This is a genomic window from uncultured Pseudoxanthomonas sp., assembly GCF_947498795.1.
Lineage (GTDB): Bacteria > Pseudomonadota > Gammaproteobacteria > Xanthomonadales > Xanthomonadaceae > Pseudoxanthomonas_A.
Map to the genome: position 1 here is coordinate 1,236,023 of NZ_CANMLQ010000001.1, position 57,204 is coordinate 1,293,226.

Here is a 57,204-nt window from a genome sequence, read left to right on the forward strand (position 1 = left end):
GCTAGCTCATGCGGCCCGCGTGGCCGGCACCTGCGGCAACCGCTCCACGGCGTAGCTGGCCACCAGTTCGATGGCGCCGCTGCGCACCGCATCCTCCGGCGACTCCAGCACGGTCTGCAGCGGGATGCCCGCCGGCAGGCAGCGACCCCACAGGCCTGCCCAGGCGTTGCGGCGGTCCTTGGCGGCATACAGGGCGCGGTCTGCCATGCGCAGGGCATAGTCCCACCCACAGCTGGCGTTGTCGAAGAACGGGAGAGGCGCGAACCCCAGCGACACGGTCAGAGACCAGCGCTGGCGTGGCGCGAGTTCGTGCACTTCGCACAGCGCTTCATGCAGGCGCGAGGCGACCGTGCAGGCCTGCGCCTCGGTCAGGTCGGCGCACGCCATCAGGAATTCCTCACCGCCCCAGCGTGCGATGACATCGTCCGACCGGGCGATGTCGCGAAGGCGACGGGCCAGGGCCACCAGTACTTGGTCCCCGGCATGGTGGCCGAAACTGTCGTTCACCTGCTTGAAGTGATCGATGTCGATCAGGAACAGCACGTGGCGCGTGCCCGCCACCGGCCGCTGCAGGGACATCGCCTTCAAGGCCTCGGTGGCGGCGCGCCGGTTGCGCACGCCGGTGAGCGGATCGGTGGCGCTCACCTTGCGCAACTGCCTGTTCTTGCGCCGTTGCAGCAGCCCGAAGCCGACGCCGGCCAGCACCAGCAACACCAGCAGGGCGATGCCGGCCCGGCGCATCAGCCGCGATTTCTCATCGTTCAGTCCGCGCACCTGCGCCTCATGGCGCATGCTCTCCAGTTCGCGCTGGGCCGCCGCGCTTTCACTGCGTGCCTGCAGGTCCGCCAGCAGTTCCAGCCGCTGTGCCTTGAGCGTCTCCATTTCCAGGGCATGCAGGCGCGCACCGACTGCCATCGCCTGATCGGCCTGGCCGAGCGCAGCGTGTGCTGCCATCCAGGCGCGCAGCACTTCCCGCTGCTTCTGCGGCTGGGGCGTCCCATCCACGCTGGACCACGCGCGGCGGGCGGTGGCCAGGGCGGTCGAGCGATCGCCGGACAGGCGCTGCAGCGTGGAGAGTTTGGCCAGTGAACCGGCCAGGCCAGGGGTATCGGCGCTGGTCTGCTGCGACCGGACGGCGGCCTCGAGCACCGGGCGGGCCTGCGCCAGCCGCCCCTGCGTGATCCAGATGCCCGCCCGCTCGGCGCGCAGGCGATCCACCACCGATTGCGCGCGCTTGCGGACCGCCACGGCCTCGCCCTGGCCGATCACCGCAAGCGCCTCGTCGATGCGTCCCAACCGGATCAGGTTGAGCGCATGGTTGTGCAGGATCAGGGGATCTTCCAGTCCGACCGGCGCCGCGGCGGCCAGCGCCTGGCGGTAGTAGTCGTCGGCGACATCGGGCGAGTCGAGATAGTCGGCGTGGATCAGGCCGATGTTGGCCAGCGTGGTGGCCTGGAACAGCGCGGCTTCGTCGGCGTCGAGCTGGGCGGCCAGGGACTGCACCTTCAGGTACGCGGATTCCGCGCGGTGGATCTGACCGGCGCCATGGAAGATGGAGCCCGCCTGGGAGAACGCACGCGCACGGAATTCCGGCGGCAGGCCGGGATGTTCGGCCATGCGCCGCTCCATCCGTTCGCCCGCGTCCACCGCGCTTGCCCGATCACCGGTCAGGCCCGCGGCGATGCCGAGGCAGCTCAGTGCTTTCACCTCGTCCTCGACGGACAGGTCCGGTTCCGCCAGCAGCGACTCCGCGAGCTGCACGGCCACGGGAGGCGCATCGCGACGCAGCTGCAGGCAGCGCGTCACCGCGGCTGCGCGGTCGTGCACGGCAGGCTGCGTGCCCTGGGCGCGCGAGGACGGCAGGCTCAGCAACAACGCCAGGCCGAGCAGGCAGGGCAGCAGCGGAGCGGGCAGGGCGGCGGGAGTCGGCATGAGCGGAGCGGCTCTCGGAGGGACGCCCCCGGCAACCTGCAATTCCCGTTCCAGCGCATCCTTCCGGGGGCGGCGTACTGCGTGGCTCTGGTATCCTTGCCGACCGATTCCTTTCCCCCGTCCCAGCACCCATGATCGAGCTGAATCCCATCCGCCAGCGCATCGCCGACCTGCAGGACAGGCTGGCCTCGCTCCGGGGGTATCTTTGACTACGATGCCAAGCGCGAGCGCCTGGAAGAAGTAAACCGCGAGCTGGAAAGCCCGGATATCTGGAACAACGCCGAGTACGCCCAGCAACTGGGCCGCGAGCGTTCGCTGCTGGACAAGACCGTCAATGGCATCCGCGATATCGAGGAGGGCCTGACCGGCGCCGGCGAACTGCTGGAACTGGCGGAGATGGAGAACGACGAGGACACGGCCCATGCGGTGGTGGCCGACGTGGAGCGCTATGCCGTGCACGTGGACAAGCTGGAATTCCAGCGCATGTTCTCCGGCAAGATGGACAGCTCGAACGCGTTCGTCGACATCCAGGCCGGTGCCGGCGGCACCGAGGCGCAGGACTGGGCGGAAATCCTGCTGCGCATGTACCTGCGCTGGTGCGAGTCGCGCGGCTGGAAGACCGAACTGATGGAAGCCAGCGGGGGCGACGTCGCCGGCATCAAGTCGGCCACGCTGCGGGTGGAAGGGGACTTCGCCTACGGCTGGCTGAAGACCGAAACCGGCGTGCACCGCCTGGTGCGCAAGTCGCCCTTCGATTCGGACAACCGCCGCCACACCAGCTTCACCTCGGTGTTCGTGTCGCCGGAAGTCGACGACAACATCGACATCGACATCAACCCGGCCGACCTGAAGACCGACGTGTACCGCTCGTCCGGCGCAGGTGGCCAGCACGTCAACAAGACCGAATCGGCCGTGCGCATTACCCACGTGCCGACCGGGATAGTCGTGGCCTGCCAGACCGGCCGCAGCCAGCACCAGAACCGCGACAACGCGATGAAGATGCTGGCCGCCAAGCTGTACGAACTCGAGATCCAGAAGCGCAACGCGGAGCGCGATGCGGTGGAGGCGACCAAGTCCGATATCGGCTGGGGCAGCCAGATCCGCAACTACGTGCTGGACCAGAGCCGCATCAAGGACCTGCGCACCGGCGTGGAACGCTCGGATACCCAGAAGGTGCTGGATGGCGACCTGGACGAGTTCGTCGAGGCCAGCCTGAAATCCGGCCTGGAAGCAGGGTCGAAACGCATCGACGCTTGATCCGCGAGCGCACACGCCTTTTGCAGGAGCGGCCCATGGCCGCGATGCTTTGAACGATAATCCTGCAAGAGCATCGCGGCCATGGGCCGCTCCTACATCGCCTTCTTCGATTTCCTACACCATGACCGATCAGACCCCAGCCACGCAGCCCGCCGTCGACGAGAACAGCCTCATCGCCGAGCGCCGCGCCAAACTGACGGCGCTGCGCGGGCAGGGCATCGCGTTTCCAAACGACTTCCGCCGCAGCGATTATGCGGGCGACCTGCAGACGCAGTACGAGGATGCCGAACTGTGGACCGGCGAGGCGCTGGAAGGCAGTACTCGTCGCGTGAAGCTGGCCGGGCGCCTGATGGCCAAGCGCGTGATGGGCAAGGCCAGCTTCGTGCAGATCCAGGACGAGTCGGGGCGCATCCAGCTGTTCCTGCAGGCCAACACGCTGGGTGAGACGTACGATGCCTTCAAGGGCTGGGACGTCGGCGACATCGTCGGTGTGGAAGGTGGGCTGACCCGCACCCGGACCGGCGAACTGTCGGTGAAAGCCGACGCCTTCCGCCTGCTGACGAAATCGCTGCGCCCCCTGCCGGACAAGTGGCATGGCCTGTCCGACGTGGAGCAGCGCTACCGCCAGCGCTACGTGGACCTGATCGTCACGCCGGAAGCGCGCGACGTGTTCATCAAGCGCTCGCGGATCATCCGCGCGATCCGCGAATGGCTGGATACGCGGCGTTTCCTCGAAGTCGAAACGCCGATGATGCATTACATCCCCGGCGGCGCCGCGGCCAAGCCGTTCACCACGCACCACAACGCGCTGGACTTGGACCTTTATCTGCGCGTGGCGCCGGAGCTGTACCTGAAGCGCCTGGTCGTCGGCGGGCTGGAGCGCGTCTACGAGATCAACCGCAATTTCCGCAACGAGGGTGTAAGCACGCGGCACAACCCCGAGTTCACGATGCTCGAGTTGTACGAGGCGTACGCCACTTATACCGAGATCATGGACCTGACCGAGGGCGTCATCCGCGATGTGGCGCACGAGGTGCTGGGTACCGGCCAGGTGGCCTGGGACGGCCAGGACATCGACCTGGAGCCGGCATTCCGCCGCTGGCGCATGGACGAAGCCGTCCGCCACCACAATCCCGAGATCACGGCGGCGGACTGCACCGATCGCGACGCGCTGGCGCGCCACTGCGAACGGCTGAAGATCCACGTCAAGCCGTCGTATGGCTGGGGCAAGCTGTTGCTGGAGATCTTCGAGAAGACCGTGGAGCACACGCTCGTCCAGCCGACCTTCATCACTGACCATCCGGTCGAGGTTTCGCCGCTGGCCCGCGCCAACGACGACCAGCCGGGCTACACCGACCGCTTCGAACTGTTCATCAACGGCAAGGAAATCGCCAACGGTTTCTCCGAATTGAACGACCCGGAAGACCAGGCGGCCCGGTTCATGGCCCAGGTCCAGGCCAAGGAGGGCGGCGACGACGAAGCCATGCACTTCGACGCCGATTACATCCGTGCGCTGGAAGTCGGCCTGCCGCCCACCGGTGGGCTCGGCATCGGCATCGACCGGCTGGTGATGCTGCTGACGGGTTCGGACTCGATCCGGGACGTGCTGCTTTTCCCTTACATGCGCCCCGAAAGCCACGGCTGAACAGGCGCGCCTGTTCCGCCGCGAGTGACGCTATGGGGCAGAAAGGGAACCTGGCGGGATGACGCGACGGGTCCATGACGCAGGCACGGCTGTCCTGCGGCCCTGCGTTTCGGCATCCGCTCCTACCGGGGCGGGGTGCAAGGGCCCCAATCTGTGACGGAGGTCAATGTGTGGAGGCCGGACAGGCCGCTGGGGCGGCTGGCACGCTTCCTGCGTCGATTGACGCGCAGGACGGTCAATTTTCCGTCGTCCGCGCCGATAGAGATCAGGGGAGGGGGCCCCGCGATTGGCATCGGTTCCCTTCGTGGATCACGGACCCGACCCGGGACCGTACCGCCGAACAGGACTTCCGCCATGTTGGATGCGAGTGCCGCCGCCGCCGGAGTATCCTTGCCCGACAGCCACATGCTGTGGCCACAAGGGGCAGGTAACGCTTTGAACATCGTCATCGTCGACGATCAGACGTCTGCGCGCACCATGCTGCGCCATGTCATCGAGGACATCGCGTCCGAGTTGGCCGTCCATGATTTCGGCGATCCGCTGGCCGCACTGGAATGGTGCGAGAAGAACCGGACCGACCTGCTGCTGCTGGACTACCGCATGCCGGGCATGGATGGGTTGGAGTTCGCGCGCCGCTTCCGCCGGCTGCCGATGCATCGCGACATCGCGATCATCCTGATCACGGTGGTCGGCGACGAGCCGATCCGCCAGGCCGCCCTCGAGGCGGGCGTCATCGATTTCCTCGTCAAGCCGGTGCGCCCGCGTGAGCTGCGTGCCCGCTGCCGCAACCTGCTGCAGCTCCGCCAGCAGTCCGAGAACGTGAAGCAGCGTGCCCTGTCGCTGGAGCAGCGCCTGCTGTCCAGCATGCACGAGGTCGAGGAGCGCGAGCGCGAGACGCTCTCGCGGCTGGCCCGCGCCATCGAGTACCGCGACAGCGGCACCAGCGCCTACCTGGAACGCATGGCCCACGTGGCCGGCCTGATCGCCGAGCAACTGGGGCTGCCCGAAGACGAGGTGCGCACCATCGAAATGGCGGCGCCGCTGCACGACATGGGCAAGATCGCGATCCCGGATTCGGTCCTGATGAAAGCCGGACCGCTGACGGCCGACGAAACCGATGTCATGCGCCGCCACCCGAAGATCGGCCACCAGCTGCTGTCGGGCAGCCAGAACCGCTTCATCCAGACCGGCGCGCTGATCGCGCTGCGCCACCACGAGCGCTACGACGGCAGCGGTTATCCCGATGGCCTCGTGGGCGAGCAGATCCCGTTGGAAGCGAGGATAGTGGCGGTTGCGGACGTCTTCGATGCCCTGATTTCGCCGCGTCCGTACAAGAAGGCCTGGGACAAGGATGCGGCCCTGGCCTACCTGTACGCCCAGCGTGGCCGCCTGTTCGATCCGGCCTGCGTCGACGCGCTGATTCGCGGGCGGGCGCGGCTCGACGACATTTGCGAACGTTACTCGACGGTGCAGAGCCGTCCAGGGATGGAGTGAGCCATGACGAATCCCCTTGCCTGGATCAAATCCCGACTGGCGCATCGCGGCGACAGTGAGCACGGCCAAGCGCTGATCCGGGTCGCGCTGATCACCATCATCCTCGTCTACGCGTTGCTGCCTTCCTCGCGCGCCGCGTTGCCTGCGGACGAGTACACCATCGTCCTGACCATCATCACCTCGGGCCTGGTCAATGGCCTGGGCATCTTCGCGTGGTTGCTGGTGCAGCCTGGCAAATCGCACGCGCGCCGTGCGCTGGGCATGATCGCCGACTACGGCCTGCTGGCGGCGGCGATGAACGGCATGGGCGAGCCGCTGTCGTGGGCCTACGTGGTCCTGATGTGGATCACCGTCGGCAACGGCCTGCGCTACGGCAACCGCTATCTGGTCGTCGCCGTGGCGATGGCGAGCACCGCCTTCGGGGCGGTGGTGCTGATGAACGACTATTGGCGCAGCAACCTGACGCTGGGTGTCGGCCTGGTGCTGGGCCTGATCGCCGTGCCGATGTATCTGTCCGGCCTGCTGCGCGACCTGACGCGCGCCACCGACGAAGCGCGCCGCGCGAACGAAGCGAAGAGCCGGTTCCTGGCCAACATGAGCCACGAGTTCCGCACGCCACTCAATGGTCTCGCCGGCATGTCCGAACTGCTGGCGACCACGCGTCTGGATGCCGAACAGCGCGAGTGCCTGTCCACGATCCAGGCATCGACCCGGACGCTGCTGGGACTGGTCGAGGACGTGCTGGACATCTCCGCGATCGAAGCGGGCAAGGTCAAGCTCAACGTCGTGGAGTTCTCGCCACGCGAACTGGTTGAGAGCATCGGCCTGATCCTCATGCCGCAGGCCCGTGGAAAGCAGGTCCGCTACGAAGGCGTGGTGGACGATGCCATCCCGCTCAAGCTGCGCGGCGATGCGGGCCACCTGCGCCAGGTGCTGCTGAATCTCGCCGGCAACGCGGTGAAGTTCACCGACGACGGCGAGGTCCGGCTGGTGGTCGCGCCCACGCTGGTCGAGGGCAGCCGCATCCGCCTGCGCTTCACTGTCACCGATACCGGCATCGGCGTGCCGGTCGCGCTGCGCGAGCGACTGTTCGAGGCGTTCGAGCAGGCCGATGGCAGCCTGTCCCGCCGCTACGGCGGCACCGGTCTGGGCACGACGATCGCCAAAGGCCTGACCGAGGCCATGGGCGGCACGATCGGCTTCGAAAGCCACGAGCAGCGCGGCAGCTGCTTCTGGGTGGAACTGCCGTTCGAGGCCGTGGCAGAGCGCGTCATGGTGCCGGCCGTGCATGGCCACGCCGAGTGGCTGCAGGAAGAGCCGGAAACCGCCAGCGCCGAGAACATCATCGCCTTCTCGGATCCGTTCCTGCGCCATCGTGCGCGCGTGCGCAGCATGCAGATCCTGGTCGCCGACGACCACGAGGCCAATCGCATGGTCGTGCAGCGCCTGCTGCAGAAAGCGGGCCACCGCATCACCTGCGTCAACGGCGGCGAAGAAGTACTCGATGCGCTGGAATCGGCGACCTACGACGCGGTCATCTGCGACCTGCACATGCCCGGACTGAGCGGCCTGGACCTGTTGAAGCAGCTGCGCGTGATGGAGGCGGGCAGCGGCAGCCGTACGCCCGTGCTCATACTCAGCGCGGATGTCACGCCCGAATCGATCCAGCGTTGCGAGCAGGCCGGAGCGCGCGCCTTCCTTGCCAAGCCGGTCGTCGCCACGCGCCTGCTGGACGCGCTGGCAGACATCGCGACCTCGGGCCGGGTTGCGGCCACCGCCGTCCCGGCGGCGCCTGTGCGTGCGGAAGTGTCGGACGGTGTGCTGGATGTCAGCGTGCTGGACGAACTGACCGCGCTGGGCATGGGTGACGCGTTCGAACGCGAATTCATCGAGCAATGCCTCAACGATGCGGACGGGTGCATCGGCGCGATGGCGCATGCGATGGAGCGCGGCGATGGGGAACACCTGCGTGAGCACGCTCACGCCCTGAAGGGCGTGGCCAGCAACCTGGGCCTGGTCAAGCTCGCGGCGGCCGCCGGCGAAATGATGAGCCTGGCCGACTGGCAGATCACCCGCGAATGGCGTCATCGCCTGGCAGCGCTGAATTCGCACCTGAGCCACGGTCGTGCGGCGCTCGATGCGCGGCAGCGCGTGCGGGGCGCGGGCCTGGACAAGGGCAACGAACACTCGTCGTCCTGACGCGGGGCCACTGCCGCGATCGACGCGGTGGCGATACGGTGGCGCGGGCGGACGCGGTCCGGATGGATCGCTGGCGAGTACGGATGACCCGGACTCGCCCTTGAAGGCGCACGGCGCGCTCCAACCCCCTGATTTCCCCTGTCGTTACTGCGTTGCCGCAGTCATGCGGGTGTTCAGGCCGCGCGGATCGACCGCTTTTCCTGCGCGCGGACGATGCGTTCCATCATCTTCAGCGACTTGTCGCCCAGCGTCAGCGCGGTATCGACCCACACCTCGGTGATGCCCATCAGTTCGTCGTAGCCGACCGGCTGGGCGAGGTTGCGGCAGGCGTTCAACGCCAGGTGCGCATGGGGCGAGCGACGCTGCTTGTCGATGATGGTCTGCACGGCGGAAGCGCCCTGGCCCTTCGGTACCAGCACGTCGACCACGCCAAGCTTGTAGAGCTCATCGCTGGTGTAGATGTTGCCTTCCAGGATGATCTTCTCGGCGACCTGCGGCGAGACGCGCTTGCACAGGAAGGAGTACGCACCCATGCCCGGGAACAGGCCGAACAGCACTTCCGGCAGGCCCATGTCGACGCCTTCTTCGGCGACGATGGTGTGGCAGGACAGGGCGATCTCGAGGCCACCACCCAGTGCGTCGCCCTGGATCAGGGCAATGGTGCGCACGTCACCGCCGAGGCCGGTATTGAGGTGATGGACACCATCGATGCAGCGGCGCGCGTAGCTGAGCAGGCGGTCGCGGTTGTTCTCGCGGATGAGCTGCGAGAAAAGCTCCAGATCGCCGCCGAGGTTGAAGGCATTCGCATCGGACGCGACCACGAGATGGCGAAGCTTGCCGGGCTGGCGCTGCGATTCGCGCAGGGTGATCGAATTCATGAAGCTCAGCACGTCGTCGAGCATCTGGCTGCGGAAGCACGGGCGCACGCCCGGTGCCACGTCCGAATGCATGTACATCCAGTGGGCGTCACCGCTGGGTTCGGACTCGACACGGATGGTCGGGAAGGAACGGGTGCGCTGCAGTTTTTCGACGTTGTTCATGGAGAGCTCCTTGGAGGGTTGCTTGCCCGCGCGGCAGGGGAGGCGGGTGACGGATTAATGTGACGCAGGTGGCATCACGCGCCGATCCTACACCTGAACGAATAATTAAAATCCGGTGCACAAGCGCGCTTGTGGCAACTTGGGGCCGTCCCCCCGCCATCAGTCTCGATATTTGTGACGAATGTCTAGAATCGGACCCTAAAGTCCTGAACCAAAAGAAAAAGGCCGGCGCATGGCCGGCCTTTTTCAACACCCTGAACAGGGCGTCACGCGCTTTTCGCGGGCTCGCGGAGCTCTTTGCGGAGGATCTTGCCGACGTTGGTTTTCGGCAGCTCCGTGCGGAACTCGATGTGCCGGGGCTGCTTGTAGCCCGTGAGGTTGTCGCGGCAGAACGCTTTCACCTGTTCCGCCGTGAGCGACGGGTCCTTCTTCACGATGAACACCTTCACGGCTTCGCCCGACTTCTCGTCCGGCACGCCGATCGCGGCGACCTCGAGCACGCCGTCGAGGCCTGCGATCACGTCTTCCACTTCGTTCGGATACACGTTGAAGCCGGAGACCAGGATCATGTCCTTCTTGCGGTCGACGATGTAGAAGAAGCCGTTCTCGTCCATCTTCGCCATGTCGCCGGTGTGCAGCCAGCCGTCGGCGTCCATCACGTTCGCGGTTTCCTCGGGCCGTTGCCAGTAGCCCTTCATGACCTGCGGACCCTTGATGCAGAGTTCGCCCACCTCGCCAACGGGAACGACGTTGCCGTCGTCGTCCTTGAGGCAGGCATCGGTCGACGGCACCGGCAGGCCGATGGCGCCGTTGTAATCGTGCAGGTCCATGGGATTGATGCACGCCGCGGGCGACGTCTCGGTCAGGCCATAGGCTTCGACCAGCGTCACGCCCGTGACCTTCTTCCACTTTTCCGCAACGGCACGCTGCACGGCCATGCCGCCGCCCAGGGTCATCTTCAGGTTGGAGAAATCGACCTCGTCGAAGCCCGGCGTATTCAGCAGGCCGTTGAACAGCGTGTTGACGCCCGTGATCGCGGTGAAGCGCGTGGCCTTCAGCTCCTTCACGAAGCCGGGCATGTCGCGCGGATTGGTGATCAGGTGGTTCAGGCCGCCAAGCTTCATGAAGACCAGGCAGTTCGCCGTCAGCGCGAAGATGTGGTACAGCGGCAACGCCGTGATGATGACTTCGTTGCCGTAGTCGAGGCCGGTGCCGACCCAGACGCCCGCCTGCTGCATGTTCGCCACCAGGTTGCGGTGCGTCAGCATGGCGCCCTTGGCCACGCCGGTGGTGCCGCCGGTGTACTGCAGGAAGGCGATGTCGCCGGAGTCGATGTCGATGTCGGGCAACGTATGCAGCTGGCCGAGCGTCAGCGTGTCCTTGAAGCGAACGGTGCCGGGAATGTCGTAGTCGGGCACCATCTTCTTCACGTACTTCAGCACGAAGTTGACGATGGCGCCCTTGGGGAAGCCGACCAAGTCGCCCAGCGCGGTCGTGACCACCTGTTTGACCTGCGTGCCGGCGAGCGCTTCCTGCGCGGTCTTGCCGAAATTGTCGACGACCAGCAGCACGCTGGCACCGGAATCGGTCAACTGGTGCTTCAGTTCGCGCGGGGTGTACATCGGATTGACGTTCACCACGGTCAGCCCAGCGCGCAGCACGCCGAAGATCGCAATGGGGTACTGCAGGCAGTTCGGCATCATGATGGCGACGCGGTCGCCTTTCTTGAGCTTCAGTTCGCCAAGCAGGTACGCGGCGAACTGGCGGCTGAGCTTGTCGATCTCGCCATACGTCAGGGTCTTGCCGAAGTTGCGGAACGCGGGACGGTCGCGGTACTTGCTGATCGCCTCATCGAAGACGGACACGATGGAGCGGTACTGCTCCAGGTCCACCTGCTGCGGCACGCCTTGCGGATAACTCTTGAACCACGGACGTTCCTGACTCATCGTTCTGCTCCCTCCCCAGGGTCTACGGGCTGCCTCGCGGCATGCATGTGGGCGAGCGCCGAAAGGGGCGCCTGCCGGGAGCATACCGTTCCGGATGGAAAAGGCGAAGGTTTCGATGGCGAAGATGGGGCAGGGTTTCATCGCGGCGGCGGCGCTCGTGCTGGCGACGCTCGTGGCGTGCAGCGCGGAAACACCCGAGGCCCAGCTGCGGCACCGCGTGGGAGGCATGCAGGTGGCCGTCGAAGAGAAACGCGTCGGCGATTTCATGGACGGCGTCAGCGACGATTTCACCGGGCCGGCCGGCATGGATCGTGTTGCGATGCACAACCTGGTGCGTGCACGCACGTTCGCGAACGCACGCGTGGGAACGACGACCGGTCCCCTGGACGTGCGGGTCGATGGAGACAATGCGACGGTGTCGTTCCAAGTGCTGCTGACCGGCAGTACGGGCCGGTTCCTTCCGGAACAGGCGCAGACCTACGACGTCACCACCGCATGGCGTCGGGAGCAAGGCGAGTGGCGGATCTACCACGCGCGCTGGAACGCGCCCCGCTGACCGCGCGCTATTTCGCCGGCGACAGCTTTCCGGCACTCCACCGGTAGCGCAGCGTTCTGGGAACGGTCGGGCAGCAGCGCGCGTCGTTGGGTCCGGGCCACTTCGTCTTCAGTTCGACGGTGCCGTTGCGCACCACCATGCCTTCCACGCTGCCCAGTGGTTCGTCGGTCTCGCCCGCGGGCGCGTAGTGCTGCCCTTTGCGGGCCAGCACCGTGACGCCGTGATGCCAGTGGGTGGGGCCCAGCATCGTCCACAGCACGACGACTTCCGACTCGCCGTCGCCGTCCAGGTCGGCCACGGCGACATCGCCCGCTTCATAAGCTTCCTGCGGGCCCGCGCTGGCCTGCCGGGTGGCAAGGAACTGCTCGGCGATGCGCCTGGCCTGATCGGTGTCGGGCGCTGCAGCGCGGGCGTCGGCACAGAAGGCGAGGACGAGGAGCAGGCAGGTGGAACGCAGGACAGGAACTCCCATGGCGACGTCTCGGACGACCTTCGACGAAGGCCTTCAAGATCCCTAACGCACCAGGCGCAGCCGACCGGCAAGCGTTCCTCGCACGCCGTGCCCGGTCTTGCCACGACCCGGGGGAGCCGTGATGATCGGCGTGTCAAAACGGGGAAACCGCTCATGTCGATTCGCTGGAAACTGCTGGCGTGCCTGTGGCTGGCCGCTGGGAATGCCTTCGCGCAGGATGCGCTGCCGTACCAGACGCCGCCGGCCGAGATCCTGCAGCTCGCCGACGTGCAGCGACCGCCCACCGTCGCGACGGACAGCCGCAAGCAGCACCTGGTGCTGTTCTACCGCGACACGTTCAAGTCACTGGGGGAACTGTCCGACGAGGAGCTCCGTCTCGGTGGCCTGCGCGTCAATCCACGCACCAACATCGCCAGCACCACCACCTACTTCACCAACGTGCAGGTGCAGGATCTGCAGCGCGGTGGCGCGCAGCAGGTGACGGGTTTGCCTGCGGCGCCGCGCCTGGCGAATTTCACCTGGTCGCCCGACGAACGCCGGCTGGCGTTCACGCACACCACGCGAACCGGCGTGGAAGCGTGGGTGATGGAACTGGCCACTGCGCAGGCCACGCGCCTGACCGAGGCGCGGGTCAACGGCAACGTGGGCAATCCGCTGACCTGGTTCCGCGACAACCAAGCCTTGCTGGTACGCATGTTGCCGGCGCAACGCCCCGCACTGCTCGATACGGCGCGTGCCGTTCCGACCGGGCCGACGGTGTCGGTGAGCGATGGCAGCAAGGCACAGAACCGCACCTACCAGGACCTGCTGAAGAATCCGTCGGACGAAAACAATTTCGCCGTGCTCGCCACGTCCGAACTGCACCGCGTCCCGCTGCAGGGGCGCGCGACGCTCTGGCGTGCCGCGGCAATGCATACCGGCGAATCGTTCTCGCCTGATGGCCGGTACGTCCTGCTGCGCACCCTGCAGAAGCCGTTTTCCTACCTGGTGCCCTATAGCCGCTTCCCGTACCGCGCCGACGTGGTGGAAACCACCGGCAAGCCGGTGACGACCGTCGTCGAAGCCCCACTCGCTGAGAACCTGCCGAAGGGCTTCATGGCCGTGCGCGCGGGTCGTCGCGATGTCGAATGGCGTGCGGACCAGCCCGCCACGCTGGTCTGGGCCGAGGCGCTGGACAAGGGCGATCCGGCGAACGACGTGCCCTTCCGCGACGAAGCCTTCGCGTGGCAGGCACCGTTCACCGCGCCGCCGCAGTCGCTCTTCAAGACCGTCGACCGCGTCCAGGGCATCCTGTGGGGCGACGACACGCATGCGATCGTCACCGATTACTGGTGGAACACGCGCCATACGCGGACCTACGTGCTGGATCCGTCGAAGCCGGGCGCGCCGCTGCGCGAACTTGTGAGCCGCAGTTACCAGGACCAGTACAGCGATCCGGGGCAGTTCGAGACGCGGAAGAACAGCGCGGGTGAAACCGTGCTCGCCCTGGACAATGGCCAGGCGTACCTGATCGGCGACGGCTTCACGCCCGAGGGGCAGTTCCCCTTCATCGATCGGATGGAACTGGCTACTGGCAAGAAGGAACGCCTGTACACGTCGCGTCTCGAAGGCCAGAAGGAAAGCATCCAGGCGCTGCTGGATCCCGCGCAGGGCACGGCGCTGGTACGCATCGAATCGCCGACCGAGTTCCCGAACTACTACGTGCGCCACCTGAAGCAGCGGATCGCACCGGTGCCGGTGACGCAGTTCGAGAATCCCTTCAAGGCCCTGCAGGGCGTGTACAAGGAAGTCCTGACGTACAAGCGCGCAGACGGGCTGCCGCTCACGGGCACGCTGTACCTGCCGGCCGGCTATGACCGAATGGCCAAGCGCGAGAAGCTGCCGCTGGTGATGTGGGCGTATCCCACCGAGTACAAGGACCGAGCCAGTGCGGGCCAGAACACCACGAACCCGAACGAGTTCATCTTCCCGAGCTATGGCTCGCCCGTGTACTGGGTCGCGCGCGGTTATGCGGTGCTGGACGACGCGGCGTTCCCGATCGTGGGCGAGGGCAAGGACGAGCCGAACGACACGTTCATCAAGCAGCTGGTGGCCAACGCCAAAGCCGCGATCGACGCCGTCGACGGATTCGGGTACATCGATCGTTCGCGTGTGGCCGTGGGTGGCCATTCGTACGGCGCGTTCATGACCGCCAACCTGCTGACGCACTCGGACCTGTTCGCCGCCGGCATCGCGCGCAGCGGCGCCTACAACCGCACGCTGACGCCGTTCGGCTTCCAGCAGGAAGAGCGCAACTACTGGGAAGCGCCCGGCGTCTACAACGACATGTCGCCCTTCATGCACGTGGAGAAGATGAAGACGCCGCTGCTGCTGGTGCATGGCGAGGCCGACAACAACTCAGGCACGTTCACCATGCAAAGCGAGCGTTACTTCAATGCGCTCAAGGGCTTCGGTGCACCGGCACGCCTCGTGCTGCTGCCGAAGGAGAGCCACGGCTATGCGGCGAAGGAATCGGTCCTGCACCTGCTGTGGGAACAGGACCAGTGGCTGGAGCGGTACGTGAAGAACAAGGGGCGGGCAGCGGGCACAGCACCGGCTGCGGCTCGCTGAAACACGACTGCCTGCACGAAAAAGGCCGCCTTAGGGCGGCCTTTTTCTTTTCCCGCTACCAGCACTCAGCCGGCCTTGCGCGCCGCCAGCTGGCGCAGCACGTAGTGCAGCAGCCCGCCATGGCGGAAGTACTCCACTTCTTTAGGCGTGAGCAGCAGGACCTTGGCCTGGAACTCGACCTTCTTGCCGTCGGACTTGCGCGCGGTGACCGTGGCGGTTTTCGCAACGCCGTCCTGCAGGCCCGTGACGTCGAATGTTTCCGAGCCGTCCAGGCCCAGCGACTGGGCGTTCTGGCCATCGCCGAACTGCAGCGGCAGCACGCCCATGCCGACCAGGTTGGAGCGGTGGATGCGTTCGAAGCTCTCCGCGATCACCGCCTTCACGCCCAGCAGGTTGGTGCCCTTTGCCGCCCAGTCGCGCGAGGAGCCCGTGCCGTACTCCTTGCCCGCGATCACCACCAGCGGGACGCCATCGGCCCTGTACTTCATCGCCGCGTCGTAGATAGACAGCTTCTCTGGCGATCCGCTGCCGAAGTACAGCGTGTTGCCGCCTTCCTCGCCGCCGAACATCAGGTTCTTGATCCGGATGTTGGCGAAGGTGCCGCGCACCATCACGTCATCGTTGCCGCGGCGGCTGCCGTAGCTGTTGAAGTCGACCGGTTGTACGCCACGCGAGATCAGGAAGCGGCCCGCAGGCGAGTCCTTCTTGATGTTGCCGGCGGGCGAAATGTGGTCGGTGGTGATCGAGTCCCCGAACAGGCCGAGCACGCGCGCGCCGCGGACGTCGTCGATGCTGCCGATCGCCATCGACATGCCGTCAAAGTAGGGCGGGTTCTTGATGTAGGTGGAATCGCCATCCCAGGCGTACAGGTCGCCGTCGGGCGAGGCGATGGTGTTCCAGCGCGTATCGCCCTTGAATACATCGGCATAGTTCTTGGCGAACATCTCGGGGCCGATCGTGGCGGCGATGAAGTCGCCGATCTCCTTGTTGCTGGGCCAGATGTCCTTCAGGAAAACCGGTTGGCCGTCGCTGCCGGTGCCGAGCGGTTCCGCTGTCAGATCGATATTGGTGGTGCCGGCGATGGCATACGCCACGACCAGCGGCGGGCTGGCCAGGTAGTTCATCTTCACTTCGGGGTGCACGCGTCCCTCGAAGTTGCGGTTGCCCGACAGCACCGAGGCGACGACGAGATCATCGGCGGCGATCGCGGCCGACACGTCGTCCGGTAGCGGACCGGAGTTGCCGATGCAGGTGGTGCAGCCGTATCCGACGACGTAGAAGCCCAGCTTCTCCAGATCGTCGAGGACGCCCGCCTTCTCGAGATAGTCGGTGACCACGCGCGAGCCCGGCCCAAGCGAGGTCTTGACCCATGGCTGTGCCTTCAGGCCTTTCGCCGCTGCGTTGCGTGCGAGCAGGCCCGCGCCCAGCATCACCGCCGGATTCGAGGTGTTGGTGCACGAGGTGATCGCCGCGATCACCACGTCGCCATCGCGCAACTTCACCGCCGCGCCGCTGTGCGGCGAGGATTCGTGCGCGGCTTCGCTAGCCCCCACGGCCGTACCGCCGCCGCCTTCGTTCTTGAGCCGGTCTTCCTGCACCAGGTCGATGCGCTTGCGGCGCGCATCGGCGAACGGCACCAGGTTGTCGCGGAAGTTCTGCTTCACGTCCTGCAGCAGCACGCGGTCCTGCGGGCGTTTGGGGCCGGCCAGCGACGGCTTCACATCGCCCATGTCCAGCTGCAGCGTGGCGCTGTACTCGGCATGCGGGCTGTCCGGCGTATGCCACAGGCCCTGCGCCTTGGCGTAGGCCTCGACCAGCGCGATCTGTGCTTCGCTGCGACCAGACAGGCGCAGGTAGTTCAGCGACTCGTGATCGATCGGGAAGATGCCGCAGGTGGCGCCATACTCGGGCGCCATGTTGCCGATGGTGGCGCGGTCGGCGAGCGGCAGGTGCTGCAGGCCGTCGCCGTAGAACTCGACGAACTTGCCCACCACGCCCAGCTTGCGCAGCATCTGGGTGACGGTCAGCACCAGGTCGGTGGCGGTTGCGCCTTCGGGCAGCTTGCCGGTCAGCTTGAAGCCCACGACCTGCGGAATCAGCATCGACGACGGTTGGCCCAGCATCGCGGCCTCGGCCTCGATGCCGCCCACGCCCCAACCCAGCACACCGATGCCGTTGATCATCGTGGTGTGGCTGTCGGTGCCGAAGACGGTGTCGGGATAGGCGATGGCCTGGCCGTCCTTCTCCCCGGTCATGACCACGCGGGCGAGGTTTTCCAGGTTCACCTGGTGGACGATGCCGGTGTTCGGCGGCACCACCTTGAAATTGTCGAACGCCTTCTGGCCCCAGCGCAGGAAGCCGTAGCGCTCCTTGTTGCGTTCGAATTCGATCTTGCCGTTGAGGTCCAGCGCATCGGCGCTGCCGAACACATCGACCTGCACGGAGTGATCGATGACCAGCTCGGAGGGGATCAGCGGATTGATCTGGTCCGGGCTGCCGCCGAGTTTCACCACGGCATCGCGCATGGCGGCAAGGTCGACGACGCAGGGCACGCCGGTGAAGTCCTGCAGCACCACGCGCGCGGGCATGAAGGCGATTTCGGTGTCCGGTTCCTTGGCGGCCTCCCAGGCAGCGACGGCCTGGACATGCTCCGGCAGCACGGTGACCCCGTCCTCGCAGCGCAGCAGGTTCTCGAGCAGGATCTTCAGGGAATAGGGCAGGCGGGCGAGGCCGCCGGCCGGGTCCAGCCGCTCGGCCAGCGCGGGCAGGCTGTAATACGTGTAGGACGTGCCGTTGACGTCCAGGGAACGTCGGGTGGCGAAGGAATCACTCATCGCGGAGGCTCCTGTAGCTGGGGGAGGGTGAGGTGACCAGACAGCATAAGCCGGCGGCCCTGCATGTCTTGTAGAGGCCTGCCCGGATTATCCGCCATGTATGAGACGGGCATGATTCGACCAAGGTGGTGGGGGATGACAGGCGCTCCGGGCTAGGGTATGCCAACTGAAGTATGTATAATTCTTCCATACTCAAGAGGGGCCGCTGATGGAAGCCACCGTTGCAGAACGCGGCCAGATCACCCTGCCGAAGGCCGTGCGCGATGCGCTGGGCCTGACCAAGGGCAGCGTGCTGAAGGTCGAGTTGGAGGGTAGCCGCATCGTGTTGCGGAAGAGCGTCGACGACGCGATTTCGCGCGTGCGTGGCAAGTTCGCCCTCGACGCCGACAGCCCGACGGGCGCCGTCAGCGAATGATCGCCGTCGACGCGCCCGTCCTGATCGAACTGCTGACCGATGGTCCGCGCGCGGACGCCGTTGAGGCGGGCTTGCGCCAGAGTCTCGGCAGCGGGCGTGTCGTCGTCTGCGATGCCGCGCTGGCGCAGCTGTGCGCCTCGCTGCGCAATGGTGCGGATGCCCTGGGCGCGCTTGAGGAAATGGGCGTGCATTTCAATGCCGTCGAAGCCAAGTCCGCCGTGCGTGCAGGCGAGATGCAGCGTCGTCACCGCCAGCGCGAAGGCGACGCCCGGCCCATCGCCGATTTCCTGGTCGGCGCGCACGCGCTGCTGCAGTGCGATGGCCTCATCACCTTCGACACCGCGTTCCACCGCGACTACTTCAAGGGCCTGAAACTGATCGTGCCCGCGAACGAATAAGCGTCACCCTGTTTTCCCATTCCACCGCATCACCGAACGACCGGAGCCACCCATGTTGGAAGCCTATCGCCACCACGTAGCCGAGCGCGCCGCGCTGGGCATCCCGCCGCTGCCGCTGTCGGCCCAGCAGACGGCCGAGGTCATCGAACTGCTGAAGAACCCGCCGGCCGGTGAAGAGGACTTCCTGGTCGAGCTCATCACGCACCGCGTGCCGGCCGGCGTCGACGATGCCGCCAAGGTGAAAGCGTCCTACCTGGCCGCCGTCGCGTTCGGTACCGAGAAGACCCCGTTGATCACGCCCACGCGCGCCACTGAGCTGCTGGGCACGATGCTGGGCGGCTACAACATCCACCCGCTGATCGAGCTGCTCGACAACGCCGAGCTGGGCGCGACCGCCGCCGAGGGCCTGAAGCACACGCTGCTGATGTTCGACAGCTTCCACGACGTGCAGGAGAAGGCCGAGCAGGGCAACGCCCATGCGCGGGCCGTGCTGCAGAGCTGGGCCGACGCCGAATGGTTCACCAGCAAGCCGGAAGTGCCGCAGAGCCTGACCGTCACCGTCTTCAAGGTGCCGGGCGAGACCAACACCGACGACCTGTCGCCGGCGCCGGACGCGACCACGCGCCCCGATATCCCGTTGCACGCGCTGGCGATGCTGAAGAACAAGCGCCCCGACGCGCCTTTCGTGCCGGAAGAAGACGGCAAGCGCGGCCCGATCCAGGAAATCCTGTCGCTGAAGGACAAGGGCCATCTGGTCGCCTACGTCGGCGACGTGGTCGGTACAGGCTCCTCGCGCAAGTCGGCGACCAACAGCGTGCTGTGGTTCACCGGCGAGGACATTCCTTTCATCCCGAACAAGCGCTTCGGTGGCGTCTGCCTGGGCAGCAAGATCGCCCCGATCTTCTACAACACGATGGAAGACGCCGGCGCGCTGCCGATCGAACTCGACGTCTCGCAGATGAATCACGGCGACGTGGTCGAGCTACGGCCGTACGATGGCAAGGCACTGAAGAACGGTGAAGTGATCGCCGAGTTCCAGGTGAAGTCCGACGTGCTGTTCGACGAAGTGCGCGCTGGTGGCCGCATCCCGCTGATCATCGGCCGCGGCCTGACCGCGAAGGCGCGCGAAGCGCTGAAGCTGCCGGCGACGGACCTGTTCCGCCAGCCGCAGCAGCCGGCCGACAGCGGCAAGGGCTTCTCGCTCGCGCAGAAGATGGTCGGCCGCGCCTGCGGGCTGCCGGAAGGCCAGGGCGTGCGCCCGGGTGCCTACTGCGAGCCGAAGATGACGTCGGTGGGTTCGCAGGACACCACCGGTCCGATGACCCGCGACGAGCTGAAGGATCTGGCCTGCCTGGGCTTCTCGGCGGATCTGGTGATGCAGTCGTTCTGCCACACCGCGGCCTATCCGAAGCCGGTCGACGTGAAGACGCACCACACGCTGCCCGAATTCATTTCGACCCGCGGTGGCATCTCACTGCGCCCGGGCGACGGCGTGATCCACAGCTGGCTCAACCGCATGTTGCTGCCCGACACCGTCGGCACCGGCGGCGACTCGCACACGCGCTTCCCGGTGGGCATTTCGTTCCCGGCCGGCTCCGGCCTGGTCGCGTTCGCCGCGGCCACCGGCGTGATGCCGCTGGACATGCCGGAATCGGTGCTGGTCCGTTTCAAGGGTGAACTGCAGCCGGGTGTGACGCTGCGCGACCTGGTCAACGCGATCCCGTACTACGCCATCAAGTCCGGGCTGCTGACCGTGGCCAAGGCGGGCAAGAAGAACATCTTCTCCGGCCGCATCCTCGAGATCGAAGGCCTGCCGGACCTGAAGGTGGAGCAGGCGTTCGAACTGTCCGACGCCTCGGCCGAACGTTCCGCCGCCGGTTGCACGGTGCGCCTGAACAAGGAGCCGATCATCGAGTACCTCACCAGCAACATCACGCTGCTGAAGTGGATGATCGCCGAAGGCTACGCCGACGCCCGTTCGCTGGCCCGTCGCATCGCGAAGATGGAAGCGTGGCTCGCCGACCCGCAGTTGCTGGAGCCGGATGCCGATGCCGAGTACGCGGCGATCATCGACATCGATCTCGCCGACGTGCACGAGCCGCTGCTGGCCTGCCCGAACGACCCGGACGACGTGAAGACGCTGTCGGACGTCGCGGGTACCGTGATCGACGAAGTGTTCATCGGTTCGTGCATGACCAACATCGGCCACTTCCGTGCCGCCGCCAAGCTGCTGGAAGGCAAGCGCGACATCCCGACCCGCCTGTGGGTCGCGCCGCCGACCAAGATGGACGCCTCGGAGCTGACCAAGGAAGGCGTCTACGGTACGTTCGGCACCGCGGGTGCGCGCATGGAAATGCCCGGCTGCTCGCTGTGCATGGGCAATCAGGCGCAGGTGCGCGAGGGTGCGACGGTGTTCTCCACCTCGACCCGCAACTTCCCGAACCGCCTGGGCCGCAACTCCAACGTGTTCCTGGGGTCGGCCGAGCTGGCCGCGATCTGCTCGCGCCTGGGCAAGATCCCGACCAAGGCCGAGTACATGGCCGACATCGGCGTGATCAACGAGAAGGGCGCCGAGATCTATCGCTACATGAACTTCGACCAGATCGAGGAGTACCAGGACGTGGCGAAGACCGTGGCCGCCTGATCCTGGGCGGCTGCAGGGAGTCGAAGGCCCGGCCCAGCGCCGGGCCTTTTTTTTGGGCGGCGCCGTCCGGTTGATGTCACATATAACGTTATTCGCGGAAACAAGGCACGTGCGGCGTCGGCTGCACCACGCAAGAAGGGGAGTCGAGTTGGCGCAGGCACGTATTCCGGGCATCCGCGTGGCGGGCGTCAGTACCTGCGTGCCAGCACGCCGGATCGACAACCTGGCCGAGGGCGAGCGCTATGGCGCGGACGAAGTGCGCAAGGTGGTGTCCATGGCCGGCGTGCGCCAGCGCCATGTGGTCGACGAGGGAACGACCGCGGCCGACCTTTGCCGTGACGCCGCCGAGCGGCTGCTGACGCGACTGGGGTGGGAGCGCGACAGCGTCACCGGGCTCCTATTCGTCACGCAATCGCCGGACTACTTCCTGCCCTCGACCGCGTGCGTCCTGCATGCATGGCTCGGTTTGTCCGACCGCTGTGCCGCCTTCGACCTGGGGCTGGGGTGTTCCGGCTATCCCTACGGACTGTACGTGGCTGCGGCCATGCTGCGGGCGGGGGGACACCAGCGCATCCTGATGCTGCATGGCGAGACACCCAGCCGTTTCACCGATCCGGCGGACCACGCCACCACGCTGCTGTTCGGCGACGCCGGGTCGGCAACGGCGCTGGAGACGGGCGACGACGAGGCTGCGTTCTGCCTGCATACCGATGGCGCCGGCCGCGAGGGGCTGATCATCCGCGGCGGGGCCTTCCGCGACCGGCATCCCGCCGACCCACGCCATCTGGCGCTGGAAATGGACGGCGCCGCCATCTTCAATTTCACCATCAAGCGCGTGCCGCCATTGGTGGCGGACACGCTGGCGCTGGCGGGGAAATCCGTGGACGACGTGGACCAGTACGTCTTCCACCAGTCCAACCGCTTCATCATGAAGCACCTCGCCAAGAAGTGCGGTCTCCCCGAGGCGCGCGTGCCCATGACGATCGAGGACACCGCCAACTGCGGCGGCCCCTCGGTCGCCGTCACGCTGACGCGCATGCTGGACAGCACGCACGACCGTACGGTGATGCTGCTGGGCTACGGCGTCGGTCTGTCGTGGGGATCGGCGTTGCTGCCCATCCGCGCCGGAACGCCGCTGCTGCATGGCGAGCTGGCTGCGCTGGAGGCGTCGGCATGAACGCCCCGCGCATGAGCGAACAGGAGGTCCTGGCGATGATGGCCGAGGCGTTCTCCGAAACCTCGCCGCTCACGCCGTCGATGCGGCGCGAGGACATCGATGGCTGGGATTCGATGGGGGCGCTGATGTTGATGGCGGAACTGGACGAACGCTTCGGCCTGCACCTGGATGCCGAGGAATCGCGTGCCATGCAGGTGGTGTCGGACCTCTTCGCCTACCTGCGCCGCCATGGGGTGATGGATGACTGAGGGCAGGGCGGCGCGCCCCACGCTTCCGCCACTGGCGACCACCACGCGCATGTTCGCGCGCAGCCTGGGCTGGTCGCCCGACCAGCTCACCGCGGCGTTCCGACCCGCCATCCGCGACGATCTTCCGGCGCTGCTGGCGTTCCGGCAGCGCACGGGGTGGGACGACGATGCCTACCTGCGCTGGCGTTACGGACTGGACACCGACGGCAGGGACGAGCCGGGGACGCTCTGGCTGCTGCGCGACGACACCGGCGTACTGGCCGTGATAGGCCGCGAGGCCCAGCGCATCCACCATGCGGGCCGCACGCTCGATGGCCAGTTGCTGATGGACATCCAACTGCGACCCGACCTGGAGGGCGGGGGCGGGGGCGTCTGGCTCAACCAGATGATGATGGCGAAGGCAGACGTGACGCTGGCGGTCGGCGCCAATGCGCATTCGATCGGTCTGGTGAAGCGCATGTTTGCCGCCCTGCCGCAGCGCAGTTACCGCGTACTCCCGCTGGACAGCGCCGAGATGCTGCGCCAGCACGGACTGGGCACGTTCGCCGTGCGCGTTGGCGCGCCGGTGCTGGATGCCGGCTGGTCGCTGGTGCATCGTGCCGCGCAGCGCAGGTCGCGGTCCGGGATCGATGTGGTCGAGGTGGCGCAGGTGCCCACGGCGGACATCGAGGCGCTTCGCGCGGTGTTGCCGCCGCAGGTTGCGTGCGTGATGCCGTCGCCGGAGCACCTGCAGTGGCGGCTGTTCGACAACCCGCGTGCGCGCTACGACCTGATGGTCGCTTACCGGGCAGGCGTGTGCGTCGGCTACATGGCGGTGCGGAACGTAGCGGCGGATGGAACGGGCAAGGCCGGACTGCACCTGCTCGACTGGAAGACCGCGGCCGGCGGCGCCGATGCCGCACTGATGGCCCTGCTGCAGGCCGCCGTTGCGCGTGCGCGCAAGGAGCGCTGCAGCCGGGTCTTCACCACGGTGCTAGACGAACAGGCCGCGCCGCTGCTGAAACGATTGGGTTTTCTCGGCCGCGAATCGCCGTCGCTGGTGGCGGGCGTGTATTCGGCGGTTCCGCTGCCCGGCAACGGCGGGCAAGGACGCTGGCAGATCACCGACCTGAGCTTCGACAGCGATGGCATCTACTGACGGGCCCTGCCGGGTGCTCACGGAGGACCCCGCATGTGCGGGCTAGCCGGCATGGCGCTGCCGGCAGGCGCCCCTCCGCCGTCGGCCGCCGTGCTGGAGGCCATGATCGGCACGCTGCACCACCGGGGTCCGGATGGCAGCCGGTGTCGCGTCGACGGCAGCGTGGGGCTCGCGCACGCCCGGTTGTCGATCATCGACCTGGACGGCGGCTGGCAGCCTATGGCCGATGCGGAAGGCAGCCTGCAACTCGTGTTCAACGGCGAGATCTTCAACCACGTCGAACTTCGCAGGGAACTGGAGCGGCAAGGACACGTGTTCGCAACCCGGTCCGATACCGAAGTGATCCTGCACTTGTACGCGCGCTACGGAGATGACTTCGTCGATCATCTGAACGGACAGTTCGCGGTCGCGCTGCACGACGTGCGGCGCCAGCGCCTCGTACTGGCGCGCGACCGCATCGGCATCCGTCCGCTGTACTACTACTGCGACGGAAGTCGCCTGGCGTTCGCGTCGGAAATCAAGGCGTTGCGGGCCGCCGGTTTGCCGTTGTCGCTGGATGTGGCGGCATTGGGCGACGTGTTCGGCTTCTGGTGCCCGCTCGGCGAGCGCACGACGTTCGACGGCGTCCGCCAACTGCCTCCGGGCCACCGGATGGTGGTCGACCTGCGCGTCGACCGCCTGGCGCCGAGGATCACGCCGTACTGGGCGTGGCAACCGCAGACGCCGACCGTCGATGCGGCCGGCGAAGACGCCTGCGCCGAGGAGCTGCACGCCCTGCTGGTCGACGCGGTAAGGCTGCAACTGCGGTCGGACGTGCCGGTGGGCGCTTACCTCAGCGGTGGACTCGACTCCTCCGCGATCGCGTCGCTCGCGCTGCGCCACGCCGGCGCCGACCTGCGCACGTTCTCGCTGGCCTTTGAAGACACCGAGTTCGACGAGCGCCCGTTCCAGCGATTGATGGCACAGGCGCTGGGCACGCGGCACAGCGAGATCACCGTGAGCCAGGCCGACATCGCCACGGCGTTCCGCGACGCGGTCTGGCATGCGGAAATGCCGCTGGTGCGCACGGCGCCCGTCCCGATGCTGCTGCTGGCGGGGCATGTCCGCGACCACGGTTACAAGGTGGTGCTGACGGGCGAGGGCGCCGACGAAGTCTTCGCAGGCTACGACCTGTTCAAGGAGGCGCAGGCCCGCCGCTTCATGGCGCGAGGTCCCGGGAGCCGCTGGCGGGGACGGATCCTGGAACGTCTCTATCCTTACCTCGCGCATTCGCCGGCACGCTCCGCAGGATTCGCTGCGCACTTCTTCGCCGAGGGCGGCGACCCCGCATCGCCGGGGTTCGCGCATGCGGCGCGCCTGCGCAGTACGCGGCGCGTGCTGCGCTTCCTGCATCCGGACCTTCGCGCGCAGGTCGACGCCGTCGATCCGCTCGCCGCGCTGGCAGCCCAGCTGTCGCCAATGGACGGTTGGGCGGGCCTGGACCGTGACCAGTACGTCGAAGCCAGCACGCTGCTGCCGGGCTATCTGCTGGCCGCCCAGGGCGACCGCATGGCCATGGCGCGTTCCATCGAAGGCCGGTATCCGTTCCTCGACCATCGCGTGATCGAGTTCGCCAACCGCATGCCTCCGACATTCAAGCTGCGCGGCTTGCGCGAGAAACGGCTGCTGAAGCGCGCGATGGCGAACGAGCTGCCGTCAGCCATCACCCAACGGCACAAGCAGCCGTATCGTGCGCCGGACAGCCAGTGCTTCTTCGCCGACGGACAGCTGCGCCCCTGGGTCGCCGACATGCTGGCGCCGGACCGTCTGGCCGCGAGCGGCCTGTTCGATGTGCGCGCGATCGGGCACCTGGTCGAGAAGTGCCGGGCGGGACGCGCCATCGGCTACCCCGACAACATGGCGTTCGTCGGCGTGCTGTCGCTGCTGGTGCTGCAGGAACGTTTCCTGCAGACAGCCGGACCCGGCGCGTGAAGCGGCTGCACGCGATGTTCGACGACACGGTACGGCGCGTGCCGCATCGCGTGGCGCTCGTATGCGGCGATCACCGGCTCGACTACGCCGGGCTCGATGCGCTCAGCCGGCGCGTGGCGGTCCGCTTGCGGGCACTTGGCGTCGTGCCCGGCGACCGGGTGGGCGTGCTGCTGGACAACAGCGTGGAAATGGTGGCGTCCCTCTGGGCGGTACTGCGTGCGGGCGCCGTCTGCATGCCCTTCAACCCGCAGACCAAGGCCGACAAGCTCGCGGGCATGATGGCCGGCACGCGCGGCAGGCTGCTCATCGCACAGCCCTCGCTGGCTTCCGTATGGCGTGCCGCACGCGCGGGATCCACCGGCGCGTGGCATGTGCTGACGATCGACGCCGCCTGGCACGGGCAGACGGACGAGCACCCGTGGCCGGAAAGCGACGCGCCGAGCGACGACGGCGTGCCGGTTGCGGAGACGGACGATGACACGCTCGCCTTCATCATCCACACGTCGGGCACGACCGGAGCACCGAAAGGCGTGATGCTGAGCCATCGCAATCTCGCCAGCGTCATGCAGACGGTAGCCTCGTACCTGGCGCTGCGGCAGGACGACGTGATTTTCAGCGCGCTGCCCCTGAGCTTCAGCTACGGACTGGGCCAGTGCCTGTTGTCGGCGCGGGTCGGCGCCACGCTGGTGCTGGACCGCTCGTTCGCGTTTCCCGCCAAGTCGCTGGAGATCCTGGCGCGGGAGCGGGCCACGGTGTTTCCCGCCGTCCCCACCATGTACGCGATGCTGGCCGGCATGGATGACCTCTCGCCATGGGACCTGTCGTCGCTGCGGCTGCTGACCAGCGCTTCCGCCCCGCTGTCGCCCGTCTTGCAGCAGCGCACGGCGGCGCGCTTTCCGGGCGCGGACCTGGTGGTCATGTACGGACAGACCGAGTGCACACGCATCAGTTACCTGCCAGCCGCCGAGCGCGAACGGCGACCCGACAGCATCGGGCGCGGCATGGCGGGGCAGACCTGCTGGCTGATCGATGACGCCGGCCGGCGCGTTCCGTGGGGCGGCACCGGCGAACTGGTCGTTCAGGGCGAACACGTGACGCAAGGCTACTGGGGTGCGCCCGCGCTGACCGCGGAGAAATTCATCGAGGGCGCCGAAGGGCAGGGCCGCGCGTTCCGCACGGGCGACCTGTTCCGCAGCGACGAAGACGGCTGGCTTTACTTCGTGGCGCGCAAGGACGACATCATCAAGACGCGCGGCGAGAAGGTCAGTCCCGTCGAGGTGGAAGCGGCCATCGCGCGCCTGCCTGCCGTCCGCGAATGCCTGGTGTCCGGCGTCCCCGACGACCTGCTGGGCCAGGCACTCAAAGCCTGGATCGTCCTGCAGCCGGGCGCGACGCTGTCGGAACGCGACGTCATCCGGCACTGCCTGGCCCACCTGGAAAGCCACATGGCGCCGCGCCACGTGGCCTTCCTCGACGACTTGCCACGTACTGACAATGGCAAACCTACACGCAAAGGACTTCCCTGATGGCGACAGCCGCCGCTTCCCCCGCTTCCACCCACGATGCCACGACGATCAAGGCGACGGTGCGCCGCTACATCGACGACTACTTCCTGATGGGCGCGGACGGGACCTATGCCGACGATGCATCGTTCATGGATGCGCAGATGCTGGACTCCACCGGCTTCCTTGAACTGGTGCAGTTCGTCGAAGACACCTATGCGATCAAGGTGGAAGACGCCGAGATGATGCCCGAGAACCTCGACTCGCTGGACGCCGTCGCCGCCTACGTGCTGCGCAAGGTCGCGGCATGAGCGTGCTGGGTCCCGCGGTACTGTCGATGGACCTGGAGGCGGAAGCCGAGAGGATCGCCGACTGGATGCGCGACGCTGTCCGTGGGATGCGCAGGCGCGGCCTGGTGGTGGCCATGTCCGGCGGCATCGACAGCTCCGTCTGTGCGGCGCTGGCCGTGCGGGCGGTAGGGACGGACCGCGTCTTCGGCCTGCTGTTGCCGGAACGCGATTCCAGCTCGCGCTCCACGGAACTGGGGCGCCAGCTTGCCACGCACCTGGGCATTGACGCGGCGGTGCACGACATCGCCCCGGCGCTCCAGGCCATCGGCTGCTATCAAGAGCAGGAAGCCGCCATCCGCGAGGTATTCCCGGCCTATGGGGCGGGCTGGAAGAACAAGATCGTGCTGCAGGGTGGCCTGGACGGCGGCATCAACTTCTACCGGTTGATCGTGGAGTCCCCGCAGGGCGAGCGCCACGAAGCGCGCCTGCCGACCGGCCCCTACCTCCGCATCGTCGCCGCCACCAACCACAAGCAGCGGCTGCGCAAGACGATGGAATACTTCCATGCCGACCGCCTGAACTACGCGGTGGTGGGCACGCCGAACCGGCTGGAGTACGACCAGGGTTTCTTCGTCAAGAACGGCGACGGTTCCGCCGACCTGAAGCCGATCGCGCACCTGTTCAAGACGCAGGTCTACGCGATGGCGCGGCACCTCGGCCTGCCGGACACGATCTGCTCGACCACGCCGACGACGGATACCTACAGCCTTCCGCAGGGCCAGGACGAGTTCTACTTCGCGCTTCCGTACGCACAGATGGACCTGGCGTTGTGGGCGTTCGAGCACGGGGTCCCGTCGGCTGACCTGGCGCCGGCCCTGGGCGTGGACGAACCCGCGGCAGCGGCGGTCTATCGCGACATCGTGGCGAAGCGCCGACAGGCAGCCTACCTGCATGCAGCGCCGTTGCGCCTGCCGGAAAGGACAGGCTAGGGCAGCCAGTCGTCCACGGCCTCGAGCATCTGCCGGCGGCCGAGGACGAAGTCCCACATCGAGCCGCCGAGCTGGCGCCACAGCACGGCCGAACGCACGGCGGCGAGCAGGATCGCGCGGATCTCCGCCACCACGCCCGGCTGCCCCAGGTAATGGGGATTGCCCTGGACCATCACGCGCGGACGCAGGTGGCTGATGGTGTCGGCATACAGGGCACCGAGCGAGGACAACACGTCGGGGTGGGTGCTGCCCTGTTGCTCCGCGCGCGGCGCGATGTCCGCCAGGCCGCGGGTGACGGCATGCACGGTGTCGTCCTCGCGGACGAAGCGTCGCTCCAGTTGCAGTACCGACATCGCCAGGCGGGAGAGGCCGTCATCCTGCGCCTCCTTGGCCAGGTAGCCGCGCAGCACGCGCAGGCCCGGCGTGATGTCGCCCACGCGGCCGTAGACCGCCAGCGGCGTCGCCGCGTCGATGCGGAACACGCTGTCCACCGCTGCCTGCACGGCCGAGCCTTCGGACTGGCCGGTCTCGGCAATACGGCGGACCTGGTGGAGGGCCTGCGCCAGGCCGGCAAGGGCCAGCACGCGGTCTGAATATCGATTGCTCAAGCTGCTTGCTCCGCGAGTTTCATTTCCAGTGGGGCGTCGGTGCGGGCGATCACTGCGCCTCCCAGGCATTCATCGCCAGCGTAGAGGACCAGCGACTGCCCCGGCGTGACGGCGCGCTGCGGCCGCAGGAAACGCACGGCGACGCTGCCGTCGTCCAGCACGTCCACTTCGCAGGCTTCATCCGGTTGGCGGTAGCGGGTCTGTGCCGTGCAGGTGAAGCGTCTGCCGGAGGGAGCGCCTGCCACCCAGTGGGCGGTTTCCGTCCACAGCCGTGAAGACATCAGGTGGGGACTTTGCGTGTCCTGGTCGACGTACAGCACGTTGCCGGCGACATCCTTGCCCACGACGTACCAAGGTGCCTGTGGGCGGCCGCGCACGCCGCCGATCTGCAGTCCTTCGCGTTGCCCCAGAGTGAAATAGAAGACGCCCGGATGCTCGCCGATCACCTGGCCCGAGGGGTCGCGCATTTCGCCTTTCTTCGCCGGCAGGTAACGCCCGAGGAACTCGCGGAAGTCGCGCTCGCCGATGAAGCAGATGCCGGTGGAATCCTTCTTGTCGTGCGTCTGCAGCCCGGCCTCGCGTGCGATGCGGCGCAGGTCGGCCTTGTGCAGGCCACCGATCGGGAACAGCGTGGCCGCCAACTGCGCCTGGCCCAGCTGGTGAAGGAAGTAGCTCTGGTCCTTGCCGCGGTCGACACCGCGCAGCAGGCGCCAGCGCCCATCCTGCTCGTCGATGCGCGCATAGTGGCCCGTGGCGATCTTCTCGGCGCCCAGGTCGCGGGCCGCGTCGAGGAAATGCTTGAACTTCACTTCGCGATTGCACAGCACATCGGGGTTCGGGGTGCGGCCGGCGGCGTATTCGGCGAGGAAGTGCTCGAACACGCCCTTCCAGTATTCGCCCGAGAAGTCGCGGAAGTGGAAGGGGATGCCGAGGCGGCCGCAGACGGCCACGGCGTCGCGCCGGTCGTCTTCCGCGCGGCAGTCACCGCTGCCGTCGTCGGCCCAGTTCTGCATGAACAGGCCCGCCACGGGCTCGCCCTGCTGGACCAGCTGCAAAGCGGCGACGGAAGAATCCACGCCGCCGGACACGCCGACGATGACGCGGGGCGCTTTCATGCGATCTGCTGCAGTGTCGACAGGGGGGAGCGGCGACCGGCCAGGAAGTCCTGCACGACCTGCCACACCAGCGGGCTGCGATGGCGGTGCGACTGCGACTGCAGTTCGGAGGGCGTCAGCCACAGCGCCTGCACGATGCCGTCGTCGAGCGGACGATCCGGCAGGTGGCGCACCGGATCGGCGGCGAATGCGAAGCGCAGGTAATGGCGTCCGGTCTCGGCCTTCCATTGATAGGCCCCGATGAACGCAGTCGGCGCGACTTCCCAGCCCGTCTCTTCCAGCGTCTCGCGGCGGGCCGCTTCAAGCAGGCTTTCATCCGGCTCCAGGTGCCCGGCCGGCTGGTTGAAGACCACGCGCCCCTGCGCGCGCTCTTCCACCATCAGCAGCTTGCCGTCGCGGACCACCACGGTGGCCACGGTGACATCCGGCTGCCAGAAGCGTCCCTCGCGGTAGCTCACTTACAGCTCGTCCTTGTCGCCGGAGAGTTCGATCTCCTGGTTGTCCGCGGTCTCGGACGCGATGTCCATGGCGGATTCCAGCGTGGCCGCGTCGACACTGTCCGGCAGCTTGATGACGAAATAGAGCACGTCACCGGAGATTTCCCAGCTGCCCAGTTTCTTGCCACGGCTGTCCGCCAGCAGCGCGAGCGCCTTGGCGCCGTCGATCCCGTCGGCCGCTACCCGACCCGCCGGCGAGAAGACCTCGCGCACGCTCATGCCGTTGATCTGCTCGGTCCGGCCGGACACGAACACCAACTGCGTGCGGTTCTCCTGCTTGTAGGAATACGTCACCTTGTAGTCGCCGTCCGCGTCGACCTCGAACTGGATGCCGCGCGCCTTCAACCGGGCATCCACCGATGCATCGGCCGCCAAGGCGGGGGCGGCAGCGGCGGCGCACAACAGCAGGGCGGCAGGCAGTCGGGACAGCATGGGCTTCATGGCGGGCTCGTCGGATAAGGATGTCGCATTGTGGCCGGGGTCACGCATGGCGTCCATGCGGTGGGCGGCGGCGGGCGCCTATAATCGCCGCATGCCCCACAAGAACGAAAACGAGCGCGACCATGGCCTGATGGTCGATACCAGCCGGCCCGAAGTCGCGCCGCCGCCGCAGTACCAGGTCCTGTTGCTCAATGACGACTACACCCCGATGGATTTCGTGGTGACGGTCCTCCAGCAGTTCTTCGCCATGGACCTGGAAAAGGCCACCCAGGTGATGCTGCACGTACACACCCGCGGCCGCGGCGTCTGCGGGGTGTACACCCGCGAGGTCGCCGAATCCAAGGTGGCCCAGGTCAACGAGTTTTCCCGTATGAACCAGCATCCCCTGCTGTGCACGATGGAGAAGTCCTGAGGGGGACCGGTGCGGGCACGCCGGGTCGGATACGGTGTGGGGGCACCGCCGCGCGGGACAAGGCAACGATCCCTGAACACTGAAATCCGGTAGGGTGATGGAAAACCGCCCGCCAAGCCGCATATTGTCGGCATAGGCCCCGGAGGCAACCATGTTCAGCAAAGATCTCGAGCAGACCATCGGCCAGTGCTACAAGCGCGCCCGTGAAGCTCGGCACGAATTCATGACCGTCGAGCACCTGCTGCTCGCGCTCCTCGAAAACCCCTCGGCACAGGCCGTCCTGAAGGCGACCGGTGCGGATGCCAACCGCCTGCGCGCCGACCTCGAGCAGGCCATCGAAGCCTCGGTCTCGCGGCTGGCCGAGGACGACGGCCGCGATACCCAGCCGACGCTGGGCTTCCAGCGCGTGCTGCAGCGCGCCGTGTACCACGTGCAGTCCTCCGGCAAGAAGGAGGTCACCGGCGCCAACGTGCTGGTGGCGATCTTCGGCGAGAAGGACTCGCACGCGGTCTACTTCCTCAACCAGCAGGACGTCACCCGGCTGGACATCGTCAACTACTTGTCCCACGGGATCGCCAAGCAGGGTGAGGAGAACGATGCGGGCGGGTCCTCGGACGGCGAGGGCAAGGCGGAAGGCGCGGAGGGCGAGGGCAAGGGCGATGCCCTGACCGAGTTCGCCAGCAACCTGAACGAGATGGCCCGGCAGGGCCGGATCGATCCGCTGGTCGGTCGTGGCGACGAGATCGAGCGGACCATCCAAGTGCTGTGCCGCCGCCGCAAGAACAATCCGCTCTACGTCGGCGAGGCCGGCGTGGGCAAGACCGCGCTGGCCGAGGGCCTGGCCAAGCGCATCGTCGAAGGCGAGGTGCCCGACGTGCTGCTGGATGCCGTCATCTACTCGCTGGACCTCGGCGCGCTGGTGGCCGGCACCAAGTACCGCGGCGACTTCGAGAAACGCCTGAAGGGCGTGCTGGCTTCGATCAAGAAGATTCCCGGTGCCATCCTGTTCGTCGACGAGATCCACACCATCATCGGTGCCGGATCGGCCAGCGGCGGCACGATGGATGCCTCGAACCTGATCAAGCCGGCGCTGGCATCGGGCGAACTGCGTTGCATCGGCTCCACCACGTTCCAGGAGTATCGCGGCATCTTCGAAAAGGACCGTGCGCTTGCGCGCCGTTTCCAGAAGATCGACATCGTCGAGCCGACCGTGGGCGAGACCTACGAAATCCTGCAGGGCCTCAAGCCCAAGTACGAAGCGCACCACGGCGTGACCTACGCCGACGATGCGCTGCAGGCGGCGGTGGATCTGTCGGTGAAGCACATCGGCGACCGCCTGCTGCCCGACAAGGCCATCGACGTCATCGACGAGGCCGGCGCGCGCCAGCGCCTGTTGCCCATGGAGACGCGCAAGGAGCTGATCGACGTCGAGGAGATCGAAACGATCGTCGCCAAGATGGCGCGGATCCCGGCCAAGCAGGTGTCTTCGTCCGACAAGGACGTGCTGCAGCACCTGGAGCGCAACCTGAAGATGGTGATCTTCGGGCAGGACCCTGCCATCGAGACCCTGGCATCGTCCATCAAGCTCGCGCGCAGCGGCCTGGCGAACCCGGAAAAGCCGATCGGCAACTTCCTGTTCGCCGGCCCCACCGGCGTGGGCAAGACCGAAGTGACCAAGCAACTCGCCCTTCAGCTGGGCATCGAGCTGGTCCGCTTCGACATGTCCGAGTACATGGAACCGCATTCGGTCAGCCGCCTGATCGGCGCGCCTCCCGGCTATGTGGGCTTCGACCAGGGGGGCTTGCTCACCGAGAAGATCGTCAAGACCCCGCACTGCGTGCTGCTGCTGGACGAGGTGGAGAAAGCGCATCCCGACATCTTCAACATCCTGCTGCAGGTCATGGACCGCGGCGTGCTGACGGATACCAACGGCCGGGAGGCGAACTTCAAGAACGTCATCCTGGTGATGACGACCAACGCGGGGGCTGCGCAGGCCTCGCGCCGGACGATCGGCTTCATGCAGCAGGACCACTCCACCGATGCGATGGAAGTGATCCGCCGCAGCTTCACGCCGGAGTTCCGCAACCGCCTGGACGCCATCGTGCAGTTCCAGGGCCTGGGTTTCGACCACATCCTGCGCGTGGTGGACAAGTTCATCATCGAGCTGGAGATGCTGCTGCAGGAAAAGCACGTCAGCCTGTCGGCCACGCCGGCGGCCCGCGATTGGCTGGCCCAGCACGGCTTCGATCCGCTGATGGGTGCGCGACCCATGTCGCGCCTGATCCAGGACAAGGTGAAGCGGCCCCTGGCGGACGAACTGCTGTTCGGCAAGCTGGTGGATGGTGGCCGCGTCAGCATCGACGTGCGCGACGGCGACCTGGTAGTGGATGCGCAGGCGGAGCCGGAGCGCTTGTTGCCTGCCACAGTGTCGTAAGCAGAAGCCTACCTGCGCAACGAAAAGGCGGCCATGCGGCCGCCTTTTCCGTTCTCATCGGCCGCGTCAGCGCGAGGCGCGCTTCTTGCGCGTGGCGAATTCCTCTGCCGTCACGGCTTCAACGGCGCCGACCCGGCACGTGTCGCGCGTGGTCTTCACGCGGGTGCCGGCGCCGCAAAGGCGATTGGGCTGGCCGTCGGTGCTGATCTCCACGCGCGAGGTCATCGTGATCGAATCGCAGGTGCGCTGGAACAAGACGCGGTAATGATCGTCGCCATTGCGCAGGAAGAACTGCTGCCCTCCGCCCGCGCGCACGATTTCCTGATCGCTGCCCAGGTCCACGCAGTCGGTGATGGCCTCGCCGGCGGAGGCGGCAAGGGCGGCAAAGGGGGCGATCGCGACGGCCAGTGCGGCCAGCAGGAGGAGGGGGCGACGGGAGTTCATGGCGGCTCTCTTGTGGTCAGCGCCCAGAGCGGGCGCCAGGCATGCTGAGGCCGCCGGGCTGCGGGGGAATCTGCCTGAAGTCGCCATGACGACCGACCCCGTGCCCTTCGTCATGGGAACATACTGACGTCCAGAACGAGAAAAGCGGCCTGAGGCCGCTTTTCAATCAATCACTTATGCGATTTACTTCATGCGATAAGTGATACGACCCTTGGTGAGATCGTACGGGGTCATTTCGACCTTCACCTTGTCGCCGGTCAGGATGCGGATGTAGTTCTTGCGCATGCGGCCGGAGATGTGGGCGATGATTTCGTGCCCGTTCTCCAGCTTGACCCGGAACATGGTGTTGGGCAGCGTCTCGGCGACGGTGCCCTCGAATTCAATGGAATCGTCTTTCGACATGTAAGCCTATGCTGTGCCGCGAGGGATGGCGGGTGCCATGAAGCCGCGCATTGTACGCCAGCCGTGCCTCCGGTGCAAAAATTCCGTTATGGCGCCGAGACTTGCGACAGCGAGACGGCGTCCAGTACGCCAAACCGGTCGGTCCAGGGCCCTTCCGGCGAGGCCAGGTCGACGAGGCGGGCGACCTGACCCAGGAAATCCTCGCGCGGCATGAGGGCCCCGCCCAGCGAGTGCAGGTGGTCGTTCTCCACTTGCGCGTCGATCAGCGGCCAACCCCACGCCCGCAAGCGGCTGGCCAGCGCGGCCAGCGCGACTTTCGAACCGCCGGAGCGTCCACTGAACATGCTCTCGCCGAAAAACATCCTGCCGATCGCAACGCCGTAGATGCCCCCCACCAGTGCATCCCCCTCGAATACTTCGACCGAGTGCGCGTCGCCCTGCCGATGCAGGTCGATATAGGCCTGGCGCATGCCGGACGTGATCCACGTGCCCTGTTGGCCGGGCCGCGGCGAGCGGGCGCAGGCGGTGATGACCTGTTCGAAACAGGTATCCGCTCGGACCCGCCACGCGCAGCGTTTCAGTCCACGGCGAAAGCGCGTGGACAGTCGCACCTGGTCGGTAGGGAAGACCATGCGGGGATCCGGCGACCACCACAGCGGCGGCTGACCCGCGGAGAACCAAGGGAAAATGCCGTGGCGGTAGGCGTTGAGCAGGCGTGGCCGGGACAGGTCGCCGCCGATGGCGAGCAGTCCGTCCGGGTCGCGCATCGCGCTGCCCGCGGGCGGGAACGGGGCGTGGGGATCGGAAGGCAGGACGAACGGCCGCTGTCGCATGCGGGGATTGTAGGCGTCATCCCGCTGCCGGTGCCGCGATACTCACGCGCGATGCTTGAATGGCGTGTGCGTTGTCAGGGTATGGGCGTAACGGCGCACCGCGACAGCTTCCTCGGCACACCAGCGGGACAGCGCCGCGGAGAAGTCGGGGTGGGCGATCCAGTGCCGCGAGTGCACCAGCGTCGGCAGGAATCCGCGTGCGAGTTTGTGCTCTCCCTGCGCGCCGGGCTCGAACACCGTCAGGCCTTCGCGCAGGCAGTAGTCGATGCCCTGGTAGTAGCAGGTTTCGAAATGCAGCCCGGGCAGATGGGACGCCGCGCCCCAGTAGCGACCGTACAGCGTGTCGCCGCCCCGCAGGCACAGCGCGCCCGCGATGATCCTGCCCTCGTGCTCGGCGAAGAACATCACCACCTGCCGCGGCATGCTGCGCGCAAGGTGCCGCAGGAAGTCGAGCGTCAGCGCCGGCGAGTTGCCGTAGTCACGGAAGGTCTGCAGGTAGAAGCCGAACATGGCCTCCAGCTCGGCATCGCTGGCCTCGTCCCCGTGCACGGTGCGGAACGTCGCGCCGGTGCGCAGGACCTTGGCCCGCTCCTGGCGGATGTTCTTGCGGTGCTTGTGGTCGAACTCGGCGAGGAAGCCGTCGAAGTCACGCCAGTGGCCGGGATTCCGCCAGTGGTACTGCACGTCGATCCGGGGCAACCACGATGCGGGAAATGCCGCATCCTCGCCGGATGTTGGGAAGTTGACATGGGCCGACGACAGACCCAGCCTGCGCGTTTCCTGCTGTATCGCCGTCAGTAGCGCCTGACGCGCAGGGTCATCGCGCGCGAGCAGGCGCGGACCGGTGACCGGCGAATACGGTACGCCCCCCAGCCACTTCGGGTAGTAGTCCAGTCCGTGCTGCGCATAGGCGTGGGCCCACGCGTGGTCGAACACGAACTCGCCATGCGAGTTGTCCTTCAGGTAGCCGGGTACTGCGGCGACCAGACGCTCTTCGTCCCAGAGCGTCGCATGATGCGGGGACCACCCCCAGTCTTCGCGCAGGCAGCCGTGCGCTTCCAGGCCCTGCAGGAACGCGTGGGCAACGAAGGGGTTGCGTCCGTCATGCAGGGCATCCCAGGCCGGCGGCGGCACGTCGGCGAGAGAGGGAAGGAAGCGGACGTCGGCCATCGGCACGCAGACTACGGACGCAGGTCGAGCAGGTCGATGGTGGGCGGATTGAAGAGCCGCATCGGCAGGCCGATCTCACCCGTCCCCACCGTGGTGTAAACCCGCACGCGCCCTTCCGGCGTGGCCAGGTACTGCTCGCCCCGATCGAATCCATACCGGCTGGGAATCACGTGCCGGTAGATCCACGGAAGGCGGATCTGGCCGCCATGCGTATGGCCCGCCAGTACCAGCGCGGTCTGCCGCGGGTCCAGTCGGATCGCACTGTCCGGATTGTGGGTGAGTACCAGGGTGGGGAGGGCCGATGGCACGCCCGACAGGAAAGCCGGATCGTCCCGGTCGGCCCAGCGATCCCCCAGTCCGGCCAATCGGAAGCCGCCCAGCGTTACCGACGTGCCTTCGATCACCGTGACGCCATGTCCGGCCAGGGCGGCGCGCAATTCCGTATCGATGTCGGGCCCCGGTGCCTGCTGGTCATGGTTGCCCAGCACCGCGTACGACGGCCGTCGCAGCCCGGCGAGTGGCGCGAACATGGCCTGCAGCGAGGCGCCGTCGGGTTCGTAGGTGAAGTCGCCCGCGATCAAGACGGCATCGGCCTGCAACGTATTGATGCGGTCGACCAGGCGCCGCAGGTACGCCGCGCCCTTGTAAACGCCCAGGTGGATGTCACTGATCAGCACGAGCCGCAGCGGGGCGCCGGTTCCGTCAAGCACGGTCTGCTGTACCCGGATGCGCTGCGGCTCGACGAAACGTGCCCATGCGAACAGCAGGCAAACTGCAAGCAGTAGTACGAGCCATCCGCGGCCGTGTCGATGGCGCAGCCGCCACAGCAGCCACGCCATGACGGGCCAGACGAGCCAGCTGCCGTAGAACAGGCATTGCTTGATCAGCAGCTTGTCCATCCTTGGAGGCCGCCCGCGTCGGTGTCAGGCGTCCTTGTCGAGGAAGCGCTCGGCATCCAGCGCCGCCATGCACCCGAAGCCGGCCGAGGTAATGGCCTGGCGATAGTGCTGGTCGGTCACGTCGCCTGCCGCGAACACCCCGGGGATGGTCGTGGCCGTGGCATTGCCTTCGATGCCCGAGCGGATCTTCAGGTAGCCGTTGCTCATGTCCAACTGGCCTTCGAACAACCCGGTGTTCGGCGTATGGCCGATGGCCACGAAAAAACCGTGCACGTCGATGTCGCGCGTGCTGCCGTCCTGCACGGACTTCACGCGGATGCCGGTAACGCCGGCCTCGTTGCCCAAGACCTCGTCGACCGTGTGGTGCCACACCGGCTCGATCTTGCCGGCCTGGATCTTGGCGAACAGCTTGTCCTGCATGATCTTCTCGGCGCGCAGCGTATCCCGGCGATGCACCAGATAGACCTTGCGGGCGATGTTGGACAGGTACAGGGCCTCCTCCACGGCCGTGTTGCCGCCCCCGATTACCGCCACGTCCTGGTCGCGGTAGAAGAACCCGTCGCAGGTGGCGCATGCGGACACGCCGCGTCCCTTGAAGGCCTCTTCCGAGGGCAGGCCCAGGTACTTCGCGGTCGCACCGGTGGCGATGATCAGCGCGTCGGCGGTGTATTCGCCGGCGTCGCCGATCAACTTGAACGGGCGCTTGGACAGGTCGGCCGTGTGGACGTGGTCGAAGATCACTTCGGTCTCGAAGCGCTCCGCATGCGCCTGCATGCGCGCCATCAGGTCCGGGCCCATCAGGCCGTGCGCATCACCGGGCCAGTTGTCGACCTCCGTCGTGGTCATCAGCTGGCCGCCCTGTTGCAGGCCGGTCACCACGACCGGCTTCAGATTGGCGCGGGCGGCGTAGACGGCAGCGGTCCAGCCGGCGGGGCCGGAGCCCAGGATCAACAGGCGGCAGTGCTTCGAAGTGCTCATGTATACTCGCGAAAAAGGGTGATCGGGCAGGCAACGACGCGCTATCGCATCGTCCGCAGGCACATAGAGTGGCGTTGCGTATCCGGCGAATCAAGGCGCGCAGATGGAAAGCGGTGATGCAGGCCGGGACCCGGACAGGTCAATCGAAGACGCTGCGCGACCGCGCGGCGTTTTTGCTATCCGGTCCTCGACGGCACCGGCCGTCGCCGCCACTCCCGTGCTGTCGCATCGCACACGATTCGTTTAGTATCAATCACTAACAGAAATTTCCTAAGGTCTGGTCCAAAGGTGGCGAAGCAGCTCCCGGACAACGGCAAATCCAAGGGCGGCAACGCCGCAGCGCGCAAGCAGGCGGCGCCGCCGAATCCGCGCAGGCAACGCCTGTGGCGCGACCTGGCGCTGATCGCGATCGCTCCGCTGCTGCTCTACCTGCTGGCCAGCCTCTTTACGTTTTCGCCGCAGGACCAGAGCTGGTCTCAGTCCGGCAGCATCACCGCGCCGGTGCACAACATGGGCGGGCTTGCGGGCGCCTATCTGTCGGCGTTGCTGCTGTCGCTTTTCGGCTATGTGGCGTTCGTGCTGCCCTTCATCCTCGGTGCGATCGCGTGGATCGCGCTGTTCGGCATGGACACCGACGGCGACGGGCAGGCGGACCTGGGGCCGGCATTGCGCCTGATCGGCATGGTCGCCTTCCTGATCTCGGCCACGGGCCTGCTGTTCATGCGCGGTGTGCCGGCCGACTCGCTCACCGACGGTGCCGGCGGCATCCTCGGCACGCTGGTCGGCAAGTCGCTGCTGAAGCTGTTCGGCGGCCTGGGCGGCAACCTGTTCCTGCTGGTGCTGTTCCTGGCTTCGGTGACGCTCGCCACCGGCCTGTCCTGGTTCGCGGTGATGGAGCGCATCGGCAAGTACGTGCTGATGCTGCCCGACCTGTTCCGCCGTGGCGGGCAGCAGGCGAACGAATGGCAGCAGACCCGCGCCATGCGCGAAGAGCGCGAGATCGTCCGCAAGATCGACGCCGTCGCCCGCGCCAAGCGCGAACCCGTCAAGATCGAGCCGCCTGCGCCGTCGGTGGTCGAGAAGAGTGAACGCGCCAAGCGCGAACAGCAGATCCCGTTGTTCCACGGCACCGGCGGCGACGACTCCGGCCTGCCGCCGCTGTCCCTGCTGGACGATCCCAAGCCGCAGACCAAGGGATATTCGGAAGAAACGCTGGAAACCCTGTCGCGGCAGATCGAATTCAAGCTCAAGGACTTCCGCATCGATGTGCAGGTGGTCGGCGCCTATCCGGGACCGGTCATCACGCGCTTCGAGATGGAGCCCGCGCCCGGCGTGAAGGTCAGCCAGATCAGCTCGCTGGACAAGGACATCGCGCGCGGCCTGTCGGTGAAGTCGGTGCGCGTGGTGGACGTGATCCCGGGCAAGTCGGTAATCGGCCTGGAAATCCCCAACACCAGTCGCGAGATGATCTTCCTGTCCGAACTGTTGCGCTCGAAGGAGTACGACAAGTCCGGCAGCGTGCTGACGCTCGCGCTTGGCAAGGACATCGCCGGCCGGCCCACCGTGGCCGACTTGGCGCGCATGCCACACCTGCTGGTCGCCGGCACGACCGGTTCGGGCAAGTCGGTGGCGGTCAACGCGATGGTGCTGAGCCTGCTGTACAAGGCCTCGCCGAAAGACCTGCGCATGCTGATGATCGACCCGAAGATGCTGGAGCTCAGCGTCTACCAGGGCATCCCGCACCTGCTGGCCCCGGTGGTCACGGACATGAAGGAGGCCGCCAACGGCCTGCGCTGGTGCGTGGCGGAGATGGAGCGCCGCTACAAGCTGATGAGCGCGGTGGGCGTGCGCAACCTGGCCGGCTTCAACAAGAAGGTCAAGGACGCGATGGACGCGGGCCAGCCGTTGATGGACCCGTTGTTCAAGCCGAATCCCGACCTGGCCGAAGCGCCGCGCCCCCTCGAGCCGATGCCCTTCATCGTCATCTTCATCGACGAATTCGCCGACATGATGATGATCGTCGGCAAGAAGGTCGAGGAACTGATCGCACGCCTGGCGCAGAAGGCGCGTGCCGCCGGCATCCATCTGATCCTGGCCACCCAGCGCCCGTCGGTGGACGTCATCACCGGCCTGATCAAGGCCAACATTCCCACCCGCATCGCGTTCCAGGTCAGCTCGAAGATCGACTCGCGCACGATCCTGGACCAGTCGGGCGCCGAGACGCTGCTGGGCCACGGCGACATGCTCTACCTGCCGCCGGGCACGGCGATGCCGGAACGTATCCACGGTGCCTTCGTGAGCGACGAGGAAGTGCATCGCGTCGTCGAGCATCTCAAGGCCAGCGGCACCGCGGACTACATCGAAGGCGTGCTGGAAGAAGTCCAGACCATGGGCGATGGCATCGTCGTCGGTCCGACCGGCCTGCCGGAGTCCGGCGGCGGTGGCGGCGACGAGTCCGATCCGCTGTACGACGAGGCGGTGAAGATCGTCACCGAGAGCCGCCGGGCCTCGATATCGGGGGTACAGCGCCGCCTGAAGATCGGCTACAACCGCGCCGCGCGCCTGATCGAAGCGATGGAGGCGGCAGGTGTCGTCACGCCGCCCGAGCACAATGGCGACCGCCAGGTCCTGGCACCGCCGCCACCGCGCTAACTGAACGGCTGAAGTTCCGTCGAGTGCAGTCATCAGCCTGTTCAGTTTCGTCCCGGCACACTCCCGCCAACACCTTCCCACCGGAACGCACCATGCTCCGCACCGCACGCCTTGCCATCCTCGCCACTGCCTTGCTCGCCAACAGCGCCTTCGCCGGCGCACGCAACGAGTTGAAGACGTTCACCACGGGACTGAAGGGCCTGGATGGCCAGTTCACGCAGAAGGTCTATGACGGCGGGGGCAAGTTGAAGGAGACCTCGAATGGCCGAGTCGCGCTGTCCGCTCCGCGCCTGTTCCGTTGGGAGTACAACAAGCCGTACGAGCAACTGATCGTGGCCGATGGCAAGAAGGTGTGGGTCTACGACCCCGACCTGCAGCAGGCCACCGTCCGCGAGCAGGGGGTTGAAGAAGAGAACAGCCCGCTCGCTGCACTGATCGACCCGGGCAAGCTCGACCAGCAGTTCAAGGTGGCGGAGGGCGCGGGGCAGGGTGGCGTGCAATGGCTGACGCTGACGCCCAGGCAGGAAGGCGATGCCAGCTTCCAGACGGCGCGCCTGGCGTTCACGAACGGCACGCTGGTGAAGATGGAAGTGAAGGACGCGGTGGGCCAGCGCACCGAGATCAGCTTCTCGGGATGGAAGCGCAATCCGGCGTTTTCCGCCGGCACGTTCAAGTACGCGCCAGCCAAGGGTGTCGACGTGGTCGGTGGACCCTGACACGCACGCGTCAACGAGCCTTACGGGCCACGACGTTACAATGACGCGTGGCCAGGACACGCACCCCTCTCGAACCCCAGGTCGACCTGCTGAGCGCAGACACTGACGCGCTGCGTCCGCTGGCCGAGCGGATGCGTCCGCGTACGCTGGACGAAATGGTCGGGCAGCGCCGTCTGCTGGCGCCGGGCAGCGCTCTCCGTCGCGCGGTGGAATCCGGCCATGTGCATTCGATGATCCTGTGGGGGCCGCCTGGTTGCGGCAAGACCACGTTGTCGTTGCTGCTGGCACGCTATGCCGACGCGGAATTCAAGGCGATCTCGGCCGTGCTGTCGGGTCTTCCCGAGGTCCGGCAGGTGCTGGCCGAAGCGGCCCAGCGATTCGCCGGCGGGCGTCGCACCGTGTTGTTCGTGGACGAGGTGCATCGCTTCAACAAGGCGCAGCAGGATGCGTTCCTGCCGCACATCGAGCGCGGCACGATCATCTTCGTCGGGGCGACCACGGAAAATCCGTCGTTCGAACTCAACTCGGCCCTGCTGTCGCGGTGTCGCGTGCACGTGATGGAAGCGGTGTCGCCGGAGGACATCCGGCAGGCGCTGCAACTGGCACTGGCGGATGGCGAGCGCGGGCTTGGCGATCTGGGGCTTCATGTCGACGCTGAGGCGTTGCTCGAGATTGCGACGGCCGCGGACGGCGACGTCCGGCGAGGGCTCACGTTGCTGGAGATCGCCGCGGAACTGGCGGCCGACGAAGGTGGGCGCATCACACCTCAGACGCTGGTGCAGGTACTGGCGGACCGCACGCGCCGCTTCGACAAGGGTGGGGAGCAGTTCTACGACCAGATCTCCGCCTTGCACAAGTCGGTGCGCAGTTCCAATCCCGACGGAGCGGTGTACTGGCTCGCGCGCATGCTGGATGGCGGCTGCGATCCCGCCTATCTCGCGCGCCGCATGACGCGGATGGCCGTGGAAGACATCGGACTGGCGGATCCCCGCGCGCTGCAGATGGCGATCGATGCGTGGGACACGTATGAGCGTCTCGGAAGTCCCGAGGGAGACCTCGCCCTGGCGCAACTGGTGATCTACCTCGCCAGCACCGCGAAATCGAATGCGGGCTACATGGCATTCAACGCGGCGAAAGCCGATGTGCGCGAGTACGGCACGCAGGAGGTACCGATGCACCTGCGCAACGCGCCGACCAAGCTGATGAAGTCGCTCGGTTACGGTACCGGGTACCAGTACGACCACGATGCCGAAGGCGGCATCGCGTTGGACCAGACCGCATTCCCCGACGCCATGGGCGAGCGGACGTACTATGCGCCGGTCGAGCGCGGGCTCGAGATCAAGTTGAAGGAAAAACTCGATCGCTTGCGCGAGGCCCGCCGACAGGCCCGGACGCGGGCCGGCCGCGACGACTGAACTCCAAGACAGGACACGACGCATGCCGGTACACGCCTGGATCTGGTGGCAACAGCTGGCGCTGGTGATGGCGGGTGGCGCCCTCGGCGCGGCGGCGCGCTTCTGGCTCGGCGGCGTCCTGCTGCGCCAGCTGGGGACCGGATTCCCGTGGGGCACGTTCGCGGTGAACATGATCGGCTCGTTCGCCGCCGGTTTCCTGGCCATGTGGCTGGAAGCCCGTGGTCCTTCGGCGATCTACTGGCGCGCGTTCCTGATGGTCGGCTTGCTGGGCGCGTTGACCACGTACTCGGCGCTGATGGTCGAATGCCTGCTGTTCGCGCGTTCGGACCGGCAGGGCAGTGCGCTGGGATATCTCGCCGTCACGCTGGTCGCCGGCCTGCTGCTGGTATGGCTGGGTGCACGCGTCGCGGGCGCGGTTCGCGCGCCGGCCTGGTAAGGCGCACAACGTCGTCCGGATCTCTTGCCGGACATCCATGTTCGACCTGTCACAGCGCCGCGACTGAGCGGACGAACGGTCCCTGCTCGAACAGATTTTTAACCTTGTGCCGGGTTGCGGATAACGAGTGCCGTGCAACCGTGACCCGCGTCGCTTTTTAGGGGCTTCCCCTGGGTCCCGGAGCGGCCACAAGGAGACTGGACATGTGCATTCGCAAGACACTGATCGCATCGGCGGTATTGCTGGCGCTCGGCACGACGGGACAGGCATTCGCGCAACAGACCAACACCGAGAACGGCCGGGGAGACGACATCCTGGTCAACCTCGCGGTGGACATGAGCAACAACAGCACCAACACGGACAACAGCGACAACTCCGACAATTCCGACAACTCCGACAATTCGGACCACAGCGACAACAGCACGCATGACGGCGACAACCGCAACAATCGCGGCCGCGCCAGTGCGGAGGGCTACGGTTCCACCGCGGCCAACAACGGCAGCACCGCCACTTCCTCATTCTCCAATTCCTTCAACCACAGCAAGGCTGTGGCCGAAACGCGCCTGGAAGGCAGCGTGTCCGGCGTGACCGTGCACGACATCGGCAACGTCGCCAAGAACTGGGGCAATGCCAATGGCGGCAGCGGCGGACGTGGCGGCGCCGGCTATGGTGGAAACGGCTACGGCGGCGAAGCTGGCGGCGGTTCCGGCAGCGGCGGCGACGGTGGCAATGGCGGCAGTGGCGGCGACGGCGGAAGCGGCGGCAGCGCCAGCATTGGCGATGCGACGGCCGGCGATTCGTCCAATGGCAGCGCGTCCATCGGCGACGCGACGGCCGGCGATGGCGGCCGTGGCGGTAACGCCAACGACATCCGTGGCGCGAATGGCGGCGATGGACGCGGCTGGGGCGGCGACAGCGATGCGACCGCCGGAAACGGACGCGGTCGGGGCGGCGATGCGGGTGGCTGGGGCGGCGATGGCGACGGTGCAACGGGCGCATCGGGCGGCGATGCAGGCAGCGCCAGCGGCGACACGGGTTCGATCGCGGACGCCTCCGGTGGCGACGCAGGAGCGGGCAGCGGGAATGTCCGCGAGCGTGGTGCCGGCGACGGCACCAGCGGCGACGGAACAGCAACGGGCGGCGCCGGCACCTCGGGGAATGCGACCTCGACCGGCGGCGCCAGCACTGCGACGGCCGGTGCCGGTACATCCGGTGACGCGACCGGGACCGGTGGCGACGGCATGGGCACCGGAGGTGCCGGCTCCGGCACGGGTGGCGACGCCACCGCCAGCGGCGGCGCCGGTTCGGGCATGGGTGGCACGGGCGGCACGCTGACCGCGACCGCCGGCGACGGTGGCGATGGCGGGGATGCCAGCAACGGCGATGCGAGCAACGGCAGCGCGTCCTCCACGGCCAGCAACGGCGATGCCACCGCCGGCAACGGTGCCAGTGGCGCGGTCGGTGCAACCGGTGGTGCGGGCGGCGTCGGCAACGGCGGTGACGGCATGGGCGGTGACGGCAACGGCGGCGTCGGCAACGGCGCGACCGGCGGTGCAGGCGGCGCAGGCGGCTCCGTCGCGGTCGACGCGGGTGCGTTCGACATGTCGAACAACATGACCAGCGTCGGGCAGTCGGCGGCCGGCATCATGGTGGCGGCACAGAACAGCGGCATGGCCTCGCTGATCCAGCAGGGCATCACCGTCCAAGCCAACCTCACCGTAGGCCCATAAGCGTTCCGTCGGTGTCCTGGCGATGCCGGGACACGCCGCGCGGACGCAAGGCGCCCCGCCGCTTCACGCGGGGCGCCCCATCGCCGCGCGGTGGACGCATGGCAAGGGAGACTGACCATGCATACGCACTACCAGACAGGGCTGCGCATCGCGGCCTGCGGATGGGTGTTCGCTGTCGGCGGCGCGTGGGCGGATGACAACGCCGTCGCGACCGTTCCACCCGTTGCGCCCGTCATCGACGTCGTGCCTGTGGAGGTGCCGCAGGTGGCGGTCAGCGGACTCGGGCGTGCCGTCGCGATCGATCGCCTGTCCGGTCTGCGGGGCGGCGATGCGACGCAGGTGGACAACCTGATCGACGTGGAAGGCTCCGTCGACGGCAACACGGCCCACCACATCACCAGTGGCTCCAACAGCATTGCCGATGGCGCGTTCAACAATGCCAGCGGCATCAACACGGTCATCCAGAACACCGGCAGCAACGTGCTCATCCAGAACGCGATGATCGTGACCGTCGATTTCACGGGCGGTCCGCAATGAAACGCGGCTCGCGGCGCGCGCACTGGCTGGCACACGTCGCGCTGGCGTGCGCGTTCGCGACCCTCGGCGGCGCTTCCGCCGCCACCAGCGACCTGCGCGTGCCAGGCGGCGCCTATACCGTCCGCCTGACCAGCCTGAAGGAAGCCCGCTTCAAGACCACATTGCCGCAGCAGTACGACTTCAGCTGCGGCTCTGCGGCGACCGCGACGCTGCTGACGCACCAGTACGGCCATCCGGTCAGCGAGGTGGATGTATTCGTGCAGATGTACAACAACGGCGACCAGGCGCGCATCCGGAAGGAAGGGTTTTCGTTGCTGGACATGCGGCGCTACCTGCGTTCGAAAGGATACGAGGCGGACGGCTTCGAACTGCCGCTGGACAAGCTGCAGCAGGAGAACGTGCCGGCGATCGTCCTGCTCAACGACCGCGGTTATCGGCATTTCGTGGTGGTGAAGGGCTTGCGCAACGGGCGCGTCCTGCTCGGCGATCCGGCGCGCGGAACGCGCGCGATGCCGCGTTCGCGCTTCGAAGCCCTGTGGGACAACCGGGTGATGTTCGTCGTGCACAACCAGCGCGAGCGTGCCCGCTTCAACCAGGCCAGCGACTGGAAGACCGCACCTCCGGCGCCGCTCGACATGGGAATCCAGCGCGATGGCCTGCGCAACGTCACCGTGCCGCGGCGCGGTCCGGGAGACATCTGACATGGCCGCCAATCGGGTATGCGCATACCGCATCGCGATGATGCTGGCACTGGTGCTGGCGCCCCTGGGCGCGCGCGGGCAGGGCGGCGACCTTGGCGCCGAATGGCAACCGGTCGATCCCGGTCGCCTCGACCGGATGCGCGGCGGTTTCCAGATGCCGTCCGGCATGATGCTGTCGTTCGGCATCGAGCGCGTCGTGTACCTCAACGGCGAGCTCACCGCACGCATCGCCGTGCACGTACCCGACGTGGCGCGACTCACGCCCGAACAGGCGCAGGCGCTGGCCGACTTCAACCGCGGTCTCGTCGTGCAGGTCGGCGATGGCAACCGCTTCGACCCCGTGGGTGCCGCCGGCGGCCTGGTCATCCAGAACACACTCGACGACCAGGACATCCGGACCATCACCCGCATCGATGTCGGCGTGGACACCCTCGGCGCCTACCAGAACCTCAATGCCGGCGATGCGCTGAACGAAGCGCTGATCCGCGCACCCGGCGGTCCGTGAGCGACCACGCAATCCCGACCACCCAGCAAGACAAGGGGAACATCATGAAAGGGACGTCTCTGATCGAAGTCGCACCGCTGGCATTGGCCGTGGGGCTGGGTGTGCAGGCCGGGCAGGCGAGGGCGCAGGATGTTCCATTGCCTGCCACGCCGCCGCCGATTCCCGCACAGCCGTACGAGATCACGGCCGATGCGCGACTGGATGCGCTGCAGCGGCAGCTCAACGAGCAGAACCAGCGCCTGCAGCAGATGCGCGAACTGATGCACGCGCAGGAGCAGCAGATCTTCGGCCTGCAGAACGCGTTGAATGAAGAAATCCTCGCCAATGCCCGCGCACGCGGGGCTCCCGCGCCCGTCATCGTCCCCTCGCTCAACCAAGCGCCGACGTTCCGCGACGCACCGACCCCGACGCCGACCTACATCGTGGGACCATCGCCCGCGACGCCGCACGCCAGCGTGCAAGCGCAGGCCTCGTCGCCCCGGGCGGGCGACAGTCCGGCACCGGAGCGTGTGGGGCAGGCACCGGAAAGCGACTCGCGGCCACCCGAGATCGCGCAGATCTTCGACCAGCCCGGCGTGCTGACGCCCAAGGGAAAGCTGGTGGTGGAGCCGGCCATCCAGTACGGGTACTCGGCGAACGACCGGGTCGCCCTGGTCGGCTACACGATCATCCCGGCGATCCTCATCGGCCTGATCGACGTGCGCCAGGTGAAGACGACCACCGCCGTCGCCACGCTGACCGGTCGCTACGGTGTCAGCCGACGCATGGAAGTCGAAGCGAAGCTGCCCTACGTCTACATCCACAGCGACACCGTCAGCCGCGAGATCTTCACCGGCTCCGCCCAGGACCGCGTCTTCAACGCGCGCGGCAGCGGCATGGGCGACGTGGAAGTCACGGGCCGTTACCAGCTCAACCGCGGGGGGGCCGACAAGCCGTTCTACATCGCGTGGCTGCGCTACAAGAGCCGCACCGGCCGGGACCTGTTCGACGTCACCACCGATTGCGTCACGCGCTGCGTGGCCAACACCACCGGCACCGGTCTGCCGCTGGACCTGCCCACCGGCAGCGGGTTCAATGCGCTACAGCCGGGCATCACGTGGCTGTATCCCTCCGACCCGGTCGTCTTCTTCGGCAGCCTCAGCTACCTCCACAACTTCAAGCGGAGCAACGTATCGCGCCGGGTACTGGGCGGGCAGACCGAACTCCTCGGCGACATCGAGGCCGGCGACATCCTGGGCTTCAACTTGGGGATGGGCTTGGCATTGAACGAAAAGGCGGCCATCAGCATCGGCTACGACACCAGCATCGTCGGCAAGACGAAGCAGGATGGCGAGGACGTCGCCGGCGCCGTGCGCACCACGCTCGGCACGTTGCTGCTGGGCGGTACCTATCGTTTCAGCGACAGGATGTCGCTCAATGTGGCGCTCGGTGTTGGGGTTACCCGCGACACGCCGGACATGACCTTCACCGCACGCCTGCCGATCAATTTCTGACCCGACGTGTCAGGCCGGGCGGCCCTGCCACCACAGCCAGATCGCCGCCGCCAGCATCAGCCACTCGGTCACCGCCAGGGCGAGCGTCGCGGTCTCCACCGGCCACCAGCGCATCAGCGCGGCACTGCGATACAGCACGATCGGAAGATACAGCGCCATCGCCAGGATCAGCCCGGTGCGCATCTGCTGCGTCCAGGCGAACCAGGCGAACAGGAACGTCAGCCCGAGCTGCAGGCCGCCGTAGATGGTCAGGTATTCGGTCTGTCCGGAGCGCGTCAGCGACGCATAGCCGATGGCCGTCGCGGTCCGCGCCGGTGCCAGCGTGCACCACGCGGCGAATACCAGGTAGATGATCGCGTTGAGGTACAGATAGGCGGCAGCCACGGGACGTCTCCGGCGGGATGGACCGCCATCTCGCATGGCGGCAAGTGATGGCAGGGTGAACGCGGCGAAGTCCGACGACACCGTGCGGCATGCCCCGATGGTTGCGCGCGGCCATGCACGCGAGCCTGCAGGCTCCACCACAAGGAGAGCCCGCCATGCATCGTTCTTCATCGTGCGCCTTCCGCCTCGTGCTGGCCTGCGTGCTCGTCGCCGTGGGCAGTTCCACCTGGGGCAGCGACCCCGTCCACAAATGCCGCGGCAAGGATGGCCAGTCGCATTACCAGTCCGCGCCATGCCCGTCGACGCACCACACCGAGTGGGTGCGCGACTACCCGCCGGACCCCGCACGGCCCGCCGGTCCCGTCGTTGCCACGACGCCCATGCCGGCGCAGGCGGGTGCGGGGACGAAGCGCGCGCCGGCCAGGCAACGCCGGCAAAACTCAGCCGCGCAGGGGGCGGTGATCTCGATGCATCGCGATGCCGTCGCCTGCGAACGGGCCAAGCACGCCCGCGACCAGGCGTACGCGCGACTTGGCCTGAAGCGCGATTTCGCGACAAGCCGCAAGCTCGACGACCGTGTCAACCAGGCGTGCCGGTGAAGGAGGGTCTCAGATCGTGCGCGAGAACCGTGGCGTGTCCGGCGACGGTGCGGCTGGCAGGTAGCGGTCGAAGCACATCGCGATCACCCGCAGCAGCAGGCGACCCCTGGGCGTGGCCTGGATGCCGACCCGCGTGAACGTCAGCAGGCCGTCGTCGGCCAGCGGCGCCAGCCGCGACAGCGCATCGGCGAAGTAGTCGGTGAACACGATGTCGTAGCGCCGTCCGATGCGCGCGTAGTCCAGTCGGCCATGGCACATCAATTCCTGGATGACCTCCGCCCGCAACACGTCGTCGCGATCCAGCGGCATGCCGCGCCAGACCGGCATGCGTCCGTCGTCGATGGCGCGTTCCCAGCTGGCGATGTCGCGGGGATTCTGGCTGAAGCTGTCGCCGATATGGCTGATGGCGCTCACGCCGAGCCCGATCAGGTCGCTCTCGGCATGCGTGGTATAGCCCATGAAGTTGCGATGCAGGTCGCCGCGCGCCTGCGCACGTGCCAGATCGTCATCGGGCAGGGCGAAATGGTCCATGCCGATGTAGACGTAGCCCGCCGCCACCAACCGCTCGATCGCTCCCTGGAGCAAGGCAAGCTTGGTCTCGCGATCGGGCAGGTCGGCGTCCGCGATGCGCTGCTGCGGCTTGAACAACTGCGGCAGGTGCGCATAGCTGTAGACGGCGATACGGTCGGGCCTGGCGTCGAGCACGATCTCGAGCGTCCTCGCGAAACCGTCGCACGTCTGCTTCGGCAGGCCATAGATCAGGTCGATGTTGACCGACCGCATGCCGTGTTCGCGGCATGCCGCCACGATGGCGAGCGTCTCTTCCACGCCCTGCAATCGGTTCACCGCCTTCTGCACGCCCGGGTCGAAGTCCTGCACCCCCAGGCTCGCCCGCGTGAAGCCCACGGCGGCCAGCTCGGCGATGTCGGCAGGCGTGACGAAGCGCGGATCCAGTTCAATGGAGAAATCCATGGTCGCCGGATCGGCGAACGTGAACTGGCTGCGCAGCTCGGCCACGCAATCGGCGATCTGCGCCGGCGTCAGGAAATTCGGCGTACCGCCACCGAAATGCAGCTGCACGACAGGGCGGCCGCTGTCGAACAACGGGGCCATCCGCGCGATCTCGCGGTACAGATAGTCGAGGTAGAGCTCGCCGCGCGCCTTGTCGCGCGTGATGACCCGATTGCACCCGCAGTAGAAGCAGGGACTGGTGCAGAACGGGACATGCACGTAGAGCGACAGGGGGCGCGCGTGCTCGAGGCCATTGGTCGACGCCGCATGTGCGCGCAGTTCCGGGGCACCGAAGCGCGCGCTGAACTGGGGTGCGGTCGGGTACGAAGTATAGCGCGGACCGGGAATGTCGTAGCGCCGCAGCAGGTCGGCATCGAACATCGGGGTTGGAGAGACGTGGCCCATGTCGCGCAGGCTAGAGGCTGGCCCACCATGCCGCATTGATCGGGATCAATTCCCGCGCGGATCGCGCCCTCGGGCCTCGGGCGCATCGGGAATTTCGGGCAGCATCTCCAGCGCGGTCGGCGTGGTGCGCAGCATGGGGTGGAACCGGCCGGGATGCAGCAGCCGGCGCGCCTTGAACAGGCGGCGGCCACCGGCCACCAGCGCCAACACTCCCAGGGTGCAGGCGAAGAAAAGCGGCAGTGCCTCCGCACCGAAGCGCTGCATCAGCGCACCGGCCACGGCGGGCCCGATCGCGGCACCGATGCCGTTGAGCAGCAGCAGCGCGCTGCAGCCCGCGAGCAGCTGCTCGCCCGGCAGACGGTCCAGCAGGTGCGCGACGGCCAGCGGATACAGCGCGAAGGCCAGACCGCCGAACAGGAAGAACAGGGCGTGCGCCTGACCCTCGAAACGCAGCGCGAGCAGGGCGGTGGCGGCGCCTGCGGCGGCGACCAGCGCCAACGTGCTGCGGCGGTCGCCGCGATCGGACAGACGGCCGATCGGCAACTGCAGGGCGGCGCCGCCGATGATGGTCACTGCCATGAAAGTGCCGATGCCCGCGCGATCCAGGCCCAGCGAGGCCGCATACACCGCGCCCATGCCCCAGAACGCGCCCAGCGCCAGGCCGGCGAGCACCGCGCCGGCGGCCGCACTCGGCGCCGCCCGGCAGATCTCCAGCAGGTGCACCTTCGGAGCGACGGTCATCACCGGCGGCGAAAGCCGTGTCGCGCTGACCGGCAGGATGGCCAGCGCGAACAGAATCGCCACGACGCTGAACAGCACCGGGCTGCGCGGAGGCTGCAGGTCGAGCAACAGTTGGCCGGCCGCCAGGGCGAGCAGCGAGACCACCATGTACACGCCGAACACGCGGCTGCGATGCTCGGGCGCGGCCTGCGCGTTCAACCAGCTTTCGATCACGGTGCACAGCCCGACCAGCGACATGCCGGTGACCACGCGCAGCAGCATCCATCCGACCGGCTCCCTCCACAGCGGGTACACCAGCACCGCCGCCGCCGCGAGCGCGGCGTGGAACGCGAATGCGCGGATATGGCCGACGCGCCGGATCAGCGGTGGCGCGGTGAACGTACCCAGGAAGAAGCCGACGAAGTAGCCCGACATCACCAGGCCCGTCGTGCGCTCGCCCCAACCTTCGGCCTGGCTGCGCATGGCCAGCAGCGTTCCCAGCAGGCCATTTCCACCCAGCAGCAGCGCAACGCTGGCGAGCAGGGCGGTGAGCGGAAGCAGGAGGCGGATCACGGGAGGCAGGCGGTACCGGGTCAGGCGAGGTCGACATGCTAGCAATCCCATCCTGAGCGTCCGGTTCACAGGCGCCACGATGCGTGACGCATGCAACCCGTCCGAGGGCATCGGGTATCCTGCAGGCGTCTCTTTTTCCGACATGCAAGGGCAGGGATCCGATGAGTGAACGCAAGATCCCGGGCATCGACGAGTACGACGGCGCAGCCGGCGGATGGGGCGCACTCGCCGCCGTCGCCCGCGCGGTGAAGAGCCAGATGGCGGTCGGTCGCGAGACCTCGGCGCTGCGCCGCGTCAACCAGCCCACCGGGTTCGATTGCCCGGGCTGCGCCTGGCCTGATCCGAAGCACACGTCGTCGTTCGAGTTCTGCGAGAACGGCGCCAAGGCGGTGTCGTGGGAAGCCACCGGCAAGCGTGCGACTCCGGACTTCTTCGCACGCCACACGCTGGCGGAACTGTGGGAATGGAGCGACCACGCGCTGGAGGACGAAGGCCGGCTGACGCATCCGATGGCCTACGACGCCGATGCGGACCGCTACGTGCCGATCGGCTGGGACGAAGCGTTCGCCCGCATCGGCGCAGCGCTGCGGGCGCTGCCGCATCCCGACATGGCCGAGTTCTACACCTCCGGCCGCACGTCCAACGAAGCGGCCTTCCTGTACCAGCTGATGGTGCGCGAGTACGGCACCAACAACTTTCCCGACTGTTCGAACATGTGCCACGAAGCGACCAGCGTCGGGTTGCCAGGATCCATCGGCGTGGGCAAGGGCACGGTGACGCTGGACGATTTCGCGCACTGCGATGCGCTCTTCAGCTTCGGCCACAATCCCGGCACCAACCATCCCCGCATGCTCTCGACGCTGCGGGAGGTCTCGAAGCGCGGCGTCCCCATCGTGGCGGTGAATCCGCTGCGGGAGCGCGGCCTGGAACGCTTCACCTCGCCGCAGCACCCGGCCGAGATGCTGACGAACACCGCCACGCCGATCGCGCAGACCTATTACCAAGTGAAGATCGGCGGCGACCTCGCGCTGCTGAAAGGCATGATGAAGTGGCTGCTGGACGCCGATGCCGACGACCTCGCCGCCGGCGGCAACGGCGTGCTCGACCATGCGTTCATCGCCGAACACACCGAAGGACTGGAGGCGTTGCGCGAGGATCTCGCGCGCACGACGTGGGAAGAGATCGTCAGGCATTCCGGCCTGGCACGCGACGACATCGCCGCCGCCGCGCAGCTCTACGCCAGGGCGGACCGCGTGATCCTCTGCTACGGCATGGGCATGACGCAGCACCGCCGTGGCACGCAGAACGTGCAGCAGATGGCCAACCTGATGCTGCTGCGCGGGAACATCGGCAGGCAGGGCGCCGGCATTGCGCCGATCCGCGGGCATTCGAACGTGCAGGGCGACCGCACGGTCGGGATAACCGAAAAACCGACGCAGGCCTTGGTCGACGCGATCAAGCGCACCTACGGCTTCGAGTTCCCGCTCACGCACGGGCACGACGCCGTCGAGGCGGTGCGCGCGATCCGCGACGGCCGTTCGCGTGCGCTGGTGTGCATGGGCGGCAACCTGGCCGTTGCGATGCCGGACCCGGAGACGACGATTCCCGCGATGCGAACGCTCGACCTGGCCGTGCATATCGCCACCAAGTTGAACCGTTCGCATCTGATTCCAGCGAAGCAGGCGTTCCTGCTGCCCTGCCTGGGCCGCACCGAGCGCGACCTGCAGGCGAGCGGCCTGCAGTCGGTAACGGTGGAGGATTCGATGTCGATGGTGCATGCATCGCAGGGTGGACTGCCGCCGGCGTCGGAGCACCTGCTCTCGGAACCGGCCATCGTGGCCGGCATCGCGAAAGCGACGTTGCCGCAGACGAAAGTGGACTGGGATGGCCTGGTCGGCGACTACGACCGCATCCGGGATGACATCGAAGCGGTGTTCCCGATGTTCAAGGACTTCAACCGCCGCGTTCGCGAGCCCGGCGGTTTCCGACTGTACGTGGGGGCGTCCGAACGCGACTGGGGGCCTGGCGGGAAGGCGCGGTTCCTGGTCGCGCCCGGGCTCGACGAGGATCCGGGCACGGGCCGTCGCGACCTGCTGACGCTGACCACGATCCGGTCCCACGACCAGTACAACACCACGATCTACGGCTTCGATGATCGTTATCGCGGGATCAGCGGGCGACGCGACGTGGTGTTCATGAACCGCGACGACATGCGCGCGCGCGGGCTGGCGCAAGGCGACCGGATCGACGTGGTGTCGTACCTGGCCGGCGACGACGCGACGCGGACGGTGTCGGGTTTCATCGCCGTCGAATACGACCTGCCGCAAGGGTCGGCCGCGATGTACTACCCGGAAGGCAACCGCCTGGTGCCGCTGGACAGCCACGATCCACACTCCGGCACGCCGGCCTACAAGTCGATCCCGGTGGTGGTCAGCAAGGTGCGCGATTCGCATGTCGATGCCGGATGATCGTACCGGGGGCATGGCGCGACGCGAGGTCGTCGACGTCACCGGGGGCGCATCGACCGTCCGCCAGGATCTGCTCGCCGAGGAGGTACCGCTCGCGATCCACTGCAACGGCGAACCGCTGGCGGTGATGATGGTGTCGCCGTGCGATCTGGAGGACTTCGCGCATGGCTTCGCGTGGACCGAGCTCGGCATCAAGGCAGGCGATCTCGTGTCGGTGGAGGTGCAGCCCTTGCTGGAAGGCATCCACCTCGACGTTCTAACCCGCGATCCGCTGCCTGCGCGTGTCGCCGACCAGCAACGCTGGCTGCCCGGTCGAAGTGGCTGCGGCATCTGCGGCAACCGGCACCTGGAAAATGTCATCAGGCAACCCGAGGCCGTGGGCGAGGGGTGCGCCATCGCCTCATCGGCGCTGGAGGCCGCGCTGGTCGAACTGGCGCAACGACAACGATTGAACGCAGCGACGGGCGCCGTACACGCCGCCGCATGGGCGGGGGTGGACGGCAAGATCACACGGGTACGCGAAGACGTCGGTCGTCACAACGCACTGGACAAACTGATCGGTGCCATGCGGCGGGAGGGCATCGATCCCGCATCGGGCTTCGCACTGGTCACCAGCCGGGCGAGTTACGAAATGGTGGCGAAAGCAGCGATGGCAGGCATTCCGTTCCTCGCCGCGATATCGGCGCCCACGGCGCTGGCGGTGGACCTGGCCATCGGATGCGGCATGACCCTGGTCGGTTTCGCGCGTCCGGGCCGGCATGTGGTCTACAGCCATCCCGGACGAATGGCGCAGGCCTGAGTCGTCGTCGATCTATCCCGGTGGCAACGCCGCCACCAGGCCGCCCAGGCACGCGACCTGGCGATCACCGGCGCGCAGGATCGGCTCGACGCCACCGGTGAAGCGCGAAAACGCGGGCAGGACGGTGAGCCCGGTTCGCAGCCAGAACGTCGGCCATCGCCCTGGCAAGCCGGGATAGCGCACGCGGGGATGCACGTGACCTGCGATGACGTGTCCCGTCCCGTCGCCGGGCACATGGCGCAGCTCGAACGGGCCGCGTCGCTGGCCTTCGGGGACGAGATCGAGCCGCCAGTCCGACGCGCGTCCATGCAGATGGCGGTCGTGGTTGCCTGCCACCACGGTGATCGGCAACGACGCATGCCGCTCACGCCATGCTTGCCACTCGTCCTGCCACGCGCCCCCCGATCCGGCGCCATGCAGGAAGTCGCCCAGCACGCACAGCTCGCGTGCACCGGTGGCGGCAAGCAACGACTGCAGGCGTTCCAGATCGTCGCGCGTACCGCCGCGCGGTACCGCGATGCCACCACGACGCAACGCTTCGCCTTTGCCGAGATGGAGGTCCGCGATCAGCAGCAGGGATTGCGCCGGCCAGAACATGGCGCGATCGGCGAGCAGTCGTACAGGCTGTCCTGCCAGTTCGATATCGAGGCTAGCCTGCATGGCGGCGTTCCAGCTGCTCGGCCGCACGGCGTACCCGCGCCTGCCAGTCTTCGGTGCTCAGGTGCGCGCGCATCCCGTCGGCCCACAGCGGAAAGGCGAGCGGTGTGAGGCTGGCGGGCGAGGTGAGGTGCACGCGCGCATCGCGCAGCCGGCCGAGCAGGACCTCCATGTCGGCGATCTGCAGGTCTTCTTCCAGCGCCTCGCGGCGCGCCAGGTCCAGCAGCAGATGGCCGGGGTCGTGTTGCGACAGCACGTCGAAGAGCAGTCCGCTCGACGCCTGCAGTTGCCGCAGGCTGCGCGGCGTGCGGCCCGGCAGCGAAGGCGGCAACAGGCCGGCAACGCGCGCGATGCCGCGGAACTGCCGGCGCGCCAGTTCGCCGAGGTTGGCGCCGTGGGCGAGGTCGTCCACC

At 67.2% G+C, this 57,204-nt stretch carries 51 protein-coding genes (2 of these 51 only partly in view); 31 read left to right on the forward strand and 20 right to left on the reverse strand.

From position 1 onward, the window contains the following. Positions 1-5 carry the final stretch of a LytTR family DNA-binding domain-containing protein gene (locus Q0907_RS05985; protein ID WP_299342501.1) on the forward strand. 880 nt of this gene lie to the left of the window's left edge, so 5 of the gene's 885 nt are visible here — the last part of the coding sequence; the start codon falls outside the window, past its left edge; the stop codon is at positions 3-5. A 1-nt stretch (position 6) separates the two neighbouring features. Here the strand turns inward: Q0907_RS05985 and Q0907_RS05990 are convergent, their stop codons facing one another. After that, positions 7-1,932, reverse strand: coding sequence for a GGDEF domain-containing protein (locus Q0907_RS05990; RefSeq protein WP_299342503.1), 1,926 nt, complete (start codon positions 1,930-1,932; stop codon positions 7-9). Between the two features lie 131 nt (positions 1,933-2,063). Between Q0907_RS05990 and prfB the strand changes: the two genes are divergently transcribed. The 4 genes from prfB (at position 2,064) to Q0907_RS06010 (ending at position 8,527) form a co-directional block, all read left to right on the forward strand. Further along, positions 2,064-3,189, forward strand: a protein-coding gene (prfB, locus tag Q0907_RS05995) for a peptide chain release factor 2 (RefSeq protein WP_296282936.1) whose coding sequence is annotated in 2 segments (ribosomal slippage) — positions 2,064-2,138 and positions 2,140-3,189 — 1,125 coding nt in all. Because the reading frame shifts where the segments join, the coding sequence is not laid out codon by codon here. Positions 3,190-3,310: 121 nt separating this feature from the next. After that, positions 3,311-4,834, forward strand: coding sequence for a lysine--tRNA ligase (lysS, locus tag Q0907_RS06000; protein WP_299342505.1), 1,524 nt, complete (start codon positions 3,311-3,313; stop codon positions 4,832-4,834). Positions 4,835-5,239: 405 nt separating this feature from the next. Beyond that, positions 5,240-6,328, forward strand: coding sequence for a two-component system response regulator (locus tag Q0907_RS06005; protein ID WP_299342656.1), 1,089 nt, complete (start codon positions 5,240-5,242; stop codon positions 6,326-6,328). A gap of 3 nt (positions 6,329-6,331) precedes the next feature. Next, complete coding sequence (locus Q0907_RS06010) at positions 6,332-8,527, forward strand: ATP-binding protein (RefSeq protein WP_296282938.1); 2,196 nt, start codon at positions 6,332-6,334, stop codon at positions 8,525-8,527. 173 nt (positions 8,528-8,700) lie between these two features. Here the strand turns inward: Q0907_RS06010 and Q0907_RS06015 are convergent, their stop codons facing one another. Both Q0907_RS06015 and Q0907_RS06020 read right to left on the reverse strand, forming a co-directional pair. Further along, a complete protein-coding gene (locus Q0907_RS06015) occupies positions 8,701-9,567 on the reverse strand; it encodes a crotonase/enoyl-CoA hydratase family protein (protein ID WP_299342507.1) in 867 nt (288 codons plus the stop codon). A 266-nt stretch (positions 9,568-9,833) separates the two neighbouring features. Then, complete coding sequence (locus Q0907_RS06020; RefSeq protein WP_299342509.1) at positions 9,834-11,513, reverse strand: long-chain fatty acid--CoA ligase; 1,680 nt, start codon at positions 11,511-11,513, stop codon at positions 9,834-9,836. Positions 11,514-11,607: 94 nt separating this feature from the next. Here Q0907_RS06020 and Q0907_RS06025 point away from each other — a divergent pair, with 94 nt between their 5' ends. Then, positions 11,608-12,069 (forward strand): nuclear transport factor 2 family protein, encoded by a 462-nt coding sequence (locus tag Q0907_RS06025; RefSeq protein WP_299342511.1) that lies wholly within the window; start codon positions 11,608-11,610, stop codon positions 12,067-12,069. Between the two features lie 7 nt (positions 12,070-12,076). Here the strand turns inward: Q0907_RS06025 and Q0907_RS06030 are convergent, their stop codons facing one another. Beyond that, the gene (locus Q0907_RS06030; RefSeq protein ID WP_299342513.1) at positions 12,077-12,541 is read right to left on the reverse strand and encodes a hypothetical protein; all 465 of its coding nucleotides are present in this window, start codon (positions 12,539-12,541) and stop codon (positions 12,077-12,079) included. Between the two features lie 153 nt (positions 12,542-12,694). Between Q0907_RS06030 and Q0907_RS06035 the strand changes: the two genes are divergently transcribed. Continuing rightward, positions 12,695-15,151: a prolyl oligopeptidase family serine peptidase gene (locus tag Q0907_RS06035; protein ID WP_299342515.1), complete on the forward strand. Its 2,457-nt coding sequence runs from the start codon at positions 12,695-12,697 to the stop codon at positions 15,149-15,151. Between the two features lie 65 nt (positions 15,152-15,216). Here the strand turns inward: Q0907_RS06035 and acnA are convergent, their stop codons facing one another. Further along, entirely contained in the window at positions 15,217-17,985 is a 2,769-nt protein-coding gene (acnA, locus tag Q0907_RS06040) for an aconitate hydratase AcnA (RefSeq protein ID WP_299342517.1), read from the reverse strand. Positions 17,986-18,193: 208 nt separating this feature from the next. Here acnA and Q0907_RS06045 point away from each other — a divergent pair, with 208 nt between their 5' ends. The 10 genes from Q0907_RS06045 (at position 18,194) to nadE (ending at position 28,757) form a co-directional block, all read left to right on the forward strand. Further along, complete coding sequence (locus Q0907_RS06045; protein ID WP_296282945.1) at positions 18,194-18,400, forward strand: AbrB/MazE/SpoVT family DNA-binding domain-containing protein; 207 nt, start codon at positions 18,194-18,196, stop codon at positions 18,398-18,400. Further along, positions 18,397-18,798 carry a type II toxin-antitoxin system VapC family toxin gene (locus Q0907_RS06050; RefSeq protein ID WP_299342519.1) on the forward strand — a complete coding sequence of 134 codons (402 nt, stop codon included), beginning with the start codon at positions 18,397-18,399 and terminating at the stop codon, positions 18,796-18,798. Before Q0907_RS06045 ends, Q0907_RS06050 begins: the two co-directional genes overlap by 4 nt. A gap of 52 nt (positions 18,799-18,850) precedes the next feature. Continuing rightward, on the forward strand, positions 18,851-21,442 hold the full coding sequence (gene acnB, locus Q0907_RS06055) for a bifunctional aconitate hydratase 2/2-methylisocitrate dehydratase (protein WP_299342521.1): 2,592 nt from the start codon (positions 18,851-18,853) through the stop codon (positions 21,440-21,442). Between the two features lie 148 nt (positions 21,443-21,590). After that, on the forward strand, positions 21,591-22,619 hold the full coding sequence (locus Q0907_RS06060) for a ketoacyl-ACP synthase III (RefSeq protein WP_299342523.1): 1,029 nt from the start codon (positions 21,591-21,593) through the stop codon (positions 22,617-22,619). Then, positions 22,616-22,867, forward strand: coding sequence for an acyl carrier protein (locus Q0907_RS06065; RefSeq protein ID WP_296282949.1), 252 nt, complete (start codon positions 22,616-22,618; stop codon positions 22,865-22,867). The genes Q0907_RS06060 and Q0907_RS06065 overlap by 4 nt, the downstream gene beginning before the upstream one ends. Beyond that, entirely contained in the window at positions 22,860-24,005 is a 1,146-nt protein-coding gene (locus Q0907_RS06070) for a hypothetical protein (RefSeq protein ID WP_299342525.1), read from the forward strand. Before Q0907_RS06065 ends, Q0907_RS06070 begins: the two co-directional genes overlap by 8 nt. Before the next feature lie 33 nt (positions 24,006-24,038). Next, positions 24,039-25,976 carry an asparagine synthase (glutamine-hydrolyzing) gene (gene asnB / locus Q0907_RS06075; RefSeq protein ID WP_299342526.1) on the forward strand — a complete coding sequence of 646 codons (1,938 nt, stop codon included), beginning with the start codon at positions 24,039-24,041 and terminating at the stop codon, positions 25,974-25,976. Next, complete coding sequence (locus Q0907_RS06080) at positions 25,973-27,502, forward strand: class I adenylate-forming enzyme family protein (protein ID WP_299342528.1); 1,530 nt, start codon at positions 25,973-25,975, stop codon at positions 27,500-27,502. Before asnB ends, Q0907_RS06080 begins: the two co-directional genes overlap by 4 nt. Continuing rightward, positions 27,502-27,789 (forward strand): acyl carrier protein, encoded by a 288-nt coding sequence (locus Q0907_RS06085; protein WP_296282953.1) that lies wholly within the window; start codon positions 27,502-27,504, stop codon positions 27,787-27,789. Before Q0907_RS06080 ends, Q0907_RS06085 begins: the two co-directional genes overlap by 1 nt. Next, positions 27,786-28,757, forward strand: coding sequence for an NAD(+) synthase (gene nadE, locus Q0907_RS06090; protein WP_299342529.1), 972 nt, complete (start codon positions 27,786-27,788; stop codon positions 28,755-28,757). Before Q0907_RS06085 ends, nadE begins: the two co-directional genes overlap by 4 nt. Here nadE and hflD read toward each other — a convergent pair. From hflD to Q0907_RS06110, 4 genes are read right to left on the reverse strand one after another with little or no spacing between them, the layout of a single operon-like run. Continuing rightward, positions 28,754-29,365, reverse strand: coding sequence for a high frequency lysogenization protein HflD (gene hflD / locus Q0907_RS06095; RefSeq protein WP_299342531.1), 612 nt, complete (start codon positions 29,363-29,365; stop codon positions 28,754-28,756). The two genes, nadE and hflD, sit on opposite strands and share 4 nt — an antisense overlap. Next, positions 29,362-30,480, reverse strand: coding sequence for a tRNA 2-thiouridine(34) synthase MnmA (gene mnmA / locus Q0907_RS06100; protein ID WP_299342533.1), 1,119 nt, complete (start codon positions 30,478-30,480; stop codon positions 29,362-29,364). The genes hflD and mnmA overlap by 4 nt, the downstream gene beginning before the upstream one ends. Beyond that, positions 30,477-30,938: an NUDIX hydrolase gene (locus Q0907_RS06105; protein ID WP_299342535.1), complete on the reverse strand. Its 462-nt coding sequence runs from the start codon at positions 30,936-30,938 to the stop codon at positions 30,477-30,479. The genes mnmA and Q0907_RS06105 overlap by 4 nt, the downstream gene beginning before the upstream one ends. Next, positions 30,939-31,418: a hypothetical protein gene (locus Q0907_RS06110; RefSeq protein ID WP_299342536.1), complete on the reverse strand. Its 480-nt coding sequence runs from the start codon at positions 31,416-31,418 to the stop codon at positions 30,939-30,941. It lies immediately after the preceding gene. A gap of 91 nt (positions 31,419-31,509) precedes the next feature. Between Q0907_RS06110 and clpS the strand changes: the two genes are divergently transcribed. Further along, the gene (gene clpS, locus Q0907_RS06115; RefSeq protein WP_296281785.1) at positions 31,510-31,830 is read left to right on the forward strand and encodes an ATP-dependent Clp protease adapter ClpS; all 321 of its coding nucleotides are present in this window, start codon (positions 31,510-31,512) and stop codon (positions 31,828-31,830) included. A gap of 151 nt (positions 31,831-31,981) precedes the next feature. Beyond that, positions 31,982-34,264 carry an ATP-dependent Clp protease ATP-binding subunit ClpA gene (clpA, locus tag Q0907_RS06120; RefSeq protein WP_296281783.1) on the forward strand — a complete coding sequence of 761 codons (2,283 nt, stop codon included), beginning with the start codon at positions 31,982-31,984 and terminating at the stop codon, positions 34,262-34,264. A 66-nt stretch (positions 34,265-34,330) separates the two neighbouring features. Here the strand turns inward: clpA and Q0907_RS06125 are convergent, their stop codons facing one another. The 6 genes from Q0907_RS06125 to trxB all read right to left on the reverse strand — a co-directional run bounded on the left by Q0907_RS06125 (position 34,331) and on the right by trxB (position 38,990). Then, positions 34,331-34,708 (reverse strand): hypothetical protein, encoded by a 378-nt coding sequence (locus tag Q0907_RS06125; protein ID WP_299342538.1) that lies wholly within the window; start codon positions 34,706-34,708, stop codon positions 34,331-34,333. A gap of 183 nt (positions 34,709-34,891) precedes the next feature. Then, positions 34,892-35,110 carry a translation initiation factor IF-1 gene (gene infA / locus Q0907_RS06130; RefSeq protein ID WP_055943174.1) on the reverse strand — a complete coding sequence of 73 codons (219 nt, stop codon included), beginning with the start codon at positions 35,108-35,110 and terminating at the stop codon, positions 34,892-34,894. A gap of 86 nt (positions 35,111-35,196) precedes the next feature. Continuing rightward, positions 35,197-35,943 carry a leucyl/phenylalanyl-tRNA--protein transferase gene (gene aat / locus Q0907_RS06135; RefSeq protein WP_299342540.1) on the reverse strand — a complete coding sequence of 249 codons (747 nt, stop codon included), beginning with the start codon at positions 35,941-35,943 and terminating at the stop codon, positions 35,197-35,199. A 42-nt stretch (positions 35,944-35,985) separates the two neighbouring features. Beyond that, entirely contained in the window at positions 35,986-37,113 is a 1,128-nt protein-coding gene (locus tag Q0907_RS06140) for a GNAT family N-acetyltransferase (RefSeq protein WP_299342542.1), read from the reverse strand. A gap of 11 nt (positions 37,114-37,124) precedes the next feature. After that, positions 37,125-38,012, reverse strand: coding sequence for a metallophosphoesterase (locus Q0907_RS06145; RefSeq protein ID WP_299342544.1), 888 nt, complete (start codon positions 38,010-38,012; stop codon positions 37,125-37,127). Positions 38,013-38,036: 24 nt separating this feature from the next. Continuing rightward, positions 38,037-38,990, reverse strand: a complete 954-nt coding sequence (gene trxB / locus Q0907_RS06150) for a thioredoxin-disulfide reductase (RefSeq protein ID WP_296281759.1) — start codon at positions 38,988-38,990, stop codon at positions 38,037-38,039. Positions 38,991-39,278: 288 nt separating this feature from the next. Here trxB and Q0907_RS06155 point away from each other — a divergent pair, with 288 nt between their 5' ends. The 9 genes from Q0907_RS06155 to Q0907_RS06195 all read left to right on the forward strand — a co-directional run bounded on the left by Q0907_RS06155 (position 39,279) and on the right by Q0907_RS06195 (position 49,175). Then, entirely contained in the window at positions 39,279-41,642 is a 2,364-nt protein-coding gene (locus Q0907_RS06155) for a DNA translocase FtsK (protein ID WP_299342546.1), read from the forward strand. Positions 41,643-41,734: 92 nt separating this feature from the next. Further along, positions 41,735-42,358 carry an outer membrane lipoprotein chaperone LolA gene (lolA, locus tag Q0907_RS06160; RefSeq protein ID WP_299342547.1) on the forward strand — a complete coding sequence of 208 codons (624 nt, stop codon included), beginning with the start codon at positions 41,735-41,737 and terminating at the stop codon, positions 42,356-42,358. 47 nt (positions 42,359-42,405) lie between these two features. Then, positions 42,406-43,773: a replication-associated recombination protein A gene (locus Q0907_RS06165; protein ID WP_296281754.1), complete on the forward strand. Its 1,368-nt coding sequence runs from the start codon at positions 42,406-42,408 to the stop codon at positions 43,771-43,773. A 22-nt stretch (positions 43,774-43,795) separates the two neighbouring features. Continuing rightward, positions 43,796-44,209: a fluoride efflux transporter CrcB gene (crcB, locus tag Q0907_RS06170; protein WP_299342549.1), complete on the forward strand. Its 414-nt coding sequence runs from the start codon at positions 43,796-43,798 to the stop codon at positions 44,207-44,209. 203 nt (positions 44,210-44,412) lie between these two features. Next, a complete protein-coding gene (locus Q0907_RS06175; RefSeq protein ID WP_299342551.1) occupies positions 44,413-45,939 on the forward strand; it encodes a hypothetical protein in 1,527 nt (508 codons plus the stop codon). 117 nt (positions 45,940-46,056) lie between these two features. After that, complete coding sequence (locus tag Q0907_RS06180) at positions 46,057-46,476, forward strand: hypothetical protein (protein ID WP_299342552.1); 420 nt, start codon at positions 46,057-46,059, stop codon at positions 46,474-46,476. Then, the gene (locus tag Q0907_RS06185) at positions 46,473-47,177 is read left to right on the forward strand and encodes a C39 family peptidase (protein ID WP_296281746.1); all 705 of its coding nucleotides are present in this window, start codon (positions 46,473-46,475) and stop codon (positions 47,175-47,177) included. Before Q0907_RS06180 ends, Q0907_RS06185 begins: the two co-directional genes overlap by 4 nt. A gap of 1 nt (position 47,178) precedes the next feature. Beyond that, positions 47,179-47,682, forward strand: coding sequence for a hypothetical protein (locus tag Q0907_RS06190; RefSeq protein WP_299342554.1), 504 nt, complete (start codon positions 47,179-47,181; stop codon positions 47,680-47,682). 44 nt (positions 47,683-47,726) lie between these two features. Continuing rightward, positions 47,727-49,175, forward strand: a complete 1,449-nt coding sequence (locus Q0907_RS06195; protein ID WP_299342556.1) for an acetate kinase — start codon at positions 47,727-47,729, stop codon at positions 49,173-49,175. A 9-nt stretch (positions 49,176-49,184) separates the two neighbouring features. Here the strand turns inward: Q0907_RS06195 and Q0907_RS06200 are convergent, their stop codons facing one another. Then, positions 49,185-49,559, reverse strand: a complete 375-nt coding sequence (locus Q0907_RS06200) for a DUF4345 domain-containing protein (protein WP_299342557.1) — start codon at positions 49,557-49,559, stop codon at positions 49,185-49,187. A gap of 155 nt (positions 49,560-49,714) precedes the next feature. Here Q0907_RS06200 and Q0907_RS06205 point away from each other — a divergent pair, with 155 nt between their 5' ends. Further along, positions 49,715-50,158 carry a hypothetical protein gene (locus Q0907_RS06205; protein WP_296281739.1) on the forward strand — a complete coding sequence of 148 codons (444 nt, stop codon included), beginning with the start codon at positions 49,715-49,717 and terminating at the stop codon, positions 50,156-50,158. A 9-nt stretch (positions 50,159-50,167) separates the two neighbouring features. Here Q0907_RS06205 and hemN read toward each other — a convergent pair whose 3' ends face one another. Together hemN and Q0907_RS06215 are read right to left on the reverse strand one after the other, a co-directional pair. Continuing rightward, positions 50,168-51,574: an oxygen-independent coproporphyrinogen III oxidase gene (hemN, locus tag Q0907_RS06210; protein ID WP_299342559.1), complete on the reverse strand. Its 1,407-nt coding sequence runs from the start codon at positions 51,572-51,574 to the stop codon at positions 50,168-50,170. Positions 51,575-51,619: 45 nt separating this feature from the next. Then, positions 51,620-52,855: an MFS transporter gene (locus tag Q0907_RS06215; protein WP_299342658.1), complete on the reverse strand. Its 1,236-nt coding sequence runs from the start codon at positions 52,853-52,855 to the stop codon at positions 51,620-51,622. Between the two features lie 173 nt (positions 52,856-53,028). Here Q0907_RS06215 and Q0907_RS06220 point away from each other — a divergent pair, with 173 nt between their 5' ends. Both Q0907_RS06220 and fdhD read left to right on the forward strand, forming a co-directional pair. Next, a complete protein-coding gene (locus tag Q0907_RS06220) occupies positions 53,029-55,335 on the forward strand; it encodes an FdhF/YdeP family oxidoreductase (RefSeq protein WP_299342561.1) in 2,307 nt (768 codons plus the stop codon). Continuing rightward, positions 55,319-56,134: a formate dehydrogenase accessory sulfurtransferase FdhD gene (fdhD, locus tag Q0907_RS06225; RefSeq protein ID WP_299342563.1), complete on the forward strand. Its 816-nt coding sequence runs from the start codon at positions 55,319-55,321 to the stop codon at positions 56,132-56,134. Before Q0907_RS06220 ends, fdhD begins: the two co-directional genes overlap by 17 nt. A 12-nt stretch (positions 56,135-56,146) precedes the next feature. On the opposite strand, the gene pdeM is transcribed toward fdhD, so the two are convergent. Both pdeM and Q0907_RS06235 read right to left on the reverse strand, forming a co-directional pair. Beyond that, on the reverse strand, positions 56,147-56,794 hold the full coding sequence (pdeM, locus tag Q0907_RS06230; protein WP_299342564.1) for a ligase-associated DNA damage response endonuclease PdeM: 648 nt from the start codon (positions 56,792-56,794) through the stop codon (positions 56,147-56,149). Beyond that, positions 56,784-57,204, reverse strand: partial view of a ligase-associated DNA damage response DEXH box helicase gene (locus Q0907_RS06235; RefSeq protein ID WP_299342566.1) — the 3' end only. Its footprint extends 2,036 nt past the window's final position; the window shows 421 of its 2,457 coding nt (coding positions 2,037-2,457); the start codon falls outside the window, past its right edge; the stop codon is at positions 56,784-56,786. The genes pdeM and Q0907_RS06235 overlap by 11 nt, the downstream gene beginning before the upstream one ends.

Excerpts from the sequence above, each read along its gene's own strand:
- Q0907_RS05990 (WP_299342503.1), bottom strand. The coding sequence starts at position 1,932 with ATGCCGACTCCCGCCGCCCTGCCCGCTCCGCTGCTGCCCTGCCTGCTC.
- lysS (WP_299342505.1), top strand. The coding sequence starts at position 3,311 with ATGACCGATCAGACCCCAGCCACGCAGCCCGCCGTCGACGAGAACAGC.
- Q0907_RS06005 (WP_299342656.1), top strand. The coding sequence starts at position 5,240 with ATGCTGTGGCCACAAGGGGCAGGTAACGCTTTGAACATCGTCATCGTC.
- Q0907_RS06010 (WP_296282938.1), top strand. The coding sequence starts at position 6,332 with ATGACGAATCCCCTTGCCTGGATCAAATCCCGACTGGCGCATCGCGGC.
- Q0907_RS06015 (WP_299342507.1), bottom strand. The coding sequence starts at position 9,567 with ATGAACAACGTCGAAAAACTGCAGCGCACCCGTTCCTTCCCGACCATC.
- Q0907_RS06020 (WP_299342509.1), bottom strand. The coding sequence starts at position 11,513 with ATGAGTCAGGAACGTCCGTGGTTCAAGAGTTATCCGCAAGGCGTGCCG.
- Q0907_RS06025 (WP_299342511.1), top strand. The coding sequence starts at position 11,608 with ATGGAAAAGGCGAAGGTTTCGATGGCGAAGATGGGGCAGGGTTTCATC.
- Q0907_RS06030 (WP_299342513.1), bottom strand. The coding sequence starts at position 12,541 with ATGGGAGTTCCTGTCCTGCGTTCCACCTGCCTGCTCCTCGTCCTCGCC.
- Q0907_RS06035 (WP_299342515.1), top strand. The coding sequence starts at position 12,695 with ATGTCGATTCGCTGGAAACTGCTGGCGTGCCTGTGGCTGGCCGCTGGG.
- acnA (WP_299342517.1), bottom strand. The coding sequence starts at position 17,985 with ATGAGTGATTCCTTCGCCACCCGACGTTCCCTGGACGTCAACGGCACG.
- Q0907_RS06045 (WP_296282945.1), top strand. The coding sequence starts at position 18,194 with ATGGAAGCCACCGTTGCAGAACGCGGCCAGATCACCCTGCCGAAGGCC.
- Q0907_RS06050 (WP_299342519.1), top strand. The coding sequence starts at position 18,397 with ATGATCGCCGTCGACGCGCCCGTCCTGATCGAACTGCTGACCGATGGT.
- acnB (WP_299342521.1), top strand. The coding sequence starts at position 18,851 with ATGTTGGAAGCCTATCGCCACCACGTAGCCGAGCGCGCCGCGCTGGGC.
- Q0907_RS06065 (WP_296282949.1), top strand. The coding sequence starts at position 22,616 with ATGAACGCCCCGCGCATGAGCGAACAGGAGGTCCTGGCGATGATGGCC.
- Q0907_RS06070 (WP_299342525.1), top strand. The coding sequence starts at position 22,860 with ATGACTGAGGGCAGGGCGGCGCGCCCCACGCTTCCGCCACTGGCGACC.
- asnB (WP_299342526.1), top strand. The coding sequence starts at position 24,039 with ATGTGCGGGCTAGCCGGCATGGCGCTGCCGGCAGGCGCCCCTCCGCCG.
- Q0907_RS06085 (WP_296282953.1), top strand. The coding sequence starts at position 27,502 with ATGGCGACAGCCGCCGCTTCCCCCGCTTCCACCCACGATGCCACGACG.
- nadE (WP_299342529.1), top strand. The coding sequence starts at position 27,786 with ATGAGCGTGCTGGGTCCCGCGGTACTGTCGATGGACCTGGAGGCGGAA.
- mnmA (WP_299342533.1), bottom strand. The coding sequence starts at position 30,480 with ATGAAAGCGCCCCGCGTCATCGTCGGCGTGTCCGGCGGCGTGGATTCT.
- Q0907_RS06110 (WP_299342536.1), bottom strand. The coding sequence starts at position 31,418 with ATGAAGCCCATGCTGTCCCGACTGCCTGCCGCCCTGCTGTTGTGCGCC.
- clpS (WP_296281785.1), top strand. The coding sequence starts at position 31,510 with ATGCCCCACAAGAACGAAAACGAGCGCGACCATGGCCTGATGGTCGAT.
- clpA (WP_296281783.1), top strand. The coding sequence starts at position 31,982 with ATGTTCAGCAAAGATCTCGAGCAGACCATCGGCCAGTGCTACAAGCGC.
- Q0907_RS06125 (WP_299342538.1), bottom strand. The coding sequence starts at position 34,708 with ATGAACTCCCGTCGCCCCCTCCTCCTGCTGGCCGCACTGGCCGTCGCG.
- infA (WP_055943174.1), bottom strand. The coding sequence starts at position 35,110 with ATGTCGAAAGACGATTCCATTGAATTCGAGGGCACCGTCGCCGAGACG.
- aat (WP_299342540.1), bottom strand. The coding sequence starts at position 35,943 with ATGCGACAGCGGCCGTTCGTCCTGCCTTCCGATCCCCACGCCCCGTTC.
- Q0907_RS06140 (WP_299342542.1), bottom strand. The coding sequence starts at position 37,113 with ATGGCCGACGTCCGCTTCCTTCCCTCTCTCGCCGACGTGCCGCCGCCG.
- Q0907_RS06145 (WP_299342544.1), bottom strand. The coding sequence starts at position 38,012 with ATGGACAAGCTGCTGATCAAGCAATGCCTGTTCTACGGCAGCTGGCTC.
- trxB (WP_296281759.1), bottom strand. The coding sequence starts at position 38,990 with ATGAGCACTTCGAAGCACTGCCGCCTGTTGATCCTGGGCTCCGGCCCC.
- lolA (WP_299342547.1), top strand. The coding sequence starts at position 41,735 with ATGCTCCGCACCGCACGCCTTGCCATCCTCGCCACTGCCTTGCTCGCC.
- crcB (WP_299342549.1), top strand. The coding sequence starts at position 43,796 with ATGCCGGTACACGCCTGGATCTGGTGGCAACAGCTGGCGCTGGTGATG.
- Q0907_RS06175 (WP_299342551.1), top strand. The coding sequence starts at position 44,413 with ATGTGCATTCGCAAGACACTGATCGCATCGGCGGTATTGCTGGCGCTC.
- Q0907_RS06180 (WP_299342552.1), top strand. The coding sequence starts at position 46,057 with ATGCATACGCACTACCAGACAGGGCTGCGCATCGCGGCCTGCGGATGG.
- Q0907_RS06185 (WP_296281746.1), top strand. The coding sequence starts at position 46,473 with ATGAAACGCGGCTCGCGGCGCGCGCACTGGCTGGCACACGTCGCGCTG.
- Q0907_RS06190 (WP_299342554.1), top strand. The coding sequence starts at position 47,179 with ATGGCCGCCAATCGGGTATGCGCATACCGCATCGCGATGATGCTGGCA.
- Q0907_RS06195 (WP_299342556.1), top strand. The coding sequence starts at position 47,727 with ATGAAAGGGACGTCTCTGATCGAAGTCGCACCGCTGGCATTGGCCGTG.
- Q0907_RS06205 (WP_296281739.1), top strand. The coding sequence starts at position 49,715 with ATGCATCGTTCTTCATCGTGCGCCTTCCGCCTCGTGCTGGCCTGCGTG.
- hemN (WP_299342559.1), bottom strand. The coding sequence starts at position 51,574 with ATGGGCCACGTCTCTCCAACCCCGATGTTCGATGCCGACCTGCTGCGG.
- Q0907_RS06220 (WP_299342561.1), top strand. The coding sequence starts at position 53,029 with ATGAGTGAACGCAAGATCCCGGGCATCGACGAGTACGACGGCGCAGCC.
- fdhD (WP_299342563.1), top strand. The coding sequence starts at position 55,319 with ATGTCGATGCCGGATGATCGTACCGGGGGCATGGCGCGACGCGAGGTC.
- pdeM (WP_299342564.1), bottom strand. The coding sequence starts at position 56,794 with ATGCAGGCTAGCCTCGATATCGAACTGGCAGGACAGCCTGTACGACTG.